This is a genomic window from Cryobacterium serini, assembly GCF_004404025.1.
Classification (GTDB): Bacteria; Actinomycetota; Actinomycetes; order Actinomycetales; family Microbacteriaceae; genus Cryobacterium; species Cryobacterium serini.
This window is the reverse complement of sequence record NZ_SOHN01000016.1, coordinates 111,704-169,162: the sequence shown is the minus strand read 5'-3', so window position 1 is coordinate 169,162 and position 57,459 is coordinate 111,704. Positions and strand designations below refer to the sequence as shown.

General features: G+C 62.8%; 52 protein-coding genes (2 of these 52 only partly in view). 20 read left to right on the top strand and 32 right to left on the bottom strand.

What is annotated here, in order from left to right; all coding sequences use genetic code 11:
* The 4 genes from E3T51_RS12800 to E3T51_RS12785 form a co-directional block, all read left to right on the top strand.
* Positions 1-146, top strand: the final stretch of a protein-coding gene (locus E3T51_RS12800; protein WP_420898439.1) for an ABC transporter permease. It extends 1,189 nt beyond the left edge of the window; only the last 146 of its 1,335 coding nucleotides appear in the window; its start codon lies off the left edge, out of view; its stop codon occupies positions 144-146.
* A gap of 71 nt (positions 147-217) precedes the next feature.
* Positions 218-1,693 carry an MFS transporter gene (locus E3T51_RS12795; protein ID WP_104192517.1) on the top strand — a complete coding sequence of 492 codons (1,476 nt, stop codon included), beginning with the start codon at positions 218-220 and terminating at the stop codon, positions 1,691-1,693.
* A 142-nt stretch (positions 1,694-1,835) separates the two neighbouring features.
* A complete protein-coding gene (locus E3T51_RS12790; RefSeq protein ID WP_104192516.1) occupies positions 1,836-2,333 on the top strand; it encodes a universal stress protein in 498 nt (165 codons plus the stop codon).
* Between the two features lie 279 nt (positions 2,334-2,612).
* The gene (locus E3T51_RS12785; RefSeq protein ID WP_134530166.1) at positions 2,613-3,761 is read left to right on the top strand and encodes a glycerol dehydrogenase; all 1,149 of its coding nucleotides are present in this window, start codon (positions 2,613-2,615) and stop codon (positions 3,759-3,761) included.
* Positions 3,762-3,864: 103 nt separating this feature from the next.
* Here E3T51_RS12785 and E3T51_RS12780 read toward each other — a convergent pair whose 3' ends face one another.
* The gene (locus E3T51_RS12780; protein ID WP_134530165.1) at positions 3,865-4,893 is read right to left on the bottom strand and encodes an ATP-dependent 6-phosphofructokinase; all 1,029 of its coding nucleotides are present in this window, start codon (positions 4,891-4,893) and stop codon (positions 3,865-3,867) included.
* 285 nt (positions 4,894-5,178) lie between these two features.
* On the opposite strand from E3T51_RS12780, the gene E3T51_RS12775 reads away from it, so the two are divergent.
* From E3T51_RS12775 to dhaK, 5 genes are all read left to right on the top strand, one after another.
* Complete coding sequence (locus E3T51_RS12775; RefSeq protein WP_134530164.1) at positions 5,179-7,035, top strand: LuxR C-terminal-related transcriptional regulator; 1,857 nt, start codon at positions 5,179-5,181, stop codon at positions 7,033-7,035.
* Between the two features lie 109 nt (positions 7,036-7,144).
* Positions 7,145-7,990: a class II fructose-bisphosphate aldolase gene (locus E3T51_RS12770; RefSeq protein WP_241989314.1), complete on the top strand. Its 846-nt coding sequence runs from the start codon at positions 7,145-7,147 to the stop codon at positions 7,988-7,990.
* 4 nt (positions 7,991-7,994) lie between these two features.
* Entirely contained in the window at positions 7,995-8,795 is an 801-nt protein-coding gene (locus E3T51_RS12765; RefSeq protein ID WP_134530162.1) for an HAD-IA family hydrolase, read from the top strand.
* Positions 8,792-9,430 (top strand): dihydroxyacetone kinase subunit DhaL, encoded by a 639-nt coding sequence (dhaL, locus tag E3T51_RS12760; protein ID WP_134530161.1) that lies wholly within the window; start codon positions 8,792-8,794, stop codon positions 9,428-9,430. The genes E3T51_RS12765 and dhaL overlap by 4 nt, the downstream gene beginning before the upstream one ends.
* A 66-nt stretch (positions 9,431-9,496) precedes the next feature.
* The gene (gene dhaK / locus E3T51_RS12755) at positions 9,497-10,492 is read left to right on the top strand and encodes a dihydroxyacetone kinase subunit DhaK (protein ID WP_134530160.1); all 996 of its coding nucleotides are present in this window, start codon (positions 9,497-9,499) and stop codon (positions 10,490-10,492) included.
* A 439-nt stretch (positions 10,493-10,931) separates the two neighbouring features.
* On the opposite strand, the gene E3T51_RS12750 is transcribed toward dhaK, so the two are convergent.
* Together E3T51_RS12750 and E3T51_RS12745 are read right to left on the bottom strand one after the other, a co-directional pair.
* A complete protein-coding gene (locus tag E3T51_RS12750; protein ID WP_134530159.1) occupies positions 10,932-12,254 on the bottom strand; it encodes a class I SAM-dependent methyltransferase in 1,323 nt (440 codons plus the stop codon).
* Positions 12,251-13,630: an FAD-binding oxidoreductase gene (locus E3T51_RS12745; RefSeq protein WP_134530158.1), complete on the bottom strand. Its 1,380-nt coding sequence runs from the start codon at positions 13,628-13,630 to the stop codon at positions 12,251-12,253. The genes E3T51_RS12750 and E3T51_RS12745 overlap by 4 nt, the downstream gene beginning before the upstream one ends.
* Before the next feature lie 107 nt (positions 13,631-13,737).
* On the opposite strand from E3T51_RS12745, the gene E3T51_RS12740 reads away from it, so the two are divergent.
* On the top strand, positions 13,738-14,421 hold the full coding sequence (locus E3T51_RS12740; protein WP_134530157.1) for a YdeI/OmpD-associated family protein: 684 nt from the start codon (positions 13,738-13,740) through the stop codon (positions 14,419-14,421).
* 11 nt (positions 14,422-14,432) lie between these two features.
* On the opposite strand, the gene nrdF is transcribed toward E3T51_RS12740, so the two are convergent.
* The 8 genes from nrdF to E3T51_RS12700 all read right to left on the bottom strand — a co-directional run bounded on the left by nrdF (position 14,433) and on the right by E3T51_RS12700 (position 23,977).
* A complete protein-coding gene (gene nrdF, locus E3T51_RS12735; protein ID WP_104192505.1) occupies positions 14,433-15,407 on the bottom strand; it encodes a class 1b ribonucleoside-diphosphate reductase subunit beta in 975 nt (324 codons plus the stop codon).
* Between the two features lie 71 nt (positions 15,408-15,478).
* A complete protein-coding gene (gene nrdE, locus E3T51_RS12730; RefSeq protein ID WP_134530440.1) occupies positions 15,479-17,584 on the bottom strand; it encodes a class 1b ribonucleoside-diphosphate reductase subunit alpha in 2,106 nt (701 codons plus the stop codon).
* Positions 17,585-17,613: 29 nt separating this feature from the next.
* Entirely contained in the window at positions 17,614-18,018 is a 405-nt protein-coding gene (gene nrdI / locus E3T51_RS12725) for a class Ib ribonucleoside-diphosphate reductase assembly flavoprotein NrdI (protein WP_134530156.1), read from the bottom strand.
* Positions 18,019-18,081: 63 nt separating this feature from the next.
* The gene (gene nrdH, locus E3T51_RS12720; protein ID WP_104127791.1) at positions 18,082-18,315 is read right to left on the bottom strand and encodes a glutaredoxin-like protein NrdH; all 234 of its coding nucleotides are present in this window, start codon (positions 18,313-18,315) and stop codon (positions 18,082-18,084) included.
* 487 nt (positions 18,316-18,802) lie between these two features.
* Positions 18,803-19,894 (bottom strand): substrate-binding domain-containing protein, encoded by a 1,092-nt coding sequence (locus tag E3T51_RS12715; protein WP_134530155.1) that lies wholly within the window; start codon positions 19,892-19,894, stop codon positions 18,803-18,805.
* 92 nt (positions 19,895-19,986) lie between these two features.
* Positions 19,987-21,300, bottom strand: a complete 1,314-nt coding sequence (gene mmsB, locus E3T51_RS12710) for a multiple monosaccharide ABC transporter permease (RefSeq protein WP_134530154.1) — start codon at positions 21,298-21,300, stop codon at positions 19,987-19,989.
* Positions 21,297-22,847: a multiple monosaccharide ABC transporter ATP-binding protein gene (gene mmsA, locus E3T51_RS12705; RefSeq protein WP_134530153.1), complete on the bottom strand. Its 1,551-nt coding sequence runs from the start codon at positions 22,845-22,847 to the stop codon at positions 21,297-21,299. Before mmsA ends, mmsB begins: the two co-directional genes overlap by 4 nt.
* Before the next feature lie 83 nt (positions 22,848-22,930).
* Positions 22,931-23,977 carry a LacI family DNA-binding transcriptional regulator gene (locus tag E3T51_RS12700; RefSeq protein WP_134530152.1) on the bottom strand — a complete coding sequence of 349 codons (1,047 nt, stop codon included), beginning with the start codon at positions 23,975-23,977 and terminating at the stop codon, positions 22,931-22,933.
* A gap of 157 nt (positions 23,978-24,134) precedes the next feature.
* Between E3T51_RS12700 and E3T51_RS12695 the strand changes: the two genes are divergently transcribed.
* Complete coding sequence (locus E3T51_RS12695; RefSeq protein ID WP_134530151.1) at positions 24,135-24,953, top strand: shikimate 5-dehydrogenase; 819 nt, start codon at positions 24,135-24,137, stop codon at positions 24,951-24,953.
* A gap of 112 nt (positions 24,954-25,065) precedes the next feature.
* Here E3T51_RS12695 and E3T51_RS12690 read toward each other — a convergent pair whose 3' ends face one another.
* The gene (locus tag E3T51_RS12690) at positions 25,066-26,217 is read right to left on the bottom strand and encodes a cystathionine gamma-synthase (RefSeq protein ID WP_134530150.1); all 1,152 of its coding nucleotides are present in this window, start codon (positions 26,215-26,217) and stop codon (positions 25,066-25,068) included.
* A 23-nt stretch (positions 26,218-26,240) separates the two neighbouring features.
* Positions 26,241-27,605, bottom strand: coding sequence for a cystathionine beta-synthase (locus E3T51_RS12685; RefSeq protein WP_134530149.1), 1,365 nt, complete (start codon positions 27,603-27,605; stop codon positions 26,241-26,243).
* Between the two features lie 257 nt (positions 27,606-27,862).
* Here E3T51_RS12685 and E3T51_RS12680 point away from each other — a divergent pair, with 257 nt between their 5' ends.
* Entirely contained in the window at positions 27,863-28,543 is a 681-nt protein-coding gene (locus E3T51_RS12680) for a DUF3105 domain-containing protein (protein WP_134530148.1), read from the top strand.
* A 15-nt stretch (positions 28,544-28,558) separates the two neighbouring features.
* Positions 28,559-29,263, top strand: a complete 705-nt coding sequence (locus E3T51_RS12675; RefSeq protein WP_134530147.1) for a DUF305 domain-containing protein — start codon at positions 28,559-28,561, stop codon at positions 29,261-29,263.
* A 100-nt stretch (positions 29,264-29,363) separates the two neighbouring features.
* Here the strand turns inward: E3T51_RS12675 and E3T51_RS12670 are convergent, their stop codons facing one another.
* From E3T51_RS12670 to E3T51_RS12645, 6 genes are all read right to left on the bottom strand, one after another.
* The gene (locus E3T51_RS12670; protein WP_420898438.1) at positions 29,364-31,295 is read right to left on the bottom strand and encodes an ABC transporter ATP-binding protein; all 1,932 of its coding nucleotides are present in this window, start codon (positions 31,293-31,295) and stop codon (positions 29,364-29,366) included.
* Between the two features lie 72 nt (positions 31,296-31,367).
* Complete coding sequence (locus E3T51_RS12665) at positions 31,368-33,347, bottom strand: HAD family hydrolase (protein ID WP_134530146.1); 1,980 nt, start codon at positions 33,345-33,347, stop codon at positions 31,368-31,370.
* Entirely contained in the window at positions 33,348-34,415 is a 1,068-nt protein-coding gene (locus E3T51_RS12660) for an ABC transporter ATP-binding protein (protein ID WP_134530145.1), read from the bottom strand.
* Positions 34,412-35,278, bottom strand: coding sequence for an ABC transporter permease (locus E3T51_RS12655; protein WP_206751178.1), 867 nt, complete (start codon positions 35,276-35,278; stop codon positions 34,412-34,414). The genes E3T51_RS12660 and E3T51_RS12655 overlap by 4 nt, the downstream gene beginning before the upstream one ends.
* Positions 35,275-36,219, bottom strand: coding sequence for an ABC transporter permease (locus E3T51_RS12650; protein ID WP_134530143.1), 945 nt, complete (start codon positions 36,217-36,219; stop codon positions 35,275-35,277). The genes E3T51_RS12655 and E3T51_RS12650 overlap by 4 nt, the downstream gene beginning before the upstream one ends.
* A complete protein-coding gene (locus E3T51_RS12645) occupies positions 36,216-37,355 on the bottom strand; it encodes an extracellular solute-binding protein (RefSeq protein WP_134530142.1) in 1,140 nt (379 codons plus the stop codon). The genes E3T51_RS12650 and E3T51_RS12645 overlap by 4 nt, the downstream gene beginning before the upstream one ends.
* 279 nt (positions 37,356-37,634) lie before the next feature.
* Between E3T51_RS12645 and E3T51_RS12640 the strand changes: the two genes are divergently transcribed.
* A complete protein-coding gene (locus E3T51_RS12640; protein WP_338145159.1) occupies positions 37,635-38,378 on the top strand; it encodes a GntR family transcriptional regulator in 744 nt (247 codons plus the stop codon).
* Between the two features lie 65 nt (positions 38,379-38,443).
* On the opposite strand, the gene E3T51_RS12635 is transcribed toward E3T51_RS12640, so the two are convergent.
* The 3 genes from E3T51_RS12635 to E3T51_RS12625 all read right to left on the bottom strand — a co-directional run bounded on the left by E3T51_RS12635 (position 38,444) and on the right by E3T51_RS12625 (position 42,015).
* Positions 38,444-39,418: a carbohydrate ABC transporter permease gene (locus E3T51_RS12635; RefSeq protein ID WP_104192492.1), complete on the bottom strand. Its 975-nt coding sequence runs from the start codon at positions 39,416-39,418 to the stop codon at positions 38,444-38,446.
* The gene (locus tag E3T51_RS12630) at positions 39,415-40,548 is read right to left on the bottom strand and encodes a carbohydrate ABC transporter permease (protein WP_134530140.1); all 1,134 of its coding nucleotides are present in this window, start codon (positions 40,546-40,548) and stop codon (positions 39,415-39,417) included. Before E3T51_RS12630 ends, E3T51_RS12635 begins: the two co-directional genes overlap by 4 nt.
* Positions 40,549-40,695: 147 nt before the next feature.
* Entirely contained in the window at positions 40,696-42,015 is a 1,320-nt protein-coding gene (locus tag E3T51_RS12625) for an ABC transporter substrate-binding protein (RefSeq protein WP_134530139.1), read from the bottom strand.
* 330 nt (positions 42,016-42,345) lie between these two features.
* On the opposite strand from E3T51_RS12625, the gene E3T51_RS12620 reads away from it, so the two are divergent.
* Entirely contained in the window at positions 42,346-43,374 is a 1,029-nt protein-coding gene (locus E3T51_RS12620; protein WP_134530138.1) for a LacI family DNA-binding transcriptional regulator, read from the top strand.
* 171 nt (positions 43,375-43,545) lie between these two features.
* Here E3T51_RS12620 and rplL read toward each other — a convergent pair whose 3' ends face one another.
* Together rplL and rplJ are read right to left on the bottom strand one after the other, a co-directional pair.
* Positions 43,546-43,929: a 50S ribosomal protein L7/L12 gene (gene rplL / locus E3T51_RS12615; RefSeq protein WP_104083139.1), complete on the bottom strand. Its 384-nt coding sequence runs from the start codon at positions 43,927-43,929 to the stop codon at positions 43,546-43,548.
* Between the two features lie 53 nt (positions 43,930-43,982).
* On the bottom strand, positions 43,983-44,498 hold the full coding sequence (gene rplJ, locus E3T51_RS12610; protein WP_104083138.1) for a 50S ribosomal protein L10: 516 nt from the start codon (positions 44,496-44,498) through the stop codon (positions 43,983-43,985).
* Positions 44,499-44,879: 381 nt separating this feature from the next.
* On the opposite strand from rplJ, the gene E3T51_RS12605 reads away from it, so the two are divergent.
* Both E3T51_RS12605 and E3T51_RS12600 read left to right on the top strand, forming a co-directional pair.
* Positions 44,880-46,517, top strand: a complete 1,638-nt coding sequence (locus E3T51_RS12605) for an MFS transporter (RefSeq protein ID WP_134530438.1) — start codon at positions 44,880-44,882, stop codon at positions 46,515-46,517.
* Positions 46,514-46,954: a MarR family winged helix-turn-helix transcriptional regulator gene (locus E3T51_RS12600; RefSeq protein WP_134530137.1), complete on the top strand. Its 441-nt coding sequence runs from the start codon at positions 46,514-46,516 to the stop codon at positions 46,952-46,954. The genes E3T51_RS12605 and E3T51_RS12600 overlap by 4 nt, the downstream gene beginning before the upstream one ends.
* A 19-nt stretch (positions 46,955-46,973) precedes the next feature.
* On the opposite strand, the gene E3T51_RS12595 is transcribed toward E3T51_RS12600, so the two are convergent.
* The 3 genes from E3T51_RS12595 to E3T51_RS12585 all read right to left on the bottom strand — a co-directional run bounded on the left by E3T51_RS12595 (position 46,974) and on the right by E3T51_RS12585 (position 50,451).
* Positions 46,974-48,503 (bottom strand): sensor histidine kinase, encoded by a 1,530-nt coding sequence (locus tag E3T51_RS12595; RefSeq protein ID WP_134530136.1) that lies wholly within the window; start codon positions 48,501-48,503, stop codon positions 46,974-46,976.
* The gene (locus tag E3T51_RS12590; RefSeq protein WP_134530135.1) at positions 48,503-49,249 is read right to left on the bottom strand and encodes a response regulator transcription factor; all 747 of its coding nucleotides are present in this window, start codon (positions 49,247-49,249) and stop codon (positions 48,503-48,505) included. Before E3T51_RS12590 ends, E3T51_RS12595 begins: the two co-directional genes overlap by 1 nt.
* Before the next feature lie 68 nt (positions 49,250-49,317).
* Complete coding sequence (locus E3T51_RS12585; RefSeq protein WP_134530134.1) at positions 49,318-50,451, bottom strand: hypothetical protein; 1,134 nt, start codon at positions 50,449-50,451, stop codon at positions 49,318-49,320.
* Between the two features lie 261 nt (positions 50,452-50,712).
* Here E3T51_RS12585 and E3T51_RS12580 point away from each other — a divergent pair, with 261 nt between their 5' ends.
* Together E3T51_RS12580 and E3T51_RS12575 are read left to right on the top strand one after the other, a co-directional pair.
* The gene (locus E3T51_RS12580) at positions 50,713-51,306 is read left to right on the top strand and encodes a YqaJ viral recombinase family protein (RefSeq protein ID WP_338145164.1); all 594 of its coding nucleotides are present in this window, start codon (positions 50,713-50,715) and stop codon (positions 51,304-51,306) included.
* Between the two features lie 126 nt (positions 51,307-51,432).
* Entirely contained in the window at positions 51,433-52,410 is a 978-nt protein-coding gene (locus E3T51_RS12575) for an NADP-dependent oxidoreductase (protein WP_241989313.1), read from the top strand.
* Between the two features lie 32 nt (positions 52,411-52,442).
* Here the strand turns inward: E3T51_RS12575 and E3T51_RS12570 are convergent, their stop codons facing one another.
* The 5 genes from E3T51_RS12570 to E3T51_RS12550 all read right to left on the bottom strand — a co-directional run bounded on the left by E3T51_RS12570 (position 52,443) and on the right by E3T51_RS12550 (position 56,416).
* Entirely contained in the window at positions 52,443-53,099 is a 657-nt protein-coding gene (locus E3T51_RS12570; protein WP_134530133.1) for a signal peptidase I, read from the bottom strand.
* Positions 53,096-53,833, bottom strand: coding sequence for an LPXTG cell wall anchor domain-containing protein (locus tag E3T51_RS12565; protein WP_134530132.1), 738 nt, complete (start codon positions 53,831-53,833; stop codon positions 53,096-53,098). Before E3T51_RS12565 ends, E3T51_RS12570 begins: the two co-directional genes overlap by 4 nt.
* Positions 53,830-54,975 (bottom strand): fibronectin type III domain-containing protein, encoded by a 1,146-nt coding sequence (locus tag E3T51_RS12560; protein ID WP_134530131.1) that lies wholly within the window; start codon positions 54,973-54,975, stop codon positions 53,830-53,832. Before E3T51_RS12560 ends, E3T51_RS12565 begins: the two co-directional genes overlap by 4 nt.
* Positions 54,976-55,191: 216 nt before the next feature.
* The gene (locus E3T51_RS12555) at positions 55,192-55,725 is read right to left on the bottom strand and encodes a hypothetical protein (protein WP_134530130.1); all 534 of its coding nucleotides are present in this window, start codon (positions 55,723-55,725) and stop codon (positions 55,192-55,194) included.
* A 94-nt stretch (positions 55,726-55,819) separates the two neighbouring features.
* The gene (locus E3T51_RS12550) at positions 55,820-56,416 is read right to left on the bottom strand and encodes an alternate-type signal peptide domain-containing protein (protein ID WP_134530129.1); all 597 of its coding nucleotides are present in this window, start codon (positions 56,414-56,416) and stop codon (positions 55,820-55,822) included.
* Positions 56,417-56,890: 474 nt separating this feature from the next.
* Here E3T51_RS12550 and E3T51_RS12545 point away from each other — a divergent pair, with 474 nt between their 5' ends.
* Positions 56,891-57,459: the 5' end (the start) of a cryptochrome/photolyase family protein gene (locus E3T51_RS12545; RefSeq protein ID WP_134530128.1), read on the top strand. The gene runs 868 nt beyond the window's last position; only the first 569 of its 1,437 coding nucleotides appear in the window; its start codon is at positions 56,891-56,893; the stop codon falls past the right edge of the window.

Here is a 57,459-nt window from a genome sequence, read left to right as displayed (position 1 = left end):
TGCAGGGCTGGACGCCCATACTCGACCCCTTCGTGGCCATCGGCGCCGCCCTGCTCGGAACCGTCGTCGGGCTCGCCGCCGGCGCCTATCCCGCGGTGCGCGCCTCCAACATCGAGCCGATCACGGCCCTGCGCGGCGGCACCTAGGAGCCAGTCAAGGCAGTCCGCGTGCCGAATACCGTGGTGGCCTGTGGCCCCGCATCTAGAATCATTGGACCATGCCGAACAGCACTCCTGCCTCCTCCGAACATGCCGACAGGCTAAAGCGGCAAGCCTTCTGGGTGTGCGTCGGAGTTGCTTCACTCACCATCCTCGACCTGTCCAAGATCAATGTTGGCTTGCCGGCCATCGAGCAGTCGCTCGGCGGCGGCACCACCGAACTCCAGCTCATCGTCGCGGGTTATGCACTCGCCTTCGGGCTGGCGCTGGTACCGTCCGGTCGGCTGGGCGACATTCATTCCCGGCGACTCATGTTCATCGTTGGCCTCAGCTCGTTCACGGCGGCGAGCATCCTGTGCGCGCTCGCGCCCACGATCGAATTTTTGATCGTGGCGCGTATCGTGCAGGGAATTGCTGCGGGAATTCAGATGCCGCAGGTCCTCGGGCTAATCCAACAGCTGTACCAGGGCGCGGCACGCGGGCGCGCCTTCGGCTTGTTTGGAGCGGTCATCGGCGTTTCGACGGCCTTCGGACCAACCCTCGGCGGCCTCCTGATCGCCGTCGGCGGCCCAGATATCGGCTGGCGTCTATCGTTCTGGATGAACGTGCCACTGGGCCTTCTGGCGCTGTACTTTGCGATGCGAGTGCTTCCTAAACGCCAAACTCATGAGCGAGAACGCACGGGGCTCGACCTCGTCGGCATCCTGTTTCTGGGCATTGCCACTCTCGGCCTCATGCTTCCGTTCGTGCTGACAACCGGCGCTCCAACGGATGACCCCCGCCGCTGGTTCTGGCTGATTGTGTTCGGTCTTTCCGGCGCCGCGTTCTTCAAGTGGGAACGGCGCTACCAGCAAATCGGTAAATCACCCGTTGTGAACTTCGCGCTTTTTCGCACGGCGTCCTATCGCAACGGGATCCTGATTTCGACGGCCTATTTTGCGGCAATTCCGCCGTACTTTTTGCTGGTCACCCTTTTTCTGCAGCAGGGCCTCGGGCTTGAGCCCGTCTTCGCCGGAATGGTGAGCATCTCGTTTGCCCTCGCCTCCGCGGTCATGTCGTGGATCGGCGGTCGTCTGGTCTTTCGTTGGGGCCGCCAGCTCGTTGCCCTCGGCCTGGTCACCGTCATGATCGGTTTTGTGCTCGTTCTACTAGCGGGATTGTTCGCCTCGGTGGACCTCGCACCGTGGCTGATCGCCGCAGCCATGACAATGACCGGTGCCGGCGGTGGTCTCGTCATTTCGCCAAACCAGACGCTCACCCTGAGCGAGGTTCCGGTCACTCAGGGAGGCGTCGCCGGGTCAATGGCGCAGGTAGGTCAGCGGGTGGGAACGGCGATTGGAGTCGCGGCGATAATCTCGACCTTCTACGCAACGTTGTATGCGGAGGCGAGCCAGCCTGACCGTGTGCAGGTGTTTCGTGACGGCTTTCTCAACGGAATCCTGGTCGCGCTGGTACTCCTAGCCGTAGCCCTGGTGTTCGCCCTGGTCGACCTGTTCGGACGCCAAACAGAAACGTCCGCCCTGCCGAACACCTGAACGTGACATTTTCTTCGTCGATGAATGAGAGTCTCCGCATTGGCAAACGGCGTCTGGGGGCGGAATCTGCCATGCTGGCCGTGAGCCGAGACGACCGTCGATCCTGTCGGTCTGCCGGGCGCCGAAATCAAAGGAGTACAGCATGAGCGCGTACGTGATTGTTGGGGTGGTGCCCGGCCAGCCGGATACCGTCGTGGAGCGGGCGGCCGTGTTCGCGGCACGTTTCGATGCGGAACTGGTGTGCGCCTCCGTGGACGCCAGCCAGTACCGGGTTTACAACCTGGGCGACGGCACGATGACGAGTCTGCCGTTCAGCGCGGACTCGCCCGAAATTGCGGAGGACAAATTCGACCCGGATCTCGCATCGCGCCTGGCCGCGCTCCTCGACGGAGGCGCTCTCCCCTGGAGCACCCGGGCATTGGCAGGCAATCCGGCCCAGGCCCTCGGCGACTTGGCCGATACTCTCAATGCCGCGATGATCGTAGTCGGAACCCGGGAGGCGACGTTGCGGGCCAGCCTGCAGGAGTTCATCAACGGTTCGGTGGCGGCGCAACTGGCGCACCGTCAGCATCGTCCGGTGGTGGTGATTCCGCTCGCCCCGGTTCCGGCCGATCAGGCCCTGCCCTGGGACCCGGCCTGATCGCGCGCTGCAGGATCCAGCGGCGGTAGGCCGACGCCATCCGACTCGAGCCCGCACGCGTAGCCCGGACAACTGCGCAGACCTCGCCCCCTCGGCGCCCTGCAGGTGAATCGCGTTTGCCTCCGTCAGAAGTTCGCGCCCAGCTATGGGGAGATGACGGGGGAAACTCCCCACGTACAACGAGGAATTCCCCATTGTTCCGTGTGTGGTGCCGGCCGTAGCGTCGGCTACAGGTCGCCACTCGCTACCTGGAGTATTAAATCAAAGGAGATTGTTGTTATGGCGCAAAGCACCGTGCAAACATTTATCAGCCCGGGTCGGTATGTCCAGGGGAAGGGCGCAATATCGAGGTTGGGTGAGGAACTTGCCCAAATCGGAAAGCGTCCACTCATGATTTGCGACGACATGGTCTGGAACATCGTTCGGGATGACATCACGACCAGCCTGAAAGCCGCCAACCTGCCCGTTATCCGCGAGAAATTTAACGGTATCCCGCACCCGAAGGAAATCGGGCGCTTCGTTGAGCTCCTCAAAAAGCACAATGCGGACATTGCCGTTTCTGTCGGTGGAGGAAGCACGCACGATACGGCCAAGGCCGCCGGCCATGACGCTGGTATCCGTTGGGTGACCGTACCGACCACAGCATCGGTCGACGCGCCAACCTCGACGCTGGGTGTCATCTACACCGAGGACCACGCATTCCTTGAGTATCTTTATTTTCCTCGCAACCCTGATCTGGTGCTGGTGGACACGCAGATTGTCGCGAACGCCCCGGCCGAGTTCCTTATCGCCGGCGTCGGTGACGCGCTCGCTACCTGGCTTGAGGCGAAGGCTGTCGCAGGGTCTTTCTCCGACACGATCGCGGGAGATCTTCCCACCCTCACCGGCACGGCGCTCGCCCGTCTATCGTGGGATGTCTTGTGGGAAAACGCCATTCCGGCTATCGCCGCCGTGCGCGATCACGTCGTCACACCGGCTCTTGAGAAGGTCATCGAGGCGAACACGTTGCTCTCCGGTCTTGGGTTCGAGTCCGGCGGTCTGGCGGCAGCGCACGCGATCCACAACGGTCTCACTGCCGTGCCGCAGACCAGGGGTGTCCAGCACGGCTACAAGGTGAATGTTGGATCGGTGACGCAGCTCGTCCTTGAGGGAGCACCGTTCGCCGACATTCGAGCGTTTGTGGAGTTCACAACCCGCGTCGGACTGCCGACCACCCTGACTGAGGTTGGTATCGACGTTGACGACGCGGAAACACTGCGCATCGTCGCCGAGGCGGCCACGGCAGAAGGCGAGACGATTCACAACATGTCGTTCGAGGTCACGGCGGAGAGCGTCATGTACGCGCTCATCTCGGTCGAGCGCCTGTCTCGTCAAATCCGTGCTGAGGCAGGCTTGCCTGAACCAGTCAAGTACGAGGCCCACCACTAGGCTCACGACATAACGCGGTATACCAGCGCAGGGGTATCCACCGGCCACCAGTCGGCGGATTCCCCCTGTTGGAGTTTCGTATTTACCATTGCCCTGCCGTGGGCTACCCGAACAGAATCGCGGCTTCGTCATAGCGTTGCTGCGGCACTGTTTTGAGCGAGTCGAGCGCCTCCGCGAGGTTGACGCGAACGATGTCCGTCGCGCGCACCGCCACCATGCTGCCCCAATCGCGGTCATGAACGGCCCCAACCGCAGCGATGCCGAGACGGGTTGCAAGGACCCTATCGGAAGCACTGGGGACGCCGCCACGCTGAATGTGCCCAAGCGTTGTTGCGCGGGTTTCAATACCGGTTCGCTCTTCGATGATGGGCGCGAGGCGCTCGCCGATCCCGCCGAACCGTGGGCGGTTGAACGCGTCAAGTCCTCGCGCGTAGTGCGGCTGTGCCATCTCCTCTGAGATGAAACCTTCCGCGACGACGATGAGCGGCGCGCGGCCACGCCGAAACGGTTTTTGCACCCACTCACAGATCTCAGCAAGGTTGGACCGCTGCTCGGGAATGAGAATCGCGTGTGCACTAGTTGCCATTCCGGCGTGCAAGGCGATCCATCCGGCGTTTCGACCCATTACCTCGGCGATCATGCACCGGTGGTGTGATTCGCCGGTCGTCTTGAGCCGGTCGATCGCCTCCGTGGCGATCTCGACCGCGGTGTCAAAGCCGAACGTGTAATCGGTCGCCGAAAGATCGTTGTCGACCGTCTTGGGCACGCCGATAATCGGAATACCAGCGTCACTGAGAATTTTCGCGGCGGCGAGCGTTCCTTCACCACCGATCGCGATGAGGACGTCTACTCCGAGCGCCTTCAGGTTCGTTCGAACGTGCTCGATGCCCCCTCCCTCGCCCAGCGGATTCGTCCTGGACGTACCGAGGATCGTGCCGCCGAGCTTCGATATTCCGCGTACGCTCATCCAATCCAGATCGATTGTGTTGCGATCGAGCACGCCACGCCAGCCATCGACGAACCCAATGAAAGTGTCATCACTCCGGCGGATACCGCAAAGTACGCACGCACGGATGACAGCGTTAAGACCGGGACAGTCACCTCCGCTGGTCAGAATTCCGATGTGGGCCACTGCGCTTCACCTACCAAGTCGCGTCTCCTTTTCATGTGGTGCGATGATGCAATACCTGATCCTCCACGCTCACCATCAGGAGCCTTCACCGACACTTCCTAGGCAACCATGCGCCCCGCGAACAGACTATGAGGACTTCCCACACGTCGGCGTAGGGAAAAGACGTAGGGAAAACCAGCATCGAACATGATCTACTTGGCAGTGGCCCCGGCACGCAGGTGCAGTGATACATGTTGTCCTTGATGCCGAGTCGGGCTGTTTGCCATTCGTCAGAGAGGACGTAATATGCACACTCCCGAGAACCTCGTAATCGATTCGTCAGTCGGGTTGCGCGACCAACTGGACACCGTGACAGATCTCGCCCGGGACCTTGCGGGACGCTTCGAGGTGGCGCCGCTGCTTGAACGCATCCTCGGTCACGCGATTGCGCTCCTGGGTTGTGAGAGTGGCTCGATCTCGCTGGTGGACGAGGCCAGCAGAATGTATACCAAAAAAGTTGACCTCGGGGTCGGCTGTCACGAAGGGCAGACATTTTCGCTCGACGAGGGCGTCACTGGCGAAGTCGTCCATAGTCGTGGAACCGTCATCCTCGACGAGTACGCGTCGGTACTGCGCGCCGGTCACATTGCACCAGATGACCCGCGGTTGCACTGCGCTGTCATCGGAGTACCCATTAAATGGGATGACAGCATCGTTGGAACGTGCGTCATTTTTAGCGCCACTCCTGGGCGTGTGTTCACGACGACAGACGCCAAACTCGCCGAACTCTTCGCGCATCACGCGGCGATTGCACTCGCGAACTCAACACTGTACGCCAAGGCCGCCGACCGCACTCGCGAGGCAGCCGTGGCTGCAGAACGAGAACGGGCCGTACGGGACGTGCATGAGACAGTCGGAAGGTCGCTTGCATCGTTGCTCCTGCACCTCGACGAGGCGGACAGGGCGAACCGCAACGGCGAACCTGCCGCAGTATTCATCAGCAGCGCCCGCACGGTCGCCCATGACGCCTTGACCGAGACGCGCCGTACGGCACTCGGCCTTGGCCCGGCATCGCTGGAGGGCCGAACGCTCGACGCAGCGATCGATACAGAGCTTGCCTGGGTAGAGTCCATGTGTATGACAACGACTGAACTCGTTATCGTCGGCACACCGCGACCTCTCGCGCCAGAGATTGCACACCAGACATTCAAGATCGTCCAAGAGGCCCTCAGCAACGTTGTCTCGCATGCCAGTGCCGGAAGCGCTCGAGTCGGACTCGTCTACGACACCGAGGTGCTGTCAGTTTTAATCGATGACGACGGGCGAGGCTTTGACCTCGCCGAGGCCCACGGCGGGCACTTCTCGTCATTGTCTTCCGGGTGCCTCGGGCTCCACGGGATGATGTCGCGCGCAAGTCACCTTGATGGCGAGCTCGTCATCGATACAACTCCGGGATGGGGAACGAAGATCCGGGCGACTATCCCGTATATTTCCGGAACCGGCGAAATCGTCCCGCAGCCGCGCTGGAAGGTTCTCATTGCGAACGACCAGCCGATTATCAGCGCCGGACTCGTTCGACTGCTGCACCTGAGCGAACCTGCAATCCAGGTCACCGCGGAGTTGAGTTCAGGCCGTCAGCTGGTCGATGCCTACGAGATGCTCCGCCCGGACGTGCTCATCGTCGACCTACGGGCGCTCAACGGAGAACTATTCGGCACGCTCGCGAAGATCCGTGAATTCGACCAAAACGCCACAATCGTTGTCCTCACAGAAAACCCGACCGTTGACCAAATCCGTTCAGCAACGCAAGCAAACGTGCGCGGATTCCTCAGCCTCAAGTCCGACGCGGCAACGATCTCACGCGTGATCATTGCCGCATGTCGTGGCGAAGCGCTGCTTCAAAACGACATTCTGGACCACCTCACCGTACTCTCCTCACACGGATCCGACGATGACACTCTCACTCCACGGGAGCGTCAGGTGCGCCCACTTGTCGAGCAGGGCATGGCAGATAAGCAGATCGCCAGCATGTTGTTCATTTCGGTCAAGACGGTCGAAAAGCACGTCGGATCATTGCTCCGAAAAACCGGCGCCCACAATCGCACGATGCTCGTGCACATGAACAGGGCGCACGGTTCGGTAGCCGCGATCGCCGAGCATTAGAGGATTCCCCACCTCGAAAAGGAGGGGGAATCCTGTATGGCTTGTCACGTCCGACCTGCCCTATCGTAAAGATACCCAAAACACGGAGGTTGCTGTGAGTGTCGTGCCAATGAAAGACATCGTCGATCGCGCATTCAGTGCGCGCTACGGTGTCCCTGCCATAAATGTCTTCAACGATTTAACGTTGGAAGCAGTGCTCGCTGGGGCCGTGGAGGCCAGGTCGCCAGTGATTGTTCAGACCTCAGTGAAGACCGTTCGGAGTATCGGGTCTGGCGTGTTCGCCAGTCTCTGGCGGTCGCTGACCGAGGGAATAGAGGTTCCGGTCTCATTACACTTAGACCACTGCCCGGATCGCGCCGTGGTGACAGAGTGCCTCAAGCAGGGCTGGAACTCAGTGCTCTTTGATGCCTCTGCACTACCCGTCGAAGAGAATCAGCGGCAAACGATCGAAGTCGTGAAAGAGGCCCGGCTCTACGGCGCTCACGTCGAGGGCGAGATCGAGGCCATCACGGGTGTCGAAGACGACCACGGATCCGATCAGGAAACGGCGCGACAGTCGCTCGAAGTCTCGCTGCGTTTTATCGAGGCGACTGGTGTTGACGTCTTTGCCCCGTCGATTGGCAATGCGCACGGCACGTACAAGGCCACACCCGTCCTCGATTTCGGCCGGGTAAGTGACATTGTGAGGAGCCATCCAATCCCAATCGCCTTACATGGCGGAAGCGGTCTCACCTCAGCACAGTTCAGCGATCTGATCGCGCGAGGTTGCGCGAAGGTCAATATATCGACCTCCCTCAAGGAAACATTCATGAAGTCAAGCTTCGCCTTCCTCACTGAGGCACAGAAGCGCGACAAATGGGATCCGCCGTCGCTCTTCGCAAGCACTCGGGCCGACATCGTGCACCTCGTCGTCGATCTGGCAGATCAATTCGGCAGCGCTAATAAGGCGTGGTGAAGCGATGCCGGCTCTGATTTTCGATTGCGATGGCGTACTCGCCGACACGGAGCAGTACGGTCACCTACCCGCGTTCAACCAAACTTTTCGCGAATTCGGGCTGCCCGTGCAGTGGAGTGTCCAGGACTACGCCGACAAGGTAAGAATTAGTGGAGGCAAGGAACGGTTGATGAGCCTGGTCACACCCGAGTTTGCTGAACTGATAGAAATCCCCGACGACCCGACGGCACGCACCGCTCTCGTAGCGGCATGGCATCGCCGGAAGACCGAGATCTACACGGATCTCATTGAGGGCGGCGTCGTTCCGGCACGACCCGGTATCGATCGAATCGTGCGGGAGGCGAGTGCGGCAGGATGGACCCTCGCGGTCGCGTCCACATCGGCGGAGCCATCCGTTCGCGCAGTCCTCACACACGCCGTCGGTCCCGAGCACGCGTCACAGTTCGCGGTTTTTGCGGGCGACATCGTGGCGAAGAAGAAGCCGGAGCCCGACATCTATCTGCACGCTCTCGCTGAGCTTGGAATCTCACTAGAAGAAGCAATCGTGATAGAGGACAGCGAAAACGGCTTGCGCTCCGCGACGACGGCCGGTCTGCGAACCGTCGTGACGGTAAGCAGCTACACCTTTCGCGAGGACTTCTCCGCCGCTTCCCTCGTGGTCTCTTCACTGGGCGACCCGAATCCCGGCGAGATGACCCGGGTGATCGCGGACCCGTACAACATCGATCCAGGGCCGTTCATTACGCTGCGCGATCTCGCCCATGTGGCGGCGCTCTCTCGCCCCAAACCTCAGGAGACCCAATGAAGACGCGCAGCATCATCGACACCGAATTCGTTGTCCGATCAATCGCCGAAACCGCGATCGAAAACGAAGCCGCGTTCTGCGAACTCGACTCCATCGTGGGAGACGGCGATTTCGGATATTCGCTTGCCCGCGGTTTCGAGAAAGTACTCGAAGAATGGGACGTCTACGACCGCACCGACTCGAGCGTCTTTCTCCAGAAAATCGCGCGCACAATCACGAGCCGTCTTGGTGGGACCTCCGGTCCCCTCTGGGGTACCGCCTTCCTTCGCGCCTCCAGCGCAGTGCGCGGTCTCGATACGGTCGGTGGAGCCGATGTCGTCGCAATGCTGCGAGCGGCGATCGAGGGCATCAAGGAACGCGGCAAGTCTGATGTCGGCGACAAGACGCTGCTCGATGCGCTCGTCCCGGCGACTGACGCTGTTGAGGCAGCCGTCGCAAAGGGCTCGTCTTTCGAAAAGACAGTCGAGGAAGCCGCGAAAGCCGCACGCGAAGCAGCAGAGGCGACCAGTTCTTTACAGGCAAGACGTGGACGCGCCAGTTACACCGGTGAGCGCAGTATCGGCTCGCCCGATGCCGGTGCGATCGCCGTGGCCGTCATCCTCGAGCGGCTCTCCACACTATCGCGAGCCCGCTAACCCGTAGGCTTTTCTGCCCCACTAGAACCCAAACCCCATCCAATATCACAAAGACGTGGAGAAACCATGAAGAAGTTCATCAACGATCCGAAGAATTTCGTCCCGGACATGCTCAAGGGCCTTGCACTCGCAAATCCTGACACGTTGAGGTACGTCCCGGAGTACAACCTCATCCACCGTGCCGATGCACCCAACGCAGATAAGGTGACCATCATCCAGGGTTCCGGGTCAGGCCACGAACCCGCCCACGTCATGACTGTTGGCAGAGGAATGCTCGACGCTGCCTGCCCCGGAGATGTCTTCGCTGCGCCTCCCGTCGACTACGTGTACGAGACGACGAAACTGCTCGCCTCACCGAAGGGAGTGTTGCTGCTTGTCAACAATTACACCGGAGACCGAATGGCGTTTGAGATGGCGCAGGAAATGGCACGCGCCGACGGCATCAGGGTCGAGACGCTCTTCATTGACGACGACGTCGCGGTCAAGGACTCGCTCTACACGATCGGTCGTCGCGGTGTTGCCGGCAACTTTTTCGTGATGAAGGCAGTCGGCGCGGCCGCGGAAGCCGGTGCCGACCTTGATGAAATTATCCGGATAGGCGAGAAGGTCAACTCGGTTACGCGTACGATGGGGGTCGCGCTGACGGCCTGTACACCGCCCTCGAAAGGGTCGCCCCTTTTCGATCTCGGCCCGGACGAGATCGAGATCGGCGTCGGCATTCACGGTGAGCCTGGGCGCAGGCGCGGCAATCTCGTCTCGGCAGACGAAATCGTGGATGACATTCTCGGAGCCGTCATCACGGATTTGCCGTTCACGTCCGGCGATCGTGTTGCACTTATGGTCAACGGCCTGGGCGGCACGCCGATCAGTGAGCTCTACCTGCTGTACGGCCTGGCACACGAGAAACTAGTCAGCGCGGGCATCACCATCGGGCGTAATTACGTTGGCGAGTACTGCACGTCGCTTGACATGGCAGGCGCGTCGATCACCCTCGTCAAGCTCGACGAGGAAATCGAATCGCTGCTCGCAGCACCGGCCGAGATCGCGATCCGCGTTTTCTGACAGTAGGGACTTGCCACTCAGTGCCGGCTCGGGCGATAAAGAACGCGGTCATCGCGCCACGTTTTCGATAGCCATCTGGCGCGCATGGTTCCGGTCTGATCCCAGTCGGCGACCACCATGGCCCAATACTCATCGAGCGGGACGCCCATCGCGCCGCGCCGGCGTCGTGTCTTCAAGCTGGGGGTTCATCCCCTGAAACCAGGCCTGGACGACTCGCGGCTGGTCCCGCTCGATGAGCAGACCGGCGACATTTCGCTCTCGGGTCCCGTTTTGATATTGAGTACCCATTTCGTAAAATATGCATCTGACCAAGTGTCCTGCGGGTTCACGGACTGGTGGACGAGTGTCCTTGTACTGCGCCAAACGGTCATCACGACGGTCAGATCGATGAAACGATCAGGCGCGGCCGGCGCATCCCCGCTGCGTCACGAATCGGGGGCTACGGCGTCCACCACGGCCGCAAGGGCAGCTCGCCGACACCGGTACCCCCGTCGGGCTTGGCCATCAGCACCTGGTGCAGCTGGATCCCATTGCTCTCGAACGCGAGCCGTGAGCCCGCCATGTACAGCCCCCACACCTTCGCGGTGGGGAGGCCGACCTCGGCGACCGCCTCGTCCCAATGCGCGACGAGGTTGGTGCACCAGTCGCGCAGCGTTAGCGCATAGTGCTGACGCAGGTTCTCCTCGTGCAGCACCTCGAGCCCCGCATCCTGCGCTTCACTGATGATCCGGCCCGAGCCGGTGAGCTCCCCGTCGGGGAAGACGTAGCGATCGATGAACCCGCGGGTCGCCGCTTCGCTTCGATTCTCTGGCCGCGTGATGCAGTGGTTGAGCAGCAGACCGCCGGGGCGGAGCCTGGAACGCAGAAAACCGAAGTACGACGAATAGTTGCGCACTCCGATGTGCTCGAGCAGCCCAATGGACGACACCGCGTCAAAGCCGGTTTCTGTGATGTCGCGGTAGTCGCCGTGGCGAACCTCCGCGACATCGCTCAGGCCCTCCTCGGCGATGGCGCGCTGCGCCCACACGGTTTGCTCGCTCGACAGCGTCACTCCGATGGCCCGCACGCCGCGACGCGCGGCGTAACGCACCATGCCGCCCCAGCCGCACCCAACGTCGAGCAACCGGTCGCCCGGCTTTAACCGAAGCTTCTCGGACACGAGCCGATACTTGTTCTCCTGTGCCTCATCGAGGGAGGCCTCGTCGCCTGGGTAGCAGGCGCAGGTATACGTCATCGATGGCCCGAGCACCCACTCGTAGAACCGGTTCGAGACGTCGTAGTGGTGGCGGATCGCGTCGGCATCGCGGCCCTTGCTGTGCCGCATCCCCCCGATGGCGCGACGCCAGCGCGGTAGTGCTTCCTCCGGCGGCGGCGCGATCGGGCGCAGCTGCCCCACACCGATAGAGCGGATGATGTCCACCATCAGCCGCACCGGTGGCCGCGTGAAGACCAGGCTGTCGGCAAGCGCCTTGAGCAGTTCATAGGGATCACCGGGGTGTACCCCGTGCATCTCGAGGTCGCCGGCGATATAGGCGCGGGCCAGTCCGAGGTCGCCGCGACCCGTGGCGAGGTAGTTCGTGCCGCGCGGAGTCAACAAATTCAGGCGGAACGGCGCGCCTTGCGGTCCGGCCGAACTCCCGTCGTAGGCGGTGAACCTCAGCGTGAGTCGCCCCCCGGCCAAAATCTCCAGCACCTCGGCAAGGCTGAGCCTTCCCGCCGCCGCATCCGTTGATTTCGTTGCACGATCCTTAAACGTGGTCATCGTCGTTGCACCGCCTTCGCGTAGAGGTCGAGGAGACGTGATTCGGGGTCGTACAGTTTCTTTACGACTCGGTAGCTGTCCCCGCCGTAGAGTTCGTCGAACTCCGGCCGCGAATAATACGAGTCGGAGTACAGCGACTTGTGCCCGTCAAGTTCGCCGACTTTGCGTTCAATCAGCCGGTTCGTCACCGCGTCGCTGGATCCAACCGGTACCGTCGACCAAAAGCCGACGTTGACGTAGCTCTGCTGGGGCAGGATCGGGTAGAGCGGCCAACGGTCATCGTCTTTCAAGCGCAGCGGGCACAGCCAGATCGGCGCGATCGGTACGGTGTTCAGAAACCAGTCCAAAAACTTCGCGCACCGGTTGATCGGGATCTCCACGTCTTGTACGACTCGCTCGCGGGGCGGCCTGCCGTTCAGTTTCTCGATGCGCTCCCCGATGTGGAACCGTTGTTCGACCTTCATCAGCTTTGCATAGGTGCTGCTGCGCCGGTAGCGCCCGGGCCAGATCCTGCGAATCAGCGGATGCTGCGCGCCGAACGCCTCGGAGCACCAGAACCAGTCTGTGTCCCAGCGCCACAGGTAGTCGTGAATGGTGAGGCGGTCATCCGTCGCCCCGCGCTCATGCTGGATGGAGCGGTAGTAGATCTGCTGGCCGGTGTAGTCACTGACTGGGCCGGGCGCACTGGTCTGCCTGCCCACGCAGAGATAGCTTTCAGCGGCACTGAACACCACGCCGTCGAGGTAGTCGACGAGAACTCCGTCGAAGCGGCCGGTCGCCGTGATGCCGTCCATCGCCGCGACCAGGTCGATGAGCGAGTGGAACCGCACCTGCGTGAGCGCGACGAACGGCTTGACGGGTTCAAGTTCGATGCGCAGGCGCACCGCATACCCCAAGGTCCCATAGGAGTTGGGGAAGGCGCGGAACAGGTCGGCGTTCTGGCCGGGCGACGCGGTGATCACCTCCCCGGCGCCGGTGAGGATGTCCATCTCCAGCACCGACTCGTGCGGCAGACCGTTGCGAAAGGACGTCGACTCGATGCCGAGGCCGGTCACCGCGCCGCCGAGGGTGATGGTCTTCAGCTGCGGCACGACCAGCGGCGCCAACCCGTGGCGGAGCGTCGCAGCCACGATGTCGTCATAGGTGCACATGCCGGCCACATCCGCCGTTCGCGCCGCCACATCGACGGCGATGACGCCGGTCAAACCAGACGTGTCGAGGCCCCGCGCGCTGTTCTTAGTGCGGGTGCGGAACAGATTGGAGGTGGACTTGGCCAGGCGGATCGGTGCCGTCGCGGGAACGGCGCGATAGCTTTGCAGAAGGCGCTGCACGCCGGCGGCGTGAGCGCTCTTGGCGTCAACCACAGCAGCGGGCACGCCTTCACGTTAGTCTCGGTCGGCGCGATCGCACCAGTGCCCGTTTTCACTCCATCGCTGGCCCATTGCGTGCGCCACAATCTGGTGCGTTCTGGCAGACTCAGGCCATGACCACGACGATCGGCACCCCGGGCGGCACGCCAGAGCGGCCGGCGATCTTCTTCGCCACACCCGAGGAGTTTCGCAACTGGCTTGAGGCGAACCATGCCACCGCGGCGGAACTCTGGATGGGCCTGTACAAGAAGCACGTACCCGACGGCGGGCTTACCTGGGAGCAGGCCGTTCCCGAAGCGTTATGCTTCGGCTGGATCGATTCCGTGGCCCAGCGCATCGACGAAGATGCGCGACGCCAACGCTGGACTCCGCGTAAGTCCGCGAGCATCTGGTCGAGCGTCAACATCGCGTTGGCCGAGAAGCTCACCGCAGAGGGGCGGATGCGCGAGGCCGGCATCGCCGCGTTCGCGCGTCGACGCGCGGACAGATCGGGTGTGTACTCCCACGAGAATCCCGACCGGGATTTGCCGCCAGAGGCAGCGGCGCGGCTGGCGGCAAACCCTGCCGCATCCGCCTTCTGGGAGGCAGCCACAGCGACGTACCGCCGCCAAGTCACCCACTGGGCGCTCACCGCCAAGCACGAGGCCACCCGCGAACGACGGTTGGCCCAGCTCATCGAAGACAGCGCGGCCGGCCGGCTGGTTCCCTTCCAACGCTATGGCGAAGTGCCGAAGTGGGCCGAGCGCGCCGCCGCGGCGGCACGAGCGGCGGAATCCGCTTCATCTCCCCCGAAGTGATGCGCGCGTGCCTAGAAGTCCCAGTCGTCGTCTTCGGTAACGACGGCTTTGCCGATGACGTACGACGAACCCGATCCGCTGAAAAAGTCGTGGTTCTCGTCGCCGTTCGGTGAGAGGGCGGAGAGAATCGCCGGGTTCACGTCGCAGACGTCCTTCGGGAAGATCGCCTCGTAGCCGAGGTTCATCAGTGCCTTGTTGGCGTTGTAGTGCAGGAACATCTTGACGTCTTCGGTCAGGCCGACCTCGTCATACAGGTCCTGCGTGTACTGCACCTCGTTCTCGTACAGCTCGAACACGAGGTTGAAGGTGTAGTCCTTGATCTCGTCGCGACGCTCCTGCGTCTCCTTCTCGAGACCCTTCTGAAACTTGTAGCCGATGTAGTACCCGTGCACCGCTTCATCACGAATGATCAAACGGATGAGGTCGGCCGTGTTGGTCAGGCGGGCCCGGCTGGAGAAGTACATCGGCAGGTAGAAGCCCGAGTAGAACAGGAACGACTCGAGCAACACCGAAGCGACCTTGCGCTTCAGCGGGTCGTCGCCCTGGTAATAATCCATGACGATCGAGGCCTTGCGCTGCAGGTTCTCGTTCTCGGTCGACCAGCGGAACGCCTCGTCGATCTCCTTGGTGGAGGCGAGCGTCGAGAAGATCGACGAGTAGCTCTTGGCGTGCACCGACTCCATGAACGCGATGTTCGTGTAGACGGCCTCTTCGTGCGGTGTGATGGCATCCGGAATCAACGACACGGCGCCGACTGTGCCCTGGATCGTGTCGAGCAGGGTCAGCCCCGCGAACACTCGCATGGTGAGCTGCTGCTCGACCGGCGTGAGCTGGTTCCACGACTGGATGTCGTTGCTGAGTGGAATCTTCTCCGGCAGCCAGAAGTTGTTGGTCAGCCGGTTCCAGACCTCGACGTCTTTCTCGTCTTCGATCTTGTTCCAGTTGATCGCATCAACGTGCGACACCAGTTTGAGCTTGTCAATCATGGGTTCCTCCGGGAGCCGTACCACTACAGATGTTCAGAAATTTACAGCGAACTGACGTGAGCGCGTTTTGCTCACAGTGCGCAGGACACGCAACCTTCAATTTCCGTGCCCTCGAGCGCCATCTGGCGCAGGCGGATGTAGTAAATGGTTTTGATCCCCTTTTTCCAAGCGTAGATCTGGGCGCGGTTGATGTCACGGGTGGTCGCGGTGTCCTTGAAGAACAGGGTCAGCGAGAGGCCTTGGTCTACATGCTGGGTCGCCGCCGCATACACGTCGATGATTTTCTCGTAGCCGATTTCGTAAGCATCCTGGTAGTACTCGGTGTTGTCGTTCGTCATGAACGGCGCCGGGTAATACACGCGACCCAGCTTGCCTTCCTTGCGAATTTCAATCTTCGCCGCGATCGGGTGGATCGACGCGGTCGAGTTGTTGATGTACGAAATCGACCCGGTCGGCGGCACGGCCTGCAGGTTCTGGTTGTAGATTCCGTGCTTGACAACGGATGCCTTCAGCTCGGCCCAGTCAGCCTGCGTCGGAATCGACACCCCGGCCTGGGCGAACAGCTCGGCGCCGCGCGCGGTCGATGGCTCCCACACCTGGTCGGTGTACTTGTCAAAGAACACCCCGGACGCGTAGGTGGAGTTTTCGAAGCCCTCAAAGGAGCGGCCGCGCTCCATGGCGATGGCGTTGGAGGCGCGCAGCGCGTGGAACAACACCGTGTAGAAGTAGATGTTGGTGAAGTCAATGCTCTCTTCGCTGCCGTAATAGACGCGCTCACGAGCGAGGTAGCCGTGCAGGTTCATCTGGCCGAGGCCGATGGCGTGCGAGCGGTCGTTGCCGTCTTCGATCGACCGAACCGAGCTGATGTGGCTTTGCTCCGATACCGCGTTCAGGCCACGGATGGCGGCATCGACGGTGCGCCCGAGGTCTCCGGAATCCATGGCGAGGGCAATGTTCATCGACCCTAAGTTGCAGGAGATGTCTTTGCCGATCTCGTTGTACGAGAGGTCCTCGTTGTAGGTCGTCGGGGTGTTCACCTGCAGAATCTCCGAGCACAGGTTCGACATGTTAATGCGACCCTCGATCGGGTTTGCCGCGTTCACCGTGTCTTCAAACATGATGTACGGGTAGCCCGACTCGAACTGAATCTCCGCGAGGGTCTGGAAGAACTCGCGTGCCTTCATCTTGGACTTCTTGATGCGCGGGTTGTCGACCATCTCGTGGTACTTCTCGCTCACCGAGATGTCGGCGAAGGGCACGCCGTAGACGCGCTCCACGTCATAGGGCGAGAAGAGATACATCCAGTCGTCGTTCTTGGCCAGCTCGAAGGTGATGTCGGGAATGACGACACCGAGCGAGAGGGTCTTGATGCGAATCTTCTCGTCGGCATTTTCGCGCTTGGTGTCGAGAAAACGCATGATGTCGGGGTGGTGCGCGTGCAGGTAGACAGCGCCGGCGCCCTGGCGGGCACCGAGCTGGTTGGCGTAGCTGAAGGAGTCTTCGAGCAGCTTCATGACGGGGATGATGCCGCTGGACTGGTTCTCGATCTGCTTGATCGGTGCGCCGGCTTCACGAATGTTGCTGAGCAGCAGGGCCACGCCGCCGCCACGCTTGGAGAGCTGCAGCGAGGAGTTGATGCCGCGTGAGATCGACTCCATGTTGTCTTCGATGCGCAGCAGGAAGCACGAGACGAGCTCACCGCGCTGGGCCTTGCCGGAGTTCAAAAAAGTGGGGGTCGCCGGCTGAAAGCGGCCGGCGATGATCTCTTCAACCAAGGCAACGGCGAGCTTCTCATCACCGGATGCGAGACCCAGCGCGGTCATGACCACACGGTCTTCGAAACGCTCCAGGTACCGCTTGCCGTCGAAGGTCTTGAGCGTGTAGGAGGTGTAGTACTTGAATGCACCGAGGAACGACTGAAAACGGAACTTCTTGGAGTAGGCCAGATTGTTCAGGCTCGTGATGAACTCGAACGAGTACTGGTCGAGCACGGCCTGCTCGTAGTATTCCTTCTCGACCAGGTAGTCGAGGCGCTCACGCAGCGAGTGGAAGAACACCGTGTTCTGGTTGACGTGCTGCAGGAAGAACTCGCGGGCTGCCTCGCGGTCTTTGTCGAACTGGATTTCTCCGTTCGGGCCGTACAGGTTGAGCATCGCGTTGAGCGAGTGGTAGTCCATACCCAGCGGGGCGTCGATGGGCGTGATTTTCACGGCTGTTGTTTCCAAAATTCTTCCAATCCGTCGTGAACGATGCGCACATCATCCGGTGTTCCAAATACTTCAAAGCGATAGAGGTGGGGCACCTTACACTTGGCGGCGATGATGTCGCCGGCCAGGCAGTAGGCGGTACCGAAATTCATGTTGCCGGCGCCGATGACGCCGCGGATCAACGACCGGTTGGTCTCGTTGTTCAAAAACTTGATGACCTGCTTGGGCACAGCCCCGCCCTCGCTGCCGCCACCATAGGTGGGCACGCACAGCACGAACGGTTCCGTGGCCACGAGCGGCTCTTCGCGCGTATGGAGAGGTATGCGCGCTGCGTTCCGACCGAGCTTCTCGACGAAGCGGCGAGTGTTGCCCGAGGTGCTCGAGAAATACACGATGTCAGTCATCTGTTGCGGCGATTCTGATCGGCAAGACATCCGGGTGAGTGGGGGCGTGCTGGTTGATGCGAGCTACGCGAGGCGAGCAGCGAGTGCGTTGATCTTGTCGGGGCGAAAGCCCGACCAGTGCTCTTCGTCGGTGATCACGACGGGCGCCTGCAGGTAGCCCAAAGCCTTGACGGCCTCCAGTGCGTTTTCGTCGACCGAGAGGTCGAGCACCTCGTACTCGATGCCCTTGTTGTCGAGGGCACGGTAGGTGGCCGCGCACTGTACGCAGGAGGGCTTCGTGTAAACGGTGATTGCCATGGTTATGGCCTTTCTTCTTGGCTGGTAAACTCTAAATCTGTTCGACATACTTCGCAAGTATGTTCGATAAAACTCTTTGATCTCCGATGAGAAACCGTCAGGGATCGTCGTGCAAAGTGAGCAAGTGTACCGTCCGGCTGTAGTGCCTGACTGGACTTCCAATACTACATCTAGTGATCGCCGGACTCAAGAGCCACTACATGCAGTAATTACAATTGTGTAGTTATCCACCGACATTCCACATTTTGCCCACAGCTTGACGACGCAAAAGTCCCTGAATTCCGCGGAATCGCAACCAGTTATCCACAGGCTTCCCAGGCCACATAATTTTGCCTGTGGAATCACCGACGGCGTGTCGCGGCGTGGCCACTCGGGGGCATCCGACAGGTCGACTAAGCGATCCGCCAGGCACGCAGAAACGGGCCGGTCTCCACCGAAGTGGCGACCGGCCCGTTAGGCCGTTCGATTTAGCAGTAGGTGCTGCGCGCTACTTGGTCAGCGGGGACAGCTTCGGGTCGTTGGCGTATGCCTCGGCCGCGTTGTCCTTGGTCACGATAACCGGCGGGAGCAAGAACGCCGGAACGATCTTGTTGCCGTTGTCGTAGGTGTCATCGTTGGTCTCGGCAGTGCCGCCGGTCTGCAGGGTCTTGACCATGTCAATGGCCTGCTTCACGAGAACGCGGGTGTCCTTGTTGATGGTGGAGTACTGCTCGCCGGCCATGATCGACTTGACCGACTCCACTTCGGAGTCCTGACCGGTGACGACGGGGACCGACTTGCCGGCAGAATCCACCGACTTGATGATGGCGCGGGCCAGGGTGTCATTGGGCGAGAGCACGCCGTCGAGTTCCTGGCTGCCATAGGTGCTGGTGAGCAGCGAGTCCATGCGGCTCTGCGCGTTCTCTGGCTTCCAGTCGGCTGTCGCGGTCTGCTTGATGTCGGTCTGACCGGAGGCAACGACGAGGGTGCCATCGTCGATCTTCGGCTGGAGCACGTCCATGGCGCCGTTGAAGAACACCGGGGCGTTGGCGTCGGCGGAGTTACCGGAGAACAACTCGATGTTGTACGGGCCCTCTGGCTTCTTCGCTGCGAGTCCGTCAAGCAGGGCCTGACCCTGCAGCTGACCCACCTTGAAGTTGTCGTAGGCCACGTAGTAGTCGACGTCGTCGGTGTTCAAAATAAGGCGGTCGTAGGCGATGACGATCGCACCGGCGTCATGGGCGTCCTTGACCTGCGTGCCGAGCTGGCCGCCGTCCTGGGCTCCAATAATGATGACCTTGGCTCCGTTGGTGACCATGGCGGAGATCTGGTCCTGCTGGTCCTTCACCGTGGTGGAGCCGCCGGCGTACTGTACGTCGCCCTTGAAGCCAGCCTCCGCGAGACCGTCCTCGAACAGGCTGCCGGCAAGAACCCAGTTCTCGCTGGTCTTGGAGGGAAGGGCGACGCCGATGACGGAGTCAGCCGCGAACCCAGCGGCTGCACTGGCGCCACCGGCAGTCTCTGGTGCTCGGCTCGAGCAGCCAGAGAGCGCCATGAGCGCTACGGCAGCAACCGCGGTGACCGTGAGAATTTTTCGCATGTCAATTACTTTCTATTCGTTGATGTACGGGACGTGATGGAAGGGGATCTGGGAAATTCATGAGACCAGTGGCGTTTATGGAACGCGGGCAGCTAGTTGGGCGGCAGGTCGGCCGGCCGCGAGGTCGCCGACGTGCCGGTCCCCGGGAGCACGGCTGGCGGTGATGCCGGAGGTTCGGTGGCCGTGCGTTTGCGGGTGAGCAGGCCGATAATCGACGGCCGACCCTGGCTTTTGTTCCAGACATCTACTCCGACGGCTACCAGTAGCACCATGCCCTTGATGATCTGCACCTTGTCGGAGCCGACGCCCAGCAGCTGCAGCCCGTTGTTCAGCACCGCCATCACCAGGCCACCGACGATGGAACCAATGACGGTACCGATCCCGCCCGATACCGCGGCGCCACCGATGAACACCGCGGAGATCGCGTCGAGTTCCCAGCTCAGGCCGTCTTGCGGGCCGGATGCCCCGGCGCGAGCGACGAAGATCATGCCGGCCAGGGCGGACAGGATCGACATGTTCATCATGACGAGAAAGTCCACTCGGCGGGAGTTCACTCCGGAGAGTTCCGCTGCGAGCTTGTTGCCGCCGACGGCGTAGATATGACGGCCAAAGATGGTGTTGCGGGTGACGAAGCTATAGAACAGCACGAGTACGCCGAGGATTATGCCCGACACCGGGAAGCTCGTACCGACCCGGCCACCAGCAAACAAGAACGTCGCGTAGATGACAACGGCGTCGAGGAGTCCGACCTTGACCAGGCTGGCCCAGAGCGGCGATGAGTCAGAGTGCATGGTCTTCTGCACGCGTCTGGCCCGCCATTCCCGCACGGCAATGGCGATAGCAATCAGAAATCCGAGTACCAGGGTGAGGTTGTTGAAGCCGGTTATCGGACCCACCTCCGGCAGGTAGCCGGCACCGATCACGCTGAAGCCCTCAGAAACGGGCACCGTGTTGGCGTTACCGAAGAATTGGTTACCACCACGGAAGATGAGCATGCCGGCCAAGGTCACGATGAAGGCTGGTACCCCTATATAGGCCACCCAGAATCCCTGCCAGGCTCCAATGAGTGCGCCGACCAGCAGGCCGAAGAGCACGGCCAGCGGCCAGGAAAAATTCCAGTCGGCCATGGACGTGGCCACGACGATGCCGGCGAACGCGGCCACCGACCCAACCGACAGGTCGATGTGGCCCGCAATGATCACCATGACCATCCCAATGGCCAGAATCAGAATGTACGAGTACTGGCTGACCAGGTTGATCAGGTTGCCCGGTGAGAGCGTCAGCCCGCCGGTCAAAAACTGAAACAGCACGATGATGGCGATCAGGCTAAAGAGAATGCCGAATTGGCGAATATTGGCACCGAAGACCGACTTGCGTTTCTGTGTCGTTGTCGTGTTGCCGCTCATATGCTGCGCACCTTCTTCTTGGCAGAGGTCATGCTTTTCATCAGGGTTTCCGGGTCGGCGTCAGCACCGTCAATGCAGTCGGTGATGGCGCCTTCGAAGATTGTGTAGATGCGGTCAGCCAGGCCGAGCAGCTCCGGCAGCTCGGACGAAATCAAGATCACTCCCTTGCCCTGGGCGGCGAGCGCTTGGATAATTCCGTAAATCTCGTATTTCGCACCGACGTCGATGCCGCGGGTCGGTTCGTCGAGAATCAGGATGTCCGGGTCGGTGAACATCCACTTGGCCAACACCACTTTTTGCTGGTTGCCACCGGAGAGCTTGCTCACGCCCATATCAACGTTGGGAGTCTTGATGCGCAGGTTTTTGCGGTACTCCTCGGCGACCGAGTATTCTTTGGCGTCGTTGACCACTTGACCGACCGAGATTTTCGAGAGCTTGGCCGAGACGACCGATTGCTTGATGTCGTCGAGTAAATTGAGTCCGAGTGCCTTGCGGTCCTCACTCACGTAGGCCAATCCATGCTCGATCGCCTCGCCGACGTTGCGCAGGTGGATCTCCTTGCCGTCTTTGAAGATGTGACCCGAGATGAAGTTGCCGTAGGAGCGGCCGAAGATGCTCATGGCCAGCTCGGTGCGGCCGGCACCCATCAGCCCGGCGATACCGACGATTTCGCCGGTACGCACGGTGAGATTCGACCCTTTTGCAACCATCCGCTCTGGCACCTGCGGGTGTTGCACGGTCCAATCGCGCACCTCGAAGAAGACTTCGCCGATCTTTGGCGTACGGTCGGGAAACCGACTCTCCAGGCTACGACCGACCATGCCACGAATGATGCGATCTTCGTTGACGCCGTCGGCTGCAATGTCGAGGGTCTCGATCGCCTTGCCGTCACGAATGATGGTGATCGTGTCGGCGACCTGCTCGATCTCGTTGAGCTTGTGCGAGATCATAATCGAGCTGATGCCCTTGCCCTTGAGCCCTCGAATGAGGTCGAGCAGGTGCTGGGAGTCGGCTTCGTTGAGCGCCGCGGTCGGCTCGTCGAGAATGAGCACCTTGACCGATTTGTTGAGGGCCTTCGCAATCTCAACCAGCTGCTGCTTTCCGACACCGATGTTCTTTACCTGGGTGTCGGGATCGTCACGCAGGCCGACCCTGGCGAGCAATTCGTAGGCCGTGCGCTTGGCGCCGATCCAGTCGATGGCACCCCACTTGGTGGGTTCGTTGCCGAGAAAGATGTTCTCGGTGATCGAGAGTTCCGGAATAAGCGCAAGCTCCTGGTGGATGATGGCGATTCCCGCCGCTTCGCTCGAGCGGATGTCCTTAAAGCGCATCTCGGCACCGTGCAGGATGATGTCACCGGAGTAGGAGCCATATGGATAGACTCCCGAGAGCACCTTCATGAGCGTGGATTTGCCGGCGCCGTTCTCACCGCAGATCGCGTGAATCTCTCCGGCCTTGACGGTCAGCGACACGTCGGACAGTGCTTTGACGCCGGGGAATTCCTTGGTGATGGAACGCATCTCCAAGATCACGTGCTCTACCGCCATTGGTTTGCTCCTCATCAGCGGCCAGTGTGACCGTTCACATCGAAGTCTATGCTGGCCCGTGCGCCCAGCCATGTCAAGACCGGTTAATAACGCTTGAGTAACGGCAGTCGAGAGACCGGTACCGGGCCAGTGGATCCGCGCACGACAAGGCAAGGCGCGATTGGGCTGGCGACGATTTCGTCGGATGTCCCGATCGCCGAGAGCAGCGCTTCGAACGCCCGCTGACCGATCGCCTCGAAGTCTTGGTGCACCGTTGTCAGGGGCGGCCAGCTATGCCTGGCAACCGGCACATCGTTGAATCCGACCACGCTGACGTCGCCGGGAACATTGAGCCTGGCGTCGTGCAGAGCGTGCAGCAGCCCCAGGGCCATTTCGTCATTGGCCGCAAACACGGCCGAAAAATCCCGCGATCGAAGCAGCTCCCGCCCCGCGAAATACCCAAAGTCAGCAGTCCAGTCACCCAATATGGGCGGGTGGGTCATGAGGTCGGCGTCGTCGATCTCAAGCAGAAACCCGCGCATCCGCGCTTCGGCCTCGTTCCAGTCCTGCGGGCCGGCCAGGTGCACGATCTCCCGGTGTCCGAGATCGATGAGGTGGCGGGTGGCCATCCTCGCGCCCAATATTTGATTAACCGCGAGCGCCCGAAGATCATGTTTCCCCGTGGATTGCAGGCTGACACAGGGAACTGCTGCGTCCAGGCGCTCGAGCACATCGAAAACGCGTTCCTGGGGGGCGATGATCACGAGACCCTCGACCGCCTGATCAAGAAGGTGTTCCAGGGCATCCTCGATCGCTGCGGGGTCAGCCACATTCAGGTTTGCCGTGTCGACAAAGTACCCGCGCCGCCGGGCAGCATCTTCGATGGCTACGACACTGCGGGCAGGACCGTACTGGGCGCTCGAGGCAGTCAAGACACCGATCGTACGCGACCGCCCCTTGGACAGCGCTCTGGCCGCTTGATTCGGCCGGTACTGCAGTTCCTCCATTACTTGGAGGATGCGTGCCTTGGTTGACTCCCGAATGCTGGGATGGTCGTTGAGCACTCGAGACACCGTCTGGTGTGAAACTCCGGCAAGGCGTGCAACATCCCGAATACTCGGTGCACGTTCCTTGGGCGGCTCTGCCGACATGGACTACCTTGCTCGCATGTGCACGGTCACAATTGTGAGCGCAGGACCATTATGCCCTTCGCCTGGTTTTTCCGGGAAACTAGTTTCCGCGCCGACGGTCTCAGTGGGCACCGTCGTTGACGCGCGACACGGCCTTTGAACAGGCCACACTGTACACATGCCCATTCTCAACAAAGACATGACCCTGTGCATTTCGCTGTCGGCGCGGCCCAGCAATCTCGGCACCCGGTTTCACAATTATCTTTACGAAGAGTTGGGTCTGAACTACATCTACAAGGCTTTCGCCCCCGCGAGCCTCGCCGATGCCATCGCGGGTGTGCGCGGGCTGGGGATTCGCGGTTGTGCCGTGTCGATGCCCTATAAAGAAGATGTCATCGCGCTCATCGACGACATGGATGCCTCGGCGTCGGCCATCGACTCGGTCAACACGATCGTGAACGACGACGGCCACTTGACCGCGTACAACACCGACTACTCGGCCGTGCAGCGACTGCTGACCGAGCACGAGGTTCCAAGCGCCTACTCGGTAATCATTCACGGAAGCGGCGGAATGGCCAAGGCCGTCGCGGCGGCCCTGCACGACGCCGGGTTCGCTCGGGGCACGATCGTGGCGCGCAACGGGGTCACCGGCGGCGCCCTGGCCACGCTCTACGGCTATGGCTGGGCGCCCGAAGTTGGCGCGCTGACCGCCGACCTGATCGTCAATGTCACACCGGTGGGCATGGCCGGGGGCACGGAAGCCGGTATCGTTTCGTTTCCGGCTGCAGCGATCGAGGCGGCGAGGATGGTGTTCGACGTCGTCGCCTCTCCCGCCGAAACACCACTCATTCTGGTCGCGCGGGCGCTGGGCAAGCCGGTCATCACCGGCGCTGAAGTCGTGGCTCTGCAGGCCGAGGAGCAGTTCTTTCTGTACACCGGCATCCGTCCCACCCCCGACCAGGTACGCCGCGCCGCCGCCTTCTCCCGCCTCCCCTGACCCCACGCTCTACCTTCCGGGCCCGGGCCCGGAAAGTGGGCCCATGATAGATCATGGGCCCACTTCCACAACATGGGCCCAGCCCGCGAAATATGAACCGCGCGACCGTCAATCAGGCGCGGGGCAGCGCGCTCTCGAGGTCGGCAATGAGGTCGGCAATATCTTCAATGCCGACGGAGAGGCGCACGATATTGTCGGGCACCTCAAGTTCGGTGCCGCGCACCGAGGCATGCGTCATCTCCGAGGGGTAATTCACGAGAGATTCGACCCCGCCGAGCGATTCGGCGAGCTGGAACAGATGCATCGATTCGGCGAACAAGCGCGCAGCAGCGGCTCCGCCGACGAATGCGAGAGAGAGCATGCCGCCGAAGCCGGACATCTGCTTTTTCGCCAGGTCGTGCCCGGGGTGGCCGGGCAGTCCCGGGTAATACACCCGTTCGATGGCCGGGTGGCCGTCGAGAAATTCCGCGATGGCCTGGGCATTGCTGCAGTGCCGTTCCATGCGCACCGAGAGCGTTTTGATGCCGCGCACGGTGAGCCAGGAGTCGAGCGGAGCCGACACCGGGCCGGCCGCGAACTGCAGAAACTGAGCCTTCTCGTAAAGCTCGTCGTCATTGATGATGAGGGCGCCACCGAGCACGTCGGAGTGGCCGCCGAGATACTTCGTGGTCGAATGCGCAACCACGTCAGCGCCAAATTCCAGCGGATGCTGCAGCGCCGGCGACGCAAAAGTGTTGTCGACGATCGCGACTACGCCGTGCCGGTGCGCGATCTCGGCGAGCGCCGCGATGTCGCTGATCTTCATGAGCGGGTTGCTCGGCGTCTCCACCCAGAGGATTTTCGTTTCGGGGCGGATGGCCGCTTCGACCGCTGTGAGGTCGCTCATCTCGACCGTCGTGTTGAGCACACCCCAGGCGGCGTGCACCCTGTTGATGAGGCGGTGGGTTCCGCCGTAGACGTCGTTGCCGAGCACGACGTGGTCGCCGGGCTTGAGAATGGCACGCAGGATGGTGTCCTCAGCGGCGAGTCCGCTCGCGAACGCCAGGCCGTGCTTGCCACCTTCAAGGGCGGCGAGCAGCGTTTCGAGCACAGTGCGGGTGGGATTGCCACCACGACTGTACTCATAGCCGCCACGCAGGTTGCCGATGCCGTCCTGAACGTAGGTGGAGGTCTGGTAGATCGGCGGGATGACTGCGCCGGTGGTCGGGTCGAGGGCCTGACCGGCGTGGATGGCGATCGTGTCGAATTTCTGATTATCGGTCATTGTGGGCTCCTCTGTGAAAAAGATCAGACACTCAGGTAGCTGAGCAGGTCGTGCCGGGTGATGACGCCGAGCGGCTTGCCACCGTCGGTCACCAGCAGCGCGTCGTGGTCGGCGAAGGCGGCGCGGGCAGCCGCCACCGGCTCGTTGACCCCGATCAGCGGCAACGCATCACCGACGATTGAACCGACCCGATCGGTGAGCTTCGCGTCGCCGGAGAAGACGAGGCCCATCAGGGCACGTTCATCGACCGCACCGAGTACCTCACCCATGACGACGGGGGGCTTGGCGCTCAGCACGAGCAGCTGCGACACACCGCCCCTCGTCATGGTTTCTATCGCGTCGTGCACGGTATCGCTCGGGTGCACGTAGACGAACGCGGGAAGTCCCCCGCTCTTCGAATCGAGCAGGTTCCCCACCGTGTGACCGGTCGGGGCGTTGCTGAAACCGTAGCTGCGCATCCACCCGTCGTTGAAGATTTTCCCCAGGTAGCCACGGCCGCCGTCGGGTAGCAGCACGACGATCGTGTCATCGGGGCCGAGCTTCTCGGCCGCGCGGAGGGCCGCCACGACGGCCATGCCGCTGGAGCCGCCGACGAGGATCCCTTCTTCCAGGGCGAGTCGGCGGGTCATGGCGAAGGAGTCGGCGTCGGAGACGGCGATGACCTCGTGCACGACCGTTGGATCGTACGCGCCGGGCCAGAAATCCTCGCCGACACCCTCGACCAGGTAGGGCCGACCGGTGCCGCCGGAGTAGACCGAGCCTTCCGGGTCCGCTCCGATGATGCGCACGGCATCGTTCGAGACCTCGCGCAGGTAGCGTCCGGTACCGGTGATGGTGCCCCCGGTGCCGACCCCGGCGACGAAATGGGTGACGGTTCCGTCGGTGTCACGCCAGATTTCGGGGCCGGTGGTCTCGTAGTGGCTGAGCGGGCCGTTCGGGTTGAAGTACTGGTTGGGCTTGAACGCTCCCGGGATGTCCCGGGCCAGCCGGTCGGAGACGCTGTAGTACGACTCGGGGTCGTCCGGTGCGACGGATGTCGGCGTCACGACGATCTCGGCGCCGTAGGCCGTGAGCACGTTGCGCTTATCTTCGCCGACCTTGTCGGGCAGCACGAACACGCATTTGTAGCCGCGCTGCTGGGCCACCAGGGCAAGGCCGACACCGGTGTTACCCGACGTGGGTTCGACGATTGTGCCGCCCGGCTTCAACAGACCGTCGCGCTCTGCGGCATCGATGATGCGCACCGCGATGCGGTCCTTTGCCGACCCGCCCGGATTGAGGTATTCGAGTTTCACGAGGACGGTCGCGGTCAGGCCGTCGGTCACCTTGTGGAGTTTGACCAGGGGGGTGTCACCGATGAGGTCAAGAATGGTGTTTGCGATCTTCATAAAATTCCTTTTGTCGGGCCCAACGCCCTCGGGCGGGCGCGGCCTCGGGTTTGCTCACCGGTTCAGCGGCGGCCGACGCATTCATGCAAAATTGACTATCGACCGCAGCAAGACGACATTGAGCGGTCGCTCTCCTACTCTAACGGGCGCCGAGATCCGGCCATTAGGCTGAGAAATTACCGTGAGAGCGGCATCGGGGGAAGCTACAGGGACGGCTGATACGTTCGAATAGAAGCAGATCCAACAGAGAGGCCCTCGTGACCCCCCAGCCCGGCTCCCCCGTGAACAAAGCGTCGATCAAGGAAGAACGCGCCGCAAAGCGCGCGAAAAAGTTGGAGGAATACCACCGCCAGCAAAAGCGCGGCAAGCGTAACCGGCTGATCGGAATCATCGGCGGCGCTGTGGCGATCGTCGCGATCATCGCCCTGATCGTGAGCGCGTTCGTGCTCACACCGAAGGCCGCCAACTATGCCGGCGGCGGCGCGGGCGATGCGTCGACCATCGAGGGTGTCGAGACCTTCACGAACACAGCCGGCCACGTCGAGACCGCCGTCACCTATGAGCAGACGCCGCCCGCCGGCGGCCAGCACGCTTCGGCCTGGCTCAATTGCGGCGTCTACGATCAGGCGGTTCCGAACGAGAACGCCGTGCACGCACTCGAACACGGTGCCATCTGGGTCACCTACGATCCATCGATCTCCGACGCTGAGCTTGATCTGCTGAAGACGGAACTGCCCTCCAGCTACATTGTGCTGTCGCCCTTCGAAGGAATTCCGGCACCGATCGTGCTGAGCGGCTGGAATTCACAGCTGCAGGTCGACAGCGCTGACGACCCGCGCATCGCCGAGTACCTCACCGAATTCTGGAAGAGCACCAACGTGCCAGAAGACGGCGCCCCCTGCTCCGGTGGGATCGACGCACCCGGCAAAGCTTCTTAAGCCGCGCTCAACCACGTGACTTCTGACCACCCCCAGCCCACGGCGGATGCTCACCCACCGCGCCAACGCCGCTCGGTTTTGCGCGCCATCACCGTCACTGTCGTGATCACGGCGCTCGTCGTCGGCGCTGCGGCCTTTTCGGCGGGACGACTAAGCACACTCACCGACGCCACGCCCGACACGACCAGTGCTGAGGCTGGTTTTGCCAGGGACATGCAGGAACACCACAACCAGGGCGTCGAACTTGCCCTGATTGTGCGCGATCGCACCGACGACGCGCCCGTGCGTTTGCTTGCCTACGACATTGCCACGACGCAGGCCAAGCAAAGCGGGCAGATGTCGGGCTGGCTCGCCGTCTGGGGGCTGCCGCAGTTTGCTCCCGAACCGTCGATGACCTGGATGACCCGGTCGGGCCTGTCCGGTGACACGCACGATTCGTCTCACTCGACCAGCACTGACGGCGGACACGTCGCCGGAGAACCGATGCCCGGACTGGCGACCCCGGCGCAGATTACCGCGCTCACCGCGGCGTTCGGTATGGAAGCGGAGCGGCAGTTTCTCGTCATCATGATCGCTCACCACTTGGGCGCGATCGAAATGGCCGAGGCCGTTCTGGACCGCAGCACGAACGCGACCGTGCAGGCTTTCGCTACCTCGGTGGTGCTGAGCCAGGAATCCGAGATCGAACTGATGACCGGCATGCTCGCCGAGCGTTCGTAACCCCGTTGCCGTCTCGGGCCCACCTTATAAAAACGGGTCCAGTTTACGAACTGGGCCTGTGGATGGGGCCCGGGCCCCATCCATGGGAGTCTCTTGGCAGTCAGGGGGCGGGGAGGCGCTCCGGGGGTTCCGCAGCGGCGGGGCTTGACGTGATTTGGCGGGCGTAGAGGCTCGCATAGACGGCGCCGCGGGCGAGCAATTCTGCGTGGGTGCCGCGCTCCACGATGCGGCCGGCTTCGACAACGAAGATCACGTCGGCGTCGACGATCGTCGAGAGGCGGTGCGCGATCGCAATCGTGGTACGACCATGACTCGCGGTGTCGAGCGCGGCCTGCACCACACTCTCCGAGATGGAGTCGAGCGCGCTCGTGGCCTCATCGAGGATGAGCACCGGCGGGTCTTTGAGTAAGACGCGCGCGATGGCGATGCGCTGCTTCTCGCCGCCGGACAGCCGGTAGCCGCGCTCCCCCACCATGGTGTCGTACTTCTCCGGAAAGGAGTCGATGGTGTCGTGAATGTTGGCGGCGCGGGCGGCAGCGACCAGTTCGGCATCCGTTGCCTCCGGCTTGGCGTAGCGCAGGTTCTCGGCGATGGTTGCGTGGAACAGGTAGGTCTCCTGGCTCACGATGCCGATGTGGGACACGAGCGATTCCTGTTGCAGGTCGCGCACATCGTGGCCGGAGAACAGCACGCGGCCGGCTGAGGCTTCGTAGAAGCGCGGAATCAGGTACGAGACGGTGGTCTTGCCGGCGCCCGACGGCCCTACAAACGCGGCGAACTGGCCCGGCTCGATCGTCAGGGACACGTCGTCGAGGGTCGGGCGCGCGTCACCGCGAGCGTCCGGGTAGGCAAACCGCACTCGGTCGAACTCCACCCGTCCTCGAGCCGCTCCGGCCGACGGCACTCGAGCAGCGCCGGGCTTGTCGCTGATCGCCGGCTTCAGGTCAAGATACTCGAAGATGCGCGCGAACAGCGCAGACGACGTTTGCAGATCGAGGGCGACCCGCATGAGGCCGAGCAGCGGAAAGATCAGGCGCGCCTGCACGGTCGTGAAAGCCACGATCGTACCGGGTGTGATATCGGTCGTGCCGTTGAACACGAGCGCCCCGGCCACGAGATACACGATCGCCGGGATCGCCGACAGGAACACGCTCACCGTGGCAAAGAACCACTGGCCGCTCATCTGCTGGCTCACCTGCAGGCGCACCTGGTTGCGGTTCTCCTCGGCGTACCGGTCGATCTCGTTCTGCTGCCGGGTGAAGCTTTTGGACAACAAAATACCCGAGACGCTCAGGGTCTCCTGGGTGATGGCGGTCATGTCCGACAGCGACTCCTGGGTCTTGCCGGCGATGCGCGCCCGCACCTGACCGACGCGGCGCTGCGCGAACACGAGAATCGGCATCAGCACCACGGCCACGATCGTCAACTGCCAGTTCAACAACAACATGGCCACGAACGCGGCGATCACGGTGACGGTGTTGCCGAGGATGCTCGAAATGGTGTTGGTCAGAACCGTCGCGACGCCACCGACGTCGTTTTGCAGCCTCGACTGAATGACGCCGGTCTTGGTCTTGGTGAAGAAGCTCAGTTCCATCGCCTGCAGGTGGGTGAACAGCCTTACGCGCAGAGCGCCCATAACCTTGTTGCCCACCGTCGCCGTAAGCCAGGTCTGCCAGACACCGAGCAGCGCATTGACCAGGAATACACCGAGCATGAGCGCAACGAGAACGCCGAGAACCGAGAGGTTGGGGGTGCCCCCGGCCGGAAACAGTCCGTCGTCGAAGGCGCGCTGGGTGAGAAGCGGCGGCACGACCGAGAGAGCGGCGCTGATCAGAACCAGCACGACGGTAACGATGAGGGTCTTGCGGTGCGGCGAAAACAGCACGAAAATACGCTGCAACAGGTGCGGGATGCGCGGTGCCTCGGCGTTCTCGGCCCGCTGCGCCGCAGCGTCCGCCCCGCTCACCCGGCCGCGCTTCATGCCGACGGCTGGCCGCGACCCGAAGCTTCCCGAACCGTGCTCTGAACTCATATTCTCATTTTAGGTGCAGCGGCAGAGGCTGCACGGTGAGGCGGATGTCCCCATTCGGCCCGGGACCCTCCGTCAATTCCACGCTAACCGAGCCACGACAGCTGCGTGGTCGGTCGGCCATGCATTCTCCAGGTGGTGGCCCAGAATATCTCCACCCAGGCCAACACGGCGCTTTCCGGTGGCGCTAAGCATCGCGGGTGCCGCGCTCTCTGTCTCAGCGGCGACGGTGAACGCCTCTAAAGCACGCGCGCCACGGCTAAAGATGAAGTCAATCCGATCTCGAGGCTCCTCACCAGCCGGGATGATAGGAGACCAGGTGTGTCCGGGCACAGCATCAACATCGGGATGAACGACTCGAAACGCATCGGCGTACCCCGCGACCTCGAGCATGCGTGAGGCGGGCCACTCGACGCTATTAGCGCGGTGCCCCGGCTTCCAGTCCAGATGCGAGGGAACGTTGAAATCGCCCATGACGAGAATTGGATCCTGTGCAGACACGACGCCCTCACTCTCGAGCCGACCCTGTTCGGACAAAATTTCTGCGAGTTCGGCTGTGCGCCGGCGTTCGCCCCGGCTGGCGAGGGTATGGCGCGCAGGAATACGAGCATCACCAGCGGTATAGGGGCCGTAGTCAGCGTGCCACAGGTGTACGGACCACACCGTGACGGCGCCCGTCGGCGTGAAAACGGTGGCACAGGTAGCAAACGAATCGGTATCGGTACGATGAAGCGCCAGGGGATACGGACTTATCACCGCGGTATCCTGTCCCTGTTGCGCGATATTCCACCCCATTGCTGCCGCCAAACGACGGCCATGATCCCCGAAACACTCCTGCAGGGCCACGATCGAGTGGGGAGATTCTCGAAGGTACGCGACCTGCTTGGCGTGACCGTCGTTGGAGTGGCATCCGCCAAACCAGAGATTCCAGGACATGGCGGTCACACCCTGCTCCGGCAATTCCGGAGTGAGCGCGGCGGGCGCCGCTGCCTGAGGAGCTGCGGTCTGCCCCTCTGGCCGGATGGAGCGCACCGTGAACTCACCGGTCCGCCCGTTCCATTCCGGTACTACACCATCCGTCACCAGCAGAAAACGATAGGTCCCTTCAGAAAGATGGGCCAGATCCATTGATACAGATTTGCTTTCGGTCAGCACGGATGCCGATGCCACGGGGCGACCTGCCGGCAACTCGTTCCACAGACAGTCACCCTGCGCATAAACCTGCACGCGCGATGACTGTTCGGCCGGATACTGGCACTGCACGGTCAGAGTCGACGTCACCGCGTCGAAAGCGCCGTGTGCGAGGGTATGCGGGCCGAATTGCACGGGCTTCTCCCGGTCAACGATGCGGGCCCAATCGATGAGTTCTTCGTCGAGCAGAGTGGTGTGCCGCACGTGGCAGTCGAGGTCCACTGCCGGGTCAGCGTTGACGCCGACGACGAGCAGTCCGGCGCTCATCGCTGCCACCGCCCCCACCGCCGAGTCTTCGAAGGCGACGGCGGTCTCGGCGGTTACCGACGAATCGATTTCGTGCAGTTTGCGGAGGGCGGCTACGTACAGCTCCGGCGCGGGTTTGCCCGCCGACACCTCATCCCGGGCGACGGAACACGTGATCAAGTCCCGCACACCGATACTATCCAGGATCTGATCGAGCAGCGCACGCGGACTGTTTGACGCGACCGCGACGGGGAATCGTGACGCGAGTTCGCTCACCAGGGCCACAGCTCCCGGCATCGAGGTCGCCTCCCGGGCGATGAGGGATTGAAACTCTTCGGACAGCGATACCTCTAATTCACCCACCAGAGGGGTCGGAAGCCCGGCATCCGTCAGGACCATCACGAGCTGTGCCGCTACGGCATCGATGGAGCCACCACGAAACGTGGCCAAGTCGGTCAGGGTCGCGCCGCGCGCGTTCGCGCACGCCGCCACGACCCGCAACCAGAGGTCCTCGGTGTCCGCGAGCAGTCCGTCGCAGTCAAAGATGATTGCGGATGCCGCACCCGGCAGCAAGCTCGCGCTCACGTCAATGCTGGTGTTGAGAAATTGGACTTGCATTTATGCCTCCATCCGAAGCGCCGGGCGCCCCGTAAGTCGAACCCGAACTCTCAGGCCGATAGGTAACTCGGTGACGCTAGCGGAAGGAACGTCGACCTTGATCTCGGAACTTCCATGGCTAATGTCACCCTCGATCTTGGCCGTGATACGAGTGGTCGCACCGCGGTAAACGTGGGAAACAATGTGGGCAGATCCGCGCTCGGACGCCTCCAGCATGAGCGATTCGGGCCGCACATAGAGCAAATCGCTATCGCCATCACGGTGAGGTGCCCATACTTCGGGGACGGCCGCGCCGCGGGCGATAGCGAGTTGGTTGGTCGTACCAACGAAACGAGCAACAAAATCAGTACTCGGTTGGTCGTAGAGAACCCCCGGCTGATCAATCTGTTCGATTCCACCGCCCCGCATGACCGCTACCCGATCGGCCATCGCTAGCGCTTCATCCTGATCATGGGTGACGAAGAGCATCGTGATCCCGAGCCGGAGCTGCAGGTTGCGAATCTCCTCCCGAAGCGAGGCGCGCACCCTGGCATCCAGAGCCGACAGCGGTTCGTCCAAGAGCAGCACCCGAGGCTCAACTGCGAGGGCCCGTGCTAGCGCGACGCGCTGCTGCTGCCCGCCGGAAAGTTGGGCCGGAAACCGATCTGCGAAACCGGGCAGCCCGACCAGATCGAGCAGAGAGGTCAGTTTCGCTACCCGCTTGGCCTTGCCTTCGCGTCGCACGACGAGTCCGAACGATACGTTGTCGGCCACACTGAGGTTGGGAAACAGGCTGTACGACTGAAACACCATGCCAATGCCGCGACGGTGGGCCGGGACCTGCAATACATCGCGCCCGTCAACCGTGAGAGTACCGCTCGACGCGGTCTCGAACCCGGCGAGAATACGCAGCGCTGTTGTTTTTCCGCAACCAGAAGGCCCGAGCAGCGCGACGAACTCCCCGGGTTCGACTGTGAGGTCAAGGCCGGTGAGCACGGTGGTGTCACCAAACTTTTTGCTCACCGAGGTGTACTCGATGCGGGCCCCCGTTGCACTTCGGGGGTGATCTGTTGCTGCTGCAAGCGTCACGATTCGTGTCCTTTCAAGGCCAGGGCGCGCGCAGGAGCTGCCCGTCCGGCGAGTACGGTCATGGCGATCAACAGTGCCCAGGTGAGGGCGTTGATGAGGAGGGACATGGAGATTGACGCGCGAAAATTGGATCCGGCAATTTGAGTGAGCCAAACCGGCAGGGTTCGATAGCCCAGCGTCACCGCCATTGTGAATTCACCCAGACACAGAGCAATACAGAAGAAGGTACAGAAGATGACCGGGCCTTTAATGTTGGGCAGAACGACACGCCGGAGCACTGTAGCGCCGCTGGCCCCGAGTGAATGTGCGCTCTCGACGAGGGTGCGCAGGTCAATGGTGCGCAGACCAGCATCGAGCGATCGAAATACGAATGGCAGGGTCAAGACGATGTAGCTGCCGACCAGGACGATGGGCAGGTCGGGGTTTTGTAGCAGCTGGCTGATCTGAGCTGGCGCAGAACCGCGACCGAAACTGGCCATGCTGCGCAGCACGGTGACTAATCCGGCCGCTAGAGCGATTGACGGCACGACGAGGGGGATCGTGCAGAGGATCTCCATAACCGGGCGCCACCGGGGCGCCTGCAGGTGGAGATAAACCATGGTCGGAACCATGATGGCCAGCAGCCCGACAACGGTCAGAACAGTTATGAGCAGCGTCAGCGAGAGCGCACCGAAAAATCCCGGGTCGCGCACCGATTCCGCATACGGCTCAAAGGTAAATCCGGTGGTGGGCACGTAGATACTGAAAGCCAATGCGCAGATCATCGGCACTGCAATGTAGAGCGCCACCAAGATGATCAAGGCCCAGCTGAGCCCCGGCGCCACGACACGGATGCCGCGAGCCGCACGCGTTGACTGCCTCATTTGAACCATTTCAGGCTCCGTTTCTGCAGCGGCATGTAGACAAGTAGGACCAGCAGGGCCACGATGATCATGTTGACGCCCAGCGCCATGGCCACATTCTCCTGTCCGGCCAGGTTGCCACCGGCCAGTCCGCTGTCGATGCGCAGGGTAATGAGGGGTACTCCGCCGCCTCCGATCAGGGCCGCAGCCGAGGCGTGGGTCGCAAATGACGCGCCGAAGAGCAGGATGAATCCGCCCAGAATCGCCGGAGTGGCGATCGGCAAGCCGACCTTCTTCCAGAAATGCCAGCTGGTTGCCCCCACGGATGCCGCCGCCTCCTTCCATTCCAGGCGCAGGCCGGCCAGGGTGGGCAGAACGACCATGACCATGGTTGGTATCAGAAAATACTGGTACATCAGAATGAGTCCGCCGCTGCTGTAAAGGGTAAAACCCAGTTCAGTCAGTGACAGGAGCCCCGTCATGATGCCCGCGTTGCCGACCGCCGCGATGAAGGAGAATGCGAGGGGAACGCCCCCGGAATTGGCAAGCACGCTGGTGAGCACGGTGACCACAGCGGTGAGTTTCTTGGAGCGCGTGGTGAGAATGGCTTGCGCGAGGGCGAGACCGATGATGCCACCGGTCAGGGCTGCGATCACGCTAATTTGCAGGCTGTTCTGCATTGCGTCCCAGGACGCCCCCCGAAAACTGGCCACAAAGTTGGCGAGGCTGGGCACATAGTTTCCCGGGTCGTTGACGTCGGCGACTCGGAATGCCGCCAGCACGATACCGAAGACCGGCACGCCCAGAAAAAGCGCGATGAAGACGAGAAAAGGGATGAGCCCCATGAACGAGGCGTTGACTCGGCGCTCGGGCCGGGCGTGCAACGAATGAACGAGATCCGCTGCCCGGTCGACCGGATCAGTGCCGGATGGTGCATCGCTCCTCGTCACTGTGAGCGTCACGAGGCGACCGCTGCGTCCCACTTCTCAGCCAGGAGCAGGTTGGCGGCGCTGCGCTGGGCTTCGGACGGAAACTCGAAGCCGTTCGTGACGGTCGGGAGCCTATCGGCCGCAGCCATGTCGACAGCACCGGATTCGACCAGTGCGTCAAAACGCACGGGTCGGGTGTAGCCATTGAGCAGGATGTTCTGGCCCTCGTCGGAGTACATGAACTCGATCCAGAGGCGCGCCGCAGCGGGGTGCGGGGCGTCTGCGTTGATCGACGCGGCATAGTAAGACGCCATAGTGCCGTCCGTCGGGATGGCAACCCGAAAGTCGACACCAGCCGCGGCAGTGTCATCGGCGACTGCCAAATTCAGGTAGTCCCAGTTGATAATGATGGGGGTTTCACCGGTTTCCAGCGTGCCAGCGTTGGCCTCGACCGGAATGAGGATGCCGCTCGCCGACAAATCCGCCATAAAGTCGATACCTGGCTGGATGTCGTCGAGACTGCCGCCCATCGCCATCGCTGCGGCCCAAACCGCGTTGAAGCCGGATTCGCCCTGGGCAGGGTTTCCGGTCAAGGCTACCTTGCCGGCGTACTGCGGGTCGTCGAGTTCGGCGAAAGATGTGGGACACACCGCCACTGCCGCCGCGTCACACCCGATGGTGACGTAACCGCCGTACTGATTCGTCCACCGACCGTCGGTGTCCGTCAGCGCCGAGTCAATGTCAGCAACCGTGGCAGGACGATACTCAGCCAGGAGCCCCTCAGCACTGGCGCTGTTGGCGAAGGAAACTCCGGTGTCGAGGTAGTCGAGGGACCGGCTCTGGCCGATGCGATTCTTGATGGCATTGATCTGATCCTGGCTGGAACCGGCCGAGGTGTCGTTGTCTACTTCGATGCCGTAGGTCGCCGTGAATTCCTCGACTAGTACTCCATAGTTGGCCCAGTCCGGATACAGTCCCATGACGTTCAGGGTGCCTTCATCCTGCGCAGCACGGACAAGGCTGTCCAGCCCTCCGCCGGCTTCGACCGAGGTCGCGGCGGCCCAGCCGACGTCCCCGGCAGCGTCAGTGGAGGTGCTGGCACAACCAGACAGGCCAATCGCGCCGACGAGCAGGATTGCGGGCAGGTAACGGCGGTGCGACGTGTTCATTGAAATCCTCTTCAGCCAGAATGATCGTGTACCGGTGGGTCACCGACGGAGACTCCCGAGACGAAAGATCATTGCTCACCAAACTTCTCTAGTGAACTTTAACCTTTGACGTTCAAAGTTCACTAGATAAGTTGGGCCGGGATGGGTAAGTTGAGTGACGAGTAGGTAAACGCTCGGTGAACCCCCAGTGCGTGAGTCCGGTGCGGTCTGCGCACGTAGCGGTGACGCAATACTTTGGACAGTGATCCAGGCCGGGCGCTCAGAGCGCGGCCGTACAGAGTGAGGTTGGGCGTGGCGAGGTATCACGACATCGCAGAAGCCCTTCGAGGCGCAATTTCCCGGGGTTTCTATGAGCGCGGAAGTCAGTTGCCCAGCGAACGTGAACTCTCCGAGGAGTTCGACGTTGCTCCCGGTACCATCCGGCAGGCACTGGGCGAACTCGAAACCGAGGGGGTCCTGGCCTCCCGTCGTGGCAGTCGGCGCACCGTCGTCGGCGAGCCGCGGGTAGCCGCCACGTTCGAAGAATTTCGAAGTTTTGCCCAATGGGCGTCGTCGCGCGGGCGCGTTCCAGCCGGCCACGTCATCTCGGCGAGGTGGCAGGACGCTTCGCCGCTCGACCTCGAGGAACTTCGGCTACCGACGGCCGCTCGCGTCTTCTGCGTTGTGCGGGTACGTCTGCTCGATGGCAGCGCCATCATGGTGGAGCGCACCCGCTACCGAGATTCGGTCGGCGCCGAGGTGGAGCGGATACCGTCCGACTGCGCGTCGGTGACTGCTTGGCTCGCAGCGACGGCCAACATCACTTTTTCCCGCGCGGAGCATCAGTTTTCCGCCTGCCCAGCAGGGACGGAAGACGCGCGGCTGCTCCATGTGCGCCGCGGGTCCCCGCTGCTCATGCACAAGCGCGTTAGCTTCAGCCGCGACGGCCTACCGCTGGAGTGGTCAGTCGACCGTTACGTCGCCGGCACCATCCGCCTCGTCGTCGATAACTCCCTCAATGCAAATGCGTTGCGCTGGGAATGACGGCCGAGGGCCACCCCGCCGGGGTCGGCCCCCGGCAACCACGCACCGGAGAACTGCAGTCCCACCTATCCCTTCGTCGACCCGGCAAGCAGGCCGCGCACAAAGAAGCGTTGCAGCGAGAAGAATACGATCAACGGAACCAGAATCGACAGGAAAGCACCGGCCGTCAGCAGATGCCAGTCCTGCCCGCGGGCACCGGAGAGTTCGGCGAGCAGTTTGGTCATCGGAGCGACCGCGCCGTCCGCGAAGATCAGCGCCACCAGCAGGTCGTTCCAGACCCAGAGAAACTGGAAGATGGCGATCGACGCGATGGCCGGCATGGTCAGGGGCAACACGATACGAAAGAAGATCTGCCCGTGGCCGGCGCCGTCGACCCTGGCCGCTTCAATAACTTCGCTCGGTATCTCCGAGACGAAGTTGTGCAGCAGGTAGATGGCCAGTGGAAGAGCGAACATCGTGTGCGCGATCCACACCTGCGAATAGCCACTGCCGGGGTTAAGCGCCGCGACGACCGGGAAGCCAAAGACAGTGCCGCCGGAGAAGAACTGCAGGAGCGGCACGAGGGCCATCTGGATCGGCACGATCTGCAAGGCAAAGACGCCGATGAACATGGCGTCCTTGCCCCGAAAGTCAATCCAGGCGAAGGCATAAGCCGCGAGGCTGGCAATCATCAACGGAATGAGCGTGGCCGGCAGGGTGATTGCCACCGAGTTGATGAATGACCCGGCCAGATTGAGCTGGCTGTTGCCGGCAGCAAGCGCCGCGGTGTAGTTGTCGAAGGTGACCCCGGTGTTGGTGAAAATGGTCCACCAACCGGTGGTGCGCACCTGCTGCGCCGGCCGGAATGACGATACCAACAGACCGAGGGTGGGGATAGACCACAGCACCGCGATGATGAGCGCCCCGATGGTCGCCCCTCGGCTGGTCAGCCGCTTCTTGGTGTTGCGGGCGATGGGCGATTCCATCCGGCGAACGCCGCGGCGCAGGCGCCGTGTGGTCTGGGCGTCCACGGGAAGTCTTACGGGCATGACGGAGCTCATCGGATTTCCCTCTGCTTCTTGATCTGGCGGGCGTTATAGACGACGATCGGCAGCACCAGCAGAAACAGCACCAGGGCAAAGGCGGCTGACCGGCCCTGCTCGAAGTTCTTGAACTGGGTGTACATCTCGTTGGCCACGACGCTGGTCTCATTCGACCCGGCAGTCGTGGTGCGCACAATGTCGAAGACCTTGAGCGAGACGATGGAGATTGTCGTCAGAACGACGACGAGGGCGCTGCGGATGCCGGGGACGGTCACGTTCACGAACTGCTCCCAGGCGTTGGTGCCGTCGAGTTCGGCCGCCTCCATCTGTTCGGTCGGCACGCCCTTGATGGCGGCGGACAGCACCACCATGGCGAACCCGGTCTGTACCCAGATCAGGATCACGATGAGGAACAGGGTGTTGAACGGCGACACCGACAGAAAGTCCACCGGCTGCCCGCCGAACATGACCACGAGCTGGTTCAACAGGCCGATCTGCTCCTGGTCGGCCGGGCGGGCCGTGTAGACGAAACGCCAGATGATGGATGCTCCCACCAGGGAGATGGCCATCGGCATGAAGACCAGGATCTTGAAGTACTTCTCGCCGCGGCTCTTGTCGATAAACACTGCGTAGGCGAGACCGGCAATGGTCGAGATGGTCGGAACGATCAGTACCCAGACGATGGTGTTCAGCACGATGCGCACGTTCTCGGGCTGGGTGAAGATCCACGCGAAGTTGTCCAGGCCGACGAAACGGTCACCGCGAGCGCTCATGAAGGCCTGCACCGTGGTCTGGATGGTCGGAATGACCAGGCCGATGGCGAGCAGGATCACGGCCGGGGCGAGAAAACCGACCAACTGGAACAGGTAGCCGGCACCCTTGCGCGAGCGGTAGTCAATGTAGAAGAAGCCGAGGCCTAGAGCACCCGCGGCAATTATGGCCCAGGTGTAGGAATTGCCGGCGACGAGGATGAGCAATGGCGCGAGCACGCACACAGCAAGACGGATGACCGTGTAGATGCGGCCAGGGCGGGGGGCGATCTCGACAAAGAACAGAATGGCGGCAACGACGACGCCGAAGGCCACGATGATGACGGGAACTTGCGCCAGCGCCGGTAGCTGCGCTAGCCAGGAGAAGAAGGCGGACATCTGAAACCTTTCGAGTACGACAGTGGACCCTGAAGATTGCGAGTGAACCGGAAGAACTCGTCGAAACGTACACCGGTGACGCGAGGTGTGCCGCCCGTATCTGGAGGCGGGCGGCACACTGTTCAGGCTGTGGTGCTGGTTGATGGACTAACTGGAGGGCCAGCCCGCTTCAATGCTGGTCAGCACTTCGGAGGTGGGGGTTCCGTTGACCCAGCTGACAATGCCCTTGAAGAACGTTCCTGACCCGACCGCACCCGGCATGAGGTCGGAGGCGTCAAAGCGGAACGTGGTGTCGGGGTCCTGCAGAATTCGAATCGATTCGGCGAGGATCGGGCTGTCAACGAGCTCGGGGTCGACCCCGGTATTGGCGCTGATGCCACCACCGATCGAGACAAGGCTGTTCGCCCATTCCGGGGTGGAGAGGTACTCCTGTACCGCCTGGGTGTCGGCGTCATCGGAGAATGCGCCGACGATCTCGCCACCACCGACCACTGCTTGGCCACCGGCCTCGATTGACGGGGTCATGAACGCCCAGATGTCGGCATCCGGACCGACGTTGCCGCCGGCATCGCCGAGGAACCCGTCGAAGAAGGAGGCCTGGTGGGTCAGTGCGCAGGTGCCTTCGACGATGGGGGCAGCCACGTCACCGAACGGGACGCTGTTGATCGACTTCACGTCGCCGAAGCTGGCATTCACGTAGGCCGGGTTCAGCAGGATTTCACCGACCGAGTCAAAGGCTTCGGCGATGGCGGGGTCAGTGAACGGAACCTCGTTGGCCACCCACTTGTCGTAGACGTCGGGGCCGGCCTGGCGCAGCACGAGGTCTTCGACCCAGTCCGTTCCGGGCCACCCTGTGGCGTCGCCGGAACCAAATCCCGCGCACCAGGGCTGCGTTCCAGTCTTTTCCTGGATGGCCTTGGTCAGGGTGAGCAGTTCGTCCCAGGTTTCAGGAACCCCTACACCCCACTCGGCGAACTTGGCGGGCGAGAACCAGATGAAGCCTTTGAGGTTTGCTTTGAACGGTGCGCCATAGAAGACATCGTCCACGGTGCCGTATGCCTTCCAGTCCGCCGACCAGTATTCGTCGACGTTGGCTTCGACGGCGGCCGGCGCCTTCTTGATGAATTTACGGCTGGCGAGGTCGGCGAAGAGACCGGGCTGGGGGAAGATTCCGATATCGGGAGGATTACCGCCCTGGGCGCGGATGGAGATCTGAGATTCGAACTCTTTCGAGAATTCATACTGAATGTCGATGTTGTTCTCTTTTTCCCACTCGGCCCAAGACTTCTCGAGCTGCTCCGCCTCGAAATCGGCGATCGTGCTGTAGACGGTGACGACACCGTCGCCCTCGGCTCCGGCGTCATCGGTGGTTGTCCCGGGGCCGCCGGAGCAACCGGCCAGGGCCAGACCAGCAATCGCCGCCATGGCAATCGGTGCTGTAATTCGACGGTGCAGGGAAGACCGCATCTTATTTCTCCTCATTGAGTCGTGCCGGATCATGTCGTGAGAGCGGGAATGTGAATAGAGCAGGAGTTGCCTCGGTGGGAACGAACCGTTGGGAACAGGGCTTGTGATCGAATCTCGGGAACCGGTTCCAGACCATAAAGTACGTTACCCGCAGAGGGATAGCAAGGCCGGAAATGTAACAGAATGGCAAAGATCAGAGCTATATCTTCAAGCGATACCAGAGTTTAGCTGCTGCGTCACAGGACAATCAAGGAATATCATGGAACCGATTCCATGCCTGGCGAACGCACGCTAGGGTGTGAGAAGCAGTCACCATAGACGGAGGCAGAAATGAGCGCGATCGCCGATGTCGCGCGCCTCGCCGGAGTGGCCAAAGCCACGGCCAGCCGTGCGCTGAGTGGGCGTGGCTATGTCTCCACGGAGACCCGAGCGAAGGTCATCGCCGCTGCCCGGCAAATTGGGTACGTGGCATCACCGAACGCCGCAAGCCTCGTGACCGGCCGCACCCAGAGTGTCGGCGTGATCATTCCGTACATCAGCCGCTGGTTTTTCGGGGAGGTCCTGGAGAGCCTGGAATTGGCCCTGCTCGAGCACGGCTACGACATGACGTTGTACAACCTGCCGCCTGCTTCCCCTGAGCGCGACCGTGTCTTTGAGTTCTTCCTGGCCCGCAAGCGATTCGACGGCATTATCTCGGTCTGCGTGGCGCTGAGCGAGCAGGAGGTCGACCAGTTGCATCGCCTGCGCCGCCCCCTCGTCGGCATCGGCGGGCCCATCCGCGGCGTGCCCACAATAGAGATCGACGACGTCGCGGCCGCCCGACTCGCCACTGAACACCTGCTCAGTCTCGGGCATCGCGACATCGTGCACGTGGGTGGCAGCCAGGCCGACGAGATGGACTTTCAAGTGCACAGCAATCGCCTGCGCGGCTTTGAAGCTGCGATGACGGAAGCCGGCCTGTCGGTCAGCGGATGCTTCTACTCCTCTGATTTCACCACGCCCGGTGGGTACGCCAGGGGCCTGGCCATACTGGGAGATCCTCGCCGTCGTCCGACCGCGATCTTCGCGGCGAGTGACGAGATTGCCTTCGGGCTCATCTTGGCGGCCCGCGAGCTGGGCATCCGGGTACCCACCGAGCTCAGCGTCATCGGCATCGACGGACACCCGCACTCCGAGATGTTTCGCCTCACCACCCTGGCGCAGCATCCGCGCACCCAGGGCCAACTTGCCGTGCGCACGCTGCTGGACGGCCTCGCCAGCGGGAGCAGCATTGGCGCGTCGGCGGTGCTGCCCACCAGCCTGGTCATCCGGTCAAGCACCAGTGCGCCGCGCGCCCTTCGCGCCCTCCGGGCCGAATAACTGCCGATTCACGCTCCGGCACGTAACCGACCGGGAACCAACCGGCACGAATGAAATTGGCGGGTACGACAAAGGGGGCGCCGTTCCCTTACGGAAACGACGCCCCCTGCGCAATGATCGACACGAAGCCGGTCGACTACGCCTCAAGCAGAACCCCTCGCGGGGCCCAGATTACTTGAGGGTAACGGTTGCGCCGGCCTCTTCGAGGGAAGCCTTGGCCTTGTCGGCAGCGTCCTTGGCAACGCCCTCAAGGACGGCCTTCGGCGCGCCATCGACAACGGCCTTGGCCTCGCCGAGGCCCAGGCTGGTGAGCTCGCGCACAACCTTGATGACCTGGATCTTCTTGTCGCCGACGGCGTCAAGGATGACGTCGAACGCGGTCTGCTCTTCGACCTCTTCAACAGCAGCGGCGGGGCCAGCGGCTCCGGCAGCGGCGACGGGAGCGGCTGCGGTGACCTCGAAGGTCTCCTCGAACGCCTTGACGAACTCGGAGAGCTCGATGAGGGTCAGGCCCTTGAACTGCTCAAGCAGGTCTTCAGTAGAAAGCTTTGCCATGATTTACTCCTAATAGTTTCTAAAAATTCGTGAACCGTGAACGTGGCAGGTGCCTAGTTCGCGGACTCCTGCTTCTCACGCAGCGCGTCGATGGTGCGAACAGCCTTCGACAGCGGTGCCTGGAAGAGATAAGCGGCTCCGAACAGCGATGCCTTGAAGGCGCCGGCCAGCTTGGCCAGCAGCACCTCGCGGGACTCGAGGTCGGCAAGCTTGCCAACCTCCGCTGCGGTGAGCGGGTTACCGTCAAAGTAACCGCCCTTTACCACCAGGAGAGGGTTTGCCTTGGTAAAGGCACGCAGGGTCTTCGCGACGGCGACGGGGTCTCCGTGCACGAAGGCGATAGCGGACGGACCGACAAGTTCCTCGTCGAACGAGGTGATGCCGGCCTTGTTGGCCGCAATCTTGGTGAGCGTGTTCTTTACCACGGCGTACGTGGCGTCCTCACTGATGGACGTACGCAGGCTCTTGAGCTGCGCAACAGTGAGACCGCGGTACTCGGTGAGCAGAACGGCGGTCGAGCTCTGGAATTTCTCCGTAAGCTCGGCGACCGTTGCTTCCTTGTTCGCCATGGTGCTCCTCATTAATAATCATGTGCCGGGTAGCCCGGGGCGCAGACACGAAAAAAGCTCCAGCGCAGGGCGCCGGAGCTTGGGGAACAATCGGGAAGACTGTAACTGAACTTCGAACACCTGCGCGGGCCGTTCACGTGAATGAACCTTCGTCTGCACTTCTGTCTTTCAACGAGGCGCAGCAACCGGCGGTCTGTGGCTAGGGACCAGCATAGGTCAACGTTCAGCACCGTGCAAATCGCAAGCGGAAGACAAATGGTTGACATCGGTCTACTAGTTACGTAAGGTTGGCCGTTGTCAACTAATTGCAGGAGTTTCATGAGTCGCGCATCTCGCCGCAGCACAGCATCCGTTCGCCACGCCCCCAACGCCGACGGGTCAATGAGTCATCGCCAGATTTTGGAGTCCCTCTCTGGCCTGCTGCTGGGCATGTTCGTGGCGATTCTGGCCGGTACGGTCGTCGCGACCTCGTTACCCCTGATCATTTCCGACCTCAAAGGCGATCAGTCCGCCTACACCTGGGTCGTCACCAGCACACTGCTGGCAACGGCCGTCTCGACGCCCATCTGGGGCAAATTGGCCGACCTGTTCAACCGCAAGCTGCTCATTCAGCTTGCCCTGGTGGTCTTCGTGCTCGGCTCAGCCCTGGCCGGATTCGCTCAGAACACCGACACGCTCATCGTGTTCCGCATTATGCAGGGGCTCGGCGGCGGCGGTCTTGCCGCCCTCAGCCAGATCATCATGGCCGACATCATCAGTCCTCGCGAGCGCGGTCGATACGCCGGGCTGTTCGGCGCCGTCATGGCCCTCGGCACCATCGGCGGCCCCCTGCTCGGCGGCGTCGTGACAGATACCTTCGGCTGGCGCTGGAACTTCTTCATTGCGCTGCCCGTCGCCGTCGTGGCCATCGTCCTGTTGCAGGTCACCCTGCACCTTCCCGAACGCGTCAAGCGCATGGTGAGCATCGACTACCTGGGCATCGTGCTGATCAGCTCCGGCGTATCACTCCTCTTGATCTGGGTCACCCTGGCCGGCAACTCGTTCGAGTGGGCATCGCTGCCGTCATTTGCCATGGTGCTCGGCTCGGTCATTGTGCTGCTCATAGCCGTGCTCGTGGAGTTCAAGGCGGAGGAACCCATCATTCCGCTCGATCTGTTCAGAAATCGCACCGTCACCCTGGGCGTTATCGCAAGCCTCTCGGTGGGTGTCGCCATGTTCGGCACCTCGGTCTTTCTCAGCCAGTACATGCAACTTGCCCGCGGGGCAACGCCCACCGAGTCCGGCCTGCTGACCATCCCGATGATGGGCGGGCTGCTGATCTCCTCCACGTTCTTCGGCAACCTGATCAGCCGCACCGGCAAGTGGAAATCGATCATGGTTTCCGGCAGCGTGCTCGTGCTGGCCGGGTCACTGCTGCTCGGGTCGCTGCGCTACGACACGAGCCTGGTCTTCGTGGGCGTGTTCATGTTCATCCTCGGCGCCGGAGTTGGCATGATCATGCAAAACCTCGTGCTCGTCGTGCAGAACACCGTAGAAATCACCCACCTTGGTGTGGCCACCAGCACCGTCACCTTTTTCCGCAGCCTCGGCGGCACGGTGGGCGTTGCGGTGATGGGCTCCGTGCTCGGCACCGTGGTGGCGCAGTACATCCGTGACGGTGCCGGCGCTCTCAGCCCGGCCAATCAGGCTGTCGCCGCCGAGACCCTCGGCGACGGCACCATTCCGCAGGTGTCCCTGCTGCCGGCGGCAGTGCGCGTTGTCGTCGAGTCGGCCTACGGAATCGGAGTCGGTAACGTGTTCCTGCTCATGGTGCCATTGGCGGTGATCACTCTCGTGGCGATCGCCCTGCTGCCCAACATTCCGCTGGGCACCATGACCGGCATCGATCGGGAGCGGAGCGTTGCTGCCGATCAGACCGCTTCACCTTCGACCGGCCGGATCCTGGTCGACGTGAGTACAGCATCCGTTGCCCTGCCGGCGTCAGCGCCCGAATTGGGTGAAGGTAAAATTCGATCATGACCATAATCACCACGGATGCTGCCGTGGCGGCCGTCGAGGAGCAGATGACGGTGCTGGCGGGGAACATCCGCGCCAGTATGCGCGACACTGCCCTGTTCATCGACCCGGCCCTGCAACCGTTCGGGCTCAAGCTCCTGCGCACGCTCGAGCGTTGCGGTCCGACCCACGCTGGCGCCCTGGCCGAGAATCTGGTGGTCGACAAGAGCATCATCAGCCGCCAGGCCAGAGCGCTGCACGATCTGGGGCTGATCAAGACGCAGACCGACGACGACGATGGACGGGTGAAGTACTTCGCGCTCACCCCCCTGGCCGTGAAGAAACTCGCCGAGGTGCGCGCCAGCAAGTCGACACGCCTGCTCGGCCGCCTGCAGAACTGGTCTGGCGACGATCTCACCCGGTTTGCCGAGCTGCTCGCCCGGCTGAACACTCCCGACTGACCCGAGTCGGGCCCGCTCGTCAGGCCCTGGGCAACGAAACGCGGAAGGTTGTCTGGCCGGGGCGGCTGTCGACCGTGACCTCGCCGCGGTGCGCGGCGAGGACCGCGGCCACGATGGCCAAACCGAGGCCGGTGCTTCCGGTACTCGGCGCACCCGCGGCGTTGGCGGCGCGAAAACGTGAGCTGTCGCCGCGGGCAAAACGCTCGAACAGGGTGGCCGTCAGCCCCTCGGGGATGCCGGGGCCGTCATCCGTCACCGTTATCACCACGCCGTTGCCTTCGGCGGCGAGCGCGATCACCACGGTCGTGCCAGCCGGGGTGTGCACCCGGGCATTGGCGAGCAGATTGGCGATCACCTGGCGCAGGCGCGGTTCGTCGCCGATCGCCTCGATCGGTTCTTCGGGCAGTTCGAGGTTCCAGACGTGATCGCGGCCGGCGGCGTGGGCATCGCTGACGGCGTCGACGAGCACTCTGGTGAGGTCCACCGGCTGCATGTCGAGTTCGCGGCCCTCGTCGAGGCGGGCGAGCAACAGCAGGTCTTCGACCAGCCCAGTCATGCGCACCGACTCCGACTCGATGCGACCGAGCGCGTGGATCGCGTCGGGCGGTAATTCCTGGCCGCTGCGCCGGGTGAGCTCGGAATAGCCACGTATGGAGGCCAATGGCGTGCGCAATTCGTGGCTCGCGTCGGCGACGAACTGGCGCACCTTGCGTTCGCTGGCCTGCCGCGCTTCGAGGGCGCGGTCCACATGGTCGAGCATGCGGTTGAGCGCCGCGCCGACCCGGCCCACCTCGGTGCGCGGGTCGGTGTCGTCGGCCGGAACCCTCTCGGAGAGGGACACCTCGCCGCGGTCGAGCGGCAGCTGCGCCACCCGGGTGGCCGTCGCTGTCATGCGTTGCAGCGGGCGGAGGGCCAGCCGCACCACCCACGCCGCGATAACGGCGACCACAACGAGCCCGGCCAGCGAGACCAGACCGATGATCACAGCGAGCTGGGCTGCAGTCGCCGCCACTCCGGTGAGGGGCAAACCGACCAGGTAGAGCGTGCCGGAGCGGGACGTTTCGGCCTGCACCCGATAATCACCGAGCTCGCCGCCGAGATTGAGGGTTACGGGCGCTGTCTGGTTGACGTGGTCGGCGAGAAGCTGCACCTGCTGGGCGGTAAGCGCTTCGATCGCGCCGCTGCGATCGTCGGTATAGCCGGTGGTGATGGTGGAGCCATCGTAGACGAGGGCGAGCAGCCCCGGCGGCTGGGCGGGTCCGCTGAGAATACTGTCGGCCGTTGGCGTGCCGAAATAGGGGCTCCCCGGCAGGTCACCGAGACGATCACCGTCGTTGTCACCACCGCCGCCAAGCGCAGCAGCCGAGCGGTCAGCGGCCGAGGCCAGTTGCACGTCGAGGCGATCGAGCAGGGAGGCGCGCAGAATGACCACGCTCACCACGCCGATTGTGATGCTCACGAGGGCGAGCAGCCCGACGACGGTGAGCACGAGGCGCCGCTGCAGAGTCCAGGGCAAGCGGGGTCGGCGGCGCGGCCTCCGTTTGGTCATCAGGCCGTTTTCAGCATGTAGCCGGCGCCGCGCACCGTGTGGATCATCGGCTCCCGGCCGGCATCGATCTTCTTGCGCAGGTAGGAAATGTAGATCTCGACGACGCTCGACTTGCCGCCAAAGTCGTAGCTCCAGACCCGGTCGAGAATCTGTGCCTTGCTGAGTACCCGGCGCGGGTTGCGCATGAGAAAGCGCAGCAGTTCGAATTCGGTCGCGGTCAGCTCGATGGCTTCGCCATCGCGGAACACCTCGTAGCTGTCTTCGTCGAGGGTGAGGTCCCCGACGGTGATGCGCGGGTCGGTCGAGTCAGCCACAGCGAGGGCAGAGCGGCGAATGAGACCGCGCAGCCGGGCAACGACCTCCTCGAGACTGAACGGTTTGGTGACGTAGTCGTCGCCGCCGGCGGTGAGCCCGGCGATGCGGTCGTCGAGCGAGTCCTTGGCGGTGAGAAAGAGCACGGGAGTCTCGTACCCGTCGGCGCGCACGCGCTGCAGCACCTGCAGGCCATCGATGTCGGGCAGCATGATGTCGAGCACGATGGCGTCCGGCCGAAATTCGCGGGCGATGGTGAGCGCCTGCCTGCCCTCGCCGGCGGTGCGCACCGCCCAGCCTTCGTAGCGCAGGGCCATCGAGAGCAGATCGGTGAGGGTGGGTTCGTCGTCAACAACCAGAACCCGGATGGCGCTGCCGTCGGCCTTGGTCAGGCGCGGGCCGTGGCCGGTGTGGGTGCTCTCCCGTGTGCTCATTCTGACGAGTATCCGGCAGTTGCCTATGAACACGCTATGAGTGCGCCGTCGGAAACCTGTGGCCCGTCCTAGCCGATCAGGGCAGCCAGCAAGGCCGGCGCGGGCACGAGCGCCTCGCTGGCGGGAACGAAGAGGCGCTGGCAGCCGTCGAGCTCAACCTGGATCGGACTGTCCAGCCGGGTGCCGGCCCGCTCGGGCCAGAGCACCGCGAATCGGGTGAGGTCGGCCGTGCACGCGGGGGCGGGCACAGCGGATGCTGCGGCCGCAAGCAGCGCCGCGGCATCCGTTCCAAGGACGGTCGCGCTTTCGAATGTGCCGAACTGCAGGGTAAGCATGGACTCCAGCAGGTTGTCGCTGAATTCCATGCCCTCACTGTCCCTCAGCTCCCCGGGCTCGGGTTCGGTGACTGGGTCCACCGTGTAGACGCAGACGCTCGCGCCGTCGACGCCGTCGTAGGACAACATCTCTGCCGGGGGCACGGGAACCGGCAGGATGTTTTCGCCGACCTCGCCGGTGGTAGTGGACGTCTGCAAGCCGGTGACGCCAAACTGCAGCGACTGCTCAGGCGTACCCGTGCTCATGACGCAGCCGGCGTCGAGGGCCGGCCGGGTGATCTCCAGCACGAGTGGCAGTTTCACCGTATCGGTCAGTTCGAGTTGATCAAGCGCTGTCCACGTGGCCCGCTTCGTCTTGCCGCAGGCGGTCCGGGGCCAGGCTGCCCGCATCGCCTCGCCCGTGGCGTTTTCAAGCCACAGCTCGGGTACGAACTCCATGTCGGCGGTGCAGGCCTGATTAAACCCAGCCTGGTCGCTGGGTAGCGCGAGGGCCGACAACAGCGGGCCGAAGTCGCCGCCGCGGGTCTCGACCGTCACGGCTGCCCAGCGGCCCTGGTCATCGACGACGCTGCCCTTGAAAGTGCAGACGTGCGCGGCGACCGGTTCAAAATCGGCCGGAACAGTGCCCGGCTCCGGTGCGTCTGGGTGCGCAGCCGTCAAATCGGTCTGGGTGGGAACGCCTTCCGGAAAAACCATCCAGTTGCTGTTGAGGTTGGGCGCCTGGCAGTCGATGCCGGCGACGAGCTGCGCTACCGGCGTGCCGGTGGCAGCGGGGTAGCCGGGCAGGCCGGCGCATCCGCTGAGCAGCAGGGCCAACGTGGCGGCCGCAGCGAGCGCGAATCGAACTGGGTACTGCTGGTACGCCATCTGTTCCCCCGATTGGTTGCCGTCGTCTCAGGCTAGCGACCCCAGATCTCGTCGCGATAACGATTCTCATGGCATGCGGATGCGTGACCTCGGCTCGGCAAACGGGCGTGACTTCGGCCGCGCGTGCGGTCGGCAATCGGACCGCACCCCGTGGCGGTGGCGCGCCAACCGGTCCCGCGGGCACACAATAGAGGAGTGCCAAATTCCACGCTGTCTCTCTTCGACCTGGACCAGCCTTCGGCGCACCCCGCTGTTTTCGCTGTGCTGCCGGCACCGGCGCCGCACACTCTGCGCATCGTCGCCGACTCCACCGACCGAGTGGCCTGGCTGCGCGCGCGCAACCAGGGCATCACCGCAACGGATGTCGCCAAACTGTCGACCCCGAAATCCATCGTGAACGCCGCGCACGATAAAATGCACGGTACGAGCTTTTCCGGCAATAGCTACACCGACCATGGTCGCGCCCGAGAACCCGTCATCGCCGCCTGGGTTCTAGAGAACTATGGCATCGAGCCGAGCACCAACCTGTTTCGCTCGCTCTCGCATCCACGACATCTGGCCACACCCGACGGCGTCGGCGTCGTGGCCGGAGGTGACCTGCACCTGGCCGAGATCAAGACGACGAGCAAGCCGTGGCGCAGCATTCCGCGCAGCTATCTGCGCCAGGTGTGGTGGCAGCAGTATGTGCTCGGAGCCGATCGCACACTGCTGGTCTGGGAAGAACACCTCGACTTCGTTCCGGTGGCGGCTATACCCGAATGTCGCTGGATCGAGCGCGACGAAGACCAGATCGCCATTTTGGTCGGCCTCGCCAATGCCCTGATCGACAACCTCGACGAGCAAGCCCGCCGCTAGCCTCCCTCTCTTTCTGCGGACGGGCCCCAGGCCCCGTCCCTGGGCCCAGGTTATAAACTGGGCCCGCGTTTCGGGCCCGGGCCCCGTCCGCAGTAAGTGGACGGGGGATGCAGCAGAATGAGGAGCATGGCTCCTGAATTCGAACTGCCGCAGACCATGCGCGCCCTAGTCATCGACGAGACCGGCGCCCCCGAGGTGTTGCACCTGACCGATCGGATGCTGCCACGCCAGATTGTCGACGAGGTTCTGGTCAAGGTCATCGCGGCCGGCCTCAATCCGATCGACGCCAAGACCCGGTCGGGCAAGGGCGTCGCAGCCGCGATCGAGAGTTTCCCGGCCATTCTCGGCAATGACTTCAGCGGCGTGGTCGTGCGCGCTGCCTTCGAGGCTGCGCCACTCCAACCGGGCGATGCCGTCTACGGCATGGGCCGGGTGCCGCGCGTCGGCGGCAGCTTCGCCGAGTACGTCTCGGTGTCGAGCATGAGCGTCACCCGCAAGCCCGCCCGGCTCAGCCACGCCGAGGCTGCTGCAGTTCCCCTCGCAGCATTGACCGCGTGGGGAATGGTCAAGTTGGCCGAGGCTGGCCCCGGGCAGCGCGTGCTCGTGCACGCCGGCAGTGGCGGCGTCGGTCACTTCGCGGTGCAGTTCGCCCGCGTCCTGGGCGCGCACGTGACCGCAACCGGGTCAACCCGCAACCTCGACTTCCTGCGCGAACTCGGCGCCGACGAGGTCATCGACTACACCACCACGCGCTTCGAAGATATGGTCCACGACCTCGACTCGGTCATCGACCTCATCGGCAACGTGCACGACAACACCGGCACCCGTTCCCTCGCCGTGCTCCGCCCTGGCGGCCTGCTCGTGAACGCCCCAACCGGCAGTTGGCCGACCGTGGCAGCGGATGCCGCAGCAGCGGGCCGACGCGCGACGGGCTTCAAGGTGTCCCCCGACGCGCGCGTGCTCGACGAAATCTCCGCGCTGCTCGACGCGGGCATCGTGCGGGTGCACGTCGACTCGGTGTTCGATCTCGCCGACGGTGCCGCGGCCCATCGGCTGCTCGAGGAGGGTCACACCCGCGGCAAGATCGTGCTGCGCGTGTCCTAATAGTCAAGCGGTTGGCCGGCCATCACGAGCGCTCAGCCGCGCCCTACCCGCGTCGCATCCGCGGCACCCGGCTCGTCGGCATCCGCTGCCCGCGTGCGGGTTCGCCTGTGGTCAAGCACGCCTCCAACGACCATGAATCCGGCATACCCGAAAACCGCGATGGTAAGCACCGGGATGATCCACGCCCGGTTTGCCCCGTTGACCGCGTTGTTCACATAGCCGACATAGGGCACCGCGTACCAGAGCCGGCCTTGAATCTGCTCGGCCAGCACCGGATCATCGTCGGGCGCGCTGTTGTTGTCACCCTGCACGATAAACGAACGCGATCCGTCTGAGCTCGACGCAATCGAGATAATGCGGTGCGTGACAACCCTAGCGTCGCCCGATTCCATTTGATAGGTGACGACGTCGCCGAGGCGCAGTGCCTCGGCGGCGACCGGGCGCACGATGACGAGAGTGCCCGGCGGAAGCCCCGGCTCCATGGAGCTGGTCAGCACGGTAAGCGGGGTCGCACCGGTCGCCCTGGGGATCACCACAAGCACGACCGCGAGCCCGACAACGAGCAGGAGCAAAGCCGCGCTGACTGCGAACCCGAGGTAACTCCAGATGCTGCTCTCGAGGGGAGCACGCGAAGCGACCGCAGATTCCTGAGGTTGATCGACAGACGCGAGTGTCTGCTGCCCGGTCATTGCTCTCGCCGACGCCGCGTGACGAGAAGCCCGCCGATGCCGAACATCAGCCCTCCGCCGACGAGCGCGGCGATGGGCAGGTCGACACCGGTGCGCGGCAGGGCAGCCGGCCGAAGCGGAGCGGCCACCCCTGCCACTGCCGGGATCAATACGCCTTCGTCGTCGCACGCCGAAGACGTAAACGGTCCGGTCTCTCCATCGCGCAGGGCGACCAGAATTCCCAGGTCGGTGCGCGCATTTTGGGCGGTCAGCCCGGTCACGTTCATCATTTCGATCGTGAGTGCTACGCGCAGGGTCGCTCCCGCGGCGAGTGGCTGGGCTGGCGCGAGTACCGCGCAGTCCGCACCGCCCGCTAGCGGAACGGTCGTCACAATTTGGGACGTGCCGACTTGGACACCCAGGGTGAGGTATTCCGTCAGATCAGCGGATCCCCCGCCCGGCTCGCGCAGGCTCAGCCGCACGTTCGCAGGCACGTCGCTCGGGTTCTGAATCCACAGGGTCGACCGCATCGAACCATTCGGAATCAACGTGCCCAAAGAGTCGAACAGCCCGGCGGGCAGTTTGCTGGCAAAATGGATGCCGTCGCTACTGACCCGAACATCGGTTACTACCCCGCGGCTGACCTCGTCATTCGGCGCTGCCAGCGCCGCCGATTCGGCCCCGGCAATCCCGAGCAGGAGCAGCACTGCCCCGAAGATCGCTGGCAGGCGGACGCTGATCGGCAACGCGCTCACGGTGCCACCTCGACCAGGGTGAATTGCTGGTTTTTCGGGACGGGCGCCGTGACGCAGGCCTGCATAGTGAGCGCGGCACCCGTGGCGCCCGATTGCATGCACTGTCTACTTTCCTGCACGCTGCGAATCTGGAACCCCCCGGTCGAGTCGTCACCGCTGGTGAGAGTGAATCGTTGCTCCAACTTCTTTGGGCCGCCGTCCTCCACGCTCAGTGTTACGTCGGAAGAGCCCTGCTTCTTGGCCCGGGAATCCCACACCCTCCCGGTTGTTTTCGCGGCGATTTTGTAGGTGCTGTCCGGCTCCGCAACGAATTGGAAGCTCGATGAAGGCGCCGTCGAGCACTGCGTCGTCGCCAGCACTCTGCCTTCCACTTGCGGAGCCGCTGCTTCGACACAGGATCCGTCGGCGGTGACGACGTGGAACCACACATTAGGGGCTGGCGGCTGCTTATTCGTGGTCACGGCGAGCACGTTTGATGCTGCCAGAACGTTGTTGCTGCCGTCGACGGCACGGACCGTGTATTCATATTGAGTGCTAGCAACCCGGTCGGTGTCGGTAAAGGTGGTGGCGCTCTGTACCTCAGAGATCTTGTCGATGCCGCGGTACACCTGATAGCGCGTCACGGTTTTGTCGTCGGGAGCACTCCAGCTCATCGAGATGGCGCTGTGAGTCTTCTGGACGGCCACCAACGCGCGTGGCGCGGTGTTGGCCACTTTTTGCACGGTTGTTACGGTCGTCACCGGTGAGGTCCAGTTGCCGGCATGCGCCTTCAGATCCATTCGCGCCGTCATCGTGGTACCCGGCGTGTTTCCGGCGGCGGCACTGGTGATCGAGGTCTGCACGCAGTAACGCACCGTGGCCGCTGCTGCCAGGTCACCGCTGAGGGTGACTCCAGTCGCCCAGCTCCTGCTCGGCGTGCCGGTCGGGGGCGTCGTCGCGCAGACCCCGGGGGCGGCGATCAGCCAGGTGCGCACGGTGATGTCACCAGCAAACGCGGCGGGGGCCGAGGAAGTTGTGTCGAGCACCAGGTTGTAACGGGCGGGCACGGTCCCATTGGTCACCGTCACCAGCTTCGTGGCGGTGAGCACTGTGGACGTGTAAGTCGTCGCGAGGTCCGCAAAGCCCGTCTGGCTGATAGTCACGGCGCCAGACCTCGCGGATGCGGTGGGGTTGACCGCCGAGGCGGTCCAGACAGCTTGGGCAACCCCGGAGCCCACGAGGGTCAACAAGACAGCGCTCGCGATCGTTGCCGCAGACCGGGCAGCAGGCCAGCGAGGCAGGAATTCAGGCCGGCGAACAGGCGGGCGCGGGGTTCTCAGCCGCAGGGCACGAGGGGAGTGACGGTGCAATTTCACGGGCTAGACCTGTCGTCCATCAATCAGGAGTCCAAAACTCGTCGCAGTCTGGGATTGGCTGACGCTCGGGGCATCCGCTGAAAGCAGCACCGATACGCAGAGCATCGCTGTAGCTCCCGGGGCGAGGGTCGTATCAAGCTCGGCCACCGGCGCGGAAAGGAATGTGCCGGTAATGGTCGGGGTCAGGCTCGACGTGCACTCGCTCGCCGCCGAAACTGTTCGAACCCCAACAACCAGGCCCTCGGACAATGCGGTCTGAGCGGTGGGTGGTGTCAGGCCAAAGAGCCGAAGCGCGAGCGACACCGTGCCGTCATTGCGCACTTCGACCGTGCCGACGTTTCTCGCTCCCGGATACAGCGCGATATCCGACATCACGAGGGGCGACGTGATGCTGAGGGCTGCCGTTCCGGCCTGGATGGTGACCGCTTGGTTGGCCGAGACGCTCGAGTTAAGAAGGGCATAGGTTCCGCCCACAGCGGCCGTAGCCAGCAGGGTAGCGCCCAGAATCGCCGCGCTGGCAAGTAGAAACGTTTTCAAAAGATCACCGGCTTTCGCGAATCGAGAGGATGCTGTCTGCTGGCTGTTTCGGGGTGTCCGCCGTCGGGTGGCGGGCACCTACGTACCGGGACGGCTAGCTCGCGGGCCGGGCTTTCTGATCGAGGGTGATGCTCAGTCCAGCAAGGTCAACCGCTCCGCCCATGGAGGCCTGCTCATCCGCAGAGCTTCTGTTCGCGCTGTCAGGCACGAAGCTTGGGAACGAAATCGTGACCGTGACATCGACGGTCTGAGTTCCGGCGGCACCGGTGATCGTGTACGGTGCCCCGCCGGGCGAGATTCCAGTACCAACAGCGGTCAGAACGGCGGTTGCTTTCAGGTACCGCGCGAGTGCCTCGTCGGCCGCATCGCCTGTGACATCCGCCGTGATCGAGGCCGCTGACATCGCCAAGGTAGCCGTGAGGTTGTCGCCCGCCGCAGCGATGGTCATCGTCTCCGTGTAGACGAGCACGTCGCTGGGCACGGCCCTGAACTGAGCCAGGTCGATACTCTCAGCGGCACCGTTTACGTGCCAGCTTCCATTCTTTACAGACGCGATCGTAAGAGTACCGGCCGAAATCGCGCCACCGGCAACATCGGCCGAGGAGTTCCACAGCGCGAAAGTTGTGCCGCCGCCGAGCAGGAGGGTAAGACCGGCAGCGCCGGCAATCGCCCCTTTAGTGAGCTTGTTCATAAGTGAAACCTTCCGAATACTGGTCTGAAAACTTCGGGTGATCGCAGGCCAGAATTTGGCAGGCGTGGAGCAACGGTGAAAAAACCCGCTACGTGGCCGGCATGGGGTAAGCACGCCGGTATCGCGGCTGGCCGCCACGACTCTGGGTATCGAGCCATGAATTGCTCCAGCTCGACAGTGATTTTCTTGGCTGTAGCTCCATCCGCGATTCACAGACTAGATGGGACAGACAGATATGTCTGTCCCATCTAAACCCCCAGAATGGGAAATCAGTGTTTTGGGCAAATCCAGAGTTTTTGCGAAGTATTCAGAAGGTTTTGTAGTGCTTTACATCGTTTTTCCTGGAAAAACCGATGTTTTGACCGTGTACCATCCTCGGTGAGCCGTACGGAATCAGCCGCAACAGAGCGTTCTACCTCCGAATTGGTCTACTCGCCGGGAGGGTCCACACTGGAGTTCTCACGAGGAGACGCCATGACTGCACCCCCCGCCAACACCCCCCACTCCAACGAGCACGCCGGCCCCGTCATCGTCTGGTTCCGCGACGATTTGCGGGTCGCTGACCACCCGGCACTGCATGCCGCCCTGGCCCGTCAACGACCAATCGTGGCCGTGTACGTGTTCGACGAGGAATCCCCCGGCGTGCGTCCGCTCGGCGGTGCGGCACGCTGGTGGCTGCACCAAAGCCTGCGATCTCTGGCTGCGACGCTCGAAAAGCTCGGGGGGCGACTCATCCTGCGCCGGGGCGCTGCGGCCGCGATCATGGCCCAGATCGTGGACGAGACAGATGCTGCGGCGGTCTTCTGGAATCGCCGCTATGGCGAGGCCGAACGCACAATCGACACCGCAATCAAGGCCGAGCTGCGCGGGCGCGGCGTGGACACCCACAGTTTCGCCGGTTCGCTCCTGTTCGAGCCGTGGACGGTTCAGACCGGTCAGGGCGGCTCTTACTCGGTGTTCACGCCGTTCTGGCGTTCCTGCACCGCAGGCCCGCCGCCGCGCGCGCCGTACCCGACGCCCACCAGCGTTGCCGGCTCGACGGG

Excerpts from the sequence above, each read along its gene's own strand:
- E3T51_RS12795 (WP_104192517.1), top strand. The coding sequence starts at position 218 with ATGCCGAACAGCACTCCTGCCTCCTCCGAACATGCCGACAGGCTAAAG.
- E3T51_RS12790 (WP_104192516.1), top strand. The coding sequence starts at position 1,836 with ATGAGCGCGTACGTGATTGTTGGGGTGGTGCCCGGCCAGCCGGATACC.
- E3T51_RS12785 (WP_134530166.1), top strand. The coding sequence starts at position 2,613 with ATGGCGCAAAGCACCGTGCAAACATTTATCAGCCCGGGTCGGTATGTC.
- E3T51_RS12775 (WP_134530164.1), top strand. The coding sequence starts at position 5,179 with ATGCACACTCCCGAGAACCTCGTAATCGATTCGTCAGTCGGGTTGCGC.
- E3T51_RS12770 (WP_241989314.1), top strand. The coding sequence starts at position 7,145 with ATGAAAGACATCGTCGATCGCGCATTCAGTGCGCGCTACGGTGTCCCT.
- E3T51_RS12765 (WP_134530162.1), top strand. The coding sequence starts at position 7,995 with ATGCCGGCTCTGATTTTCGATTGCGATGGCGTACTCGCCGACACGGAG.
- dhaL (WP_134530161.1), top strand. The coding sequence starts at position 8,792 with ATGAAGACGCGCAGCATCATCGACACCGAATTCGTTGTCCGATCAATC.
- dhaK (WP_134530160.1), top strand. The coding sequence starts at position 9,497 with ATGAAGAAGTTCATCAACGATCCGAAGAATTTCGTCCCGGACATGCTC.
- E3T51_RS12750 (WP_134530159.1), bottom strand. The coding sequence starts at position 12,254 with ATGACCACGTTTAAGGATCGTGCAACGAAATCAACGGATGCGGCGGCG.
- E3T51_RS12740 (WP_134530157.1), top strand. The coding sequence starts at position 13,738 with ATGACCACGACGATCGGCACCCCGGGCGGCACGCCAGAGCGGCCGGCG.
- nrdF (WP_104192505.1), bottom strand. The coding sequence starts at position 15,407 with ATGATTGACAAGCTCAAACTGGTGTCGCACGTTGATGCGATCAACTGG.
- nrdE (WP_134530440.1), bottom strand. The coding sequence starts at position 17,584 with ATGGACTACCACTCGCTCAACGCGATGCTCAACCTGTACGGCCCGAAC.
- nrdI (WP_134530156.1), bottom strand. The coding sequence starts at position 18,018 with ATGACTGACATCGTGTATTTCTCGAGCACCTCGGGCAACACTCGCCGC.
- nrdH (WP_104127791.1), bottom strand. The coding sequence starts at position 18,315 with ATGGCAATCACCGTTTACACGAAGCCCTCCTGCGTACAGTGCGCGGCC.
- E3T51_RS12715 (WP_134530155.1), bottom strand. The coding sequence starts at position 19,894 with ATGCGAAAAATTCTCACGGTCACCGCGGTTGCTGCCGTAGCGCTCATG.
- mmsB (WP_134530154.1), bottom strand. The coding sequence starts at position 21,300 with ATGAGCGGCAACACGACAACGACACAGAAACGCAAGTCGGTCTTCGGT.
- mmsA (WP_134530153.1), bottom strand. The coding sequence starts at position 22,847 with ATGGCGGTAGAGCACGTGATCTTGGAGATGCGTTCCATCACCAAGGAA.
- E3T51_RS12700 (WP_134530152.1), bottom strand. The coding sequence starts at position 23,977 with ATGTCGGCAGAGCCGCCCAAGGAACGTGCACCGAGTATTCGGGATGTT.
- E3T51_RS12695 (WP_134530151.1), top strand. The coding sequence starts at position 24,135 with ATGCCCATTCTCAACAAAGACATGACCCTGTGCATTTCGCTGTCGGCG.
- E3T51_RS12690 (WP_134530150.1), bottom strand. The coding sequence starts at position 26,217 with ATGACCGATAATCAGAAATTCGACACGATCGCCATCCACGCCGGTCAG.
- E3T51_RS12685 (WP_134530149.1), bottom strand. The coding sequence starts at position 27,605 with ATGAAGATCGCAAACACCATTCTTGACCTCATCGGTGACACCCCCCTG.
- E3T51_RS12670 (WP_420898438.1), bottom strand. The coding sequence starts at position 31,295 with ATGAGTTCAGAGCACGGTTCGGGAAGCTTCGGGTCGCGGCCAGCCGTC.
- E3T51_RS12665 (WP_134530146.1), bottom strand. The coding sequence starts at position 33,347 with ATGCAAGTCCAATTTCTCAACACCAGCATTGACGTGAGCGCGAGCTTG.
- E3T51_RS12655 (WP_206751178.1), bottom strand. The coding sequence starts at position 35,278 with ATGAGGCAGTCAACGCGTGCGGCTCGCGGCATCCGTGTCGTGGCGCCG.
- E3T51_RS12645 (WP_134530142.1), bottom strand. The coding sequence starts at position 37,355 with ATGAACACGTCGCACCGCCGTTACCTGCCCGCAATCCTGCTCGTCGGC.
- E3T51_RS12635 (WP_104192492.1), bottom strand. The coding sequence starts at position 39,418 with ATGAGCTCCGTCATGCCCGTAAGACTTCCCGTGGACGCCCAGACCACA.
- E3T51_RS12630 (WP_134530140.1), bottom strand. The coding sequence starts at position 40,548 with ATGTCCGCCTTCTTCTCCTGGCTAGCGCAGCTACCGGCGCTGGCGCAA.
- E3T51_RS12625 (WP_134530139.1), bottom strand. The coding sequence starts at position 42,015 with ATGCGGTCTTCCCTGCACCGTCGAATTACAGCACCGATTGCCATGGCG.
- E3T51_RS12620 (WP_134530138.1), top strand. The coding sequence starts at position 42,346 with ATGAGCGCGATCGCCGATGTCGCGCGCCTCGCCGGAGTGGCCAAAGCC.
- rplL (WP_104083139.1), bottom strand. The coding sequence starts at position 43,929 with ATGGCAAAGCTTTCTACTGAAGACCTGCTTGAGCAGTTCAAGGGCCTG.
- rplJ (WP_104083138.1), bottom strand. The coding sequence starts at position 44,498 with ATGGCGAACAAGGAAGCAACGGTCGCCGAGCTTACGGAGAAATTCCAG.
- E3T51_RS12605 (WP_134530438.1), top strand. The coding sequence starts at position 44,880 with ATGAGTCATCGCCAGATTTTGGAGTCCCTCTCTGGCCTGCTGCTGGGC.
- E3T51_RS12600 (WP_134530137.1), top strand. The coding sequence starts at position 46,514 with ATGACCATAATCACCACGGATGCTGCCGTGGCGGCCGTCGAGGAGCAG.
- E3T51_RS12595 (WP_134530136.1), bottom strand. The coding sequence starts at position 48,503 with ATGACCAAACGGAGGCCGCGCCGCCGACCCCGCTTGCCCTGGACTCTG.
- E3T51_RS12590 (WP_134530135.1), bottom strand. The coding sequence starts at position 49,249 with ATGAGCACACGGGAGAGCACCCACACCGGCCACGGCCCGCGCCTGACC.
- E3T51_RS12585 (WP_134530134.1), bottom strand. The coding sequence starts at position 50,451 with ATGGCGTACCAGCAGTACCCAGTTCGATTCGCGCTCGCTGCGGCCGCC.
- E3T51_RS12575 (WP_241989313.1), top strand. The coding sequence starts at position 51,433 with ATGGCTCCTGAATTCGAACTGCCGCAGACCATGCGCGCCCTAGTCATC.
- E3T51_RS12570 (WP_134530133.1), bottom strand. The coding sequence starts at position 53,099 with ATGACCGGGCAGCAGACACTCGCGTCTGTCGATCAACCTCAGGAATCT.
- E3T51_RS12550 (WP_134530129.1), bottom strand. The coding sequence starts at position 56,416 with ATGAACAAGCTCACTAAAGGGGCGATTGCCGGCGCTGCCGGTCTTACC.